The sequence below is a fragment of the Ruminococcus flavefaciens 007c genome, assembly GCF_000571935.1.
Taxonomy (GTDB): domain Bacteria; phylum Bacillota; class Clostridia; order Oscillospirales; family Ruminococcaceae; genus Ruminococcus; species Ruminococcus flavefaciens_F.
The window spans coordinates 115344-173014 of the sequence record NZ_ATAX01000023.1; the positions used below are offsets into that span (position 1 = coordinate 115344).

Here is a 57671-nt window from a genome sequence, read left to right on the forward strand (position 1 = left end):
CATATGTACAGCTGCGAAGAGACTGTCTGTCGTAGAAAATGGCTGATGCGAACATATTATAGGAACATTCCGTAATATATCCGAATAACTTGTCGCAAAGAGAATTCTTTCTTTTATCGCGGAAAAATTCCGCCAGTGTGATATAGCATCGTGTCAGTACTGCCCTGAAATCCTCAGGAAAAGCACTGTAGAAAAGAGATTTTTCGATCCTGTACGCAGAAAGTGAAGATAAAGCAAGATATATATCATCATCGGAATACTGATCCCAGTGTATAAGCGAGAGCATATTCCTGTCAAAGTCTATATCATCAAGGAAGGCAGCTTTTTCAGGAGAAAGACCGTAGTATACAACAAAATCCGACATCCATACGTTTGTATAGCGTGTTATGCTGTCATCCTCCAAAGAATACTGGTCACAGAAAAACTTCAGCTTGTCGAAGCATTCATCAGGAGATCCGTAACCGATACAGTTTATCAGTTCATAAAGATAAATATAAACAAAGGGGAGAGGAGCTTTGGCTACAATGCCGTTTCTGATATGGGAGCGCCACGTAAAATATCCGCGGAGCTGTTCAGTGGATAAGTCCCTGTATGAGGGATAATACTTCACAAAATCGTCGGCGAATGAAAAATTATCCTCATAATCCTCCATGAACCTGCCCTGATTATAGAAGAGCCAGGCGGAGGTTTTCCAGTAGGCCTCTGGAGTAAAGGCGAGACCTTTCATTTCTTTTATTTTATCGGGAACAGAGGGGCGTATCAGCTGTGAAGCCGTTCTTATTATCGGTTCATCGGTATACACGCGATCCTTGAAAGCACGGCTGTTTAGAAGCTTTTCATCGTGAAGGATATGATCGAGTATTTCTTTTGTATCCGACATTTTCACGCCTCCTTTTTCTGAATATCACTTTTTATTATAGCATAAAAAAAAACTCGTGTCAAACGATTGTTCGATTTTTACTGCATAAAAATGCTGCCGGGATTTTTCCCGGCAGCAGGCATATTATTCAATGCGTTTTGTCTCATTACTCTCAGGAACATCGTGACCTGCAACATCGATGATATTCCCGGAAGCTGACACTCCATCACCGTTACGCTGCTTTATTACGTAAACGATGTAGAAGTTGAATGCGGCAAAGAACAGGCAAACAACACCTGTGATTATCCTGATGGCCATATTCGGCTTGAACGGGCTGAACATCAGGAAAAGACCTGCTATAAGCATTAGGATACCGAACACAAGCTGGAAGATCTTAAGTCCCTGTGTCAGGTCCTTGTTTTTTGCTTTCACTATCTGAACAATAGCGATGATGGTGAGTATGATACCTGCGATAGTTGATATGTGAGCACTGACAAGCTTAGGAAGTGACATTATCAATAGACCGATTGCGGCACCTACCATAGCAGCAGGAGTAAGCGAAAGACCGTCGCCGCCTCCCAGACTTCCGAGAACTGTAAAGAGGCTGCCGATTATGACTATACCGCCTACAACGTAAAAGAACCATGTGAGGATACCCGGAAAAAATGTGAGCACTACACCGCATATTGTAAGCAGAACACCTTTTATTGTATAACCTGAACTGTCAATTTTCATCATATCACTCCTATCTCAGAACGTTTATATATTTGTAAATGAACTTATGCCAGATATCGGCTCTGTTAAAGATAGTCTCGGAAATACTGTCAATCGTATCATTGCAGAGCTTAAGCTCGTCTTCCGTGGGCTCGCCCTTGCCGAAGCAGGTTCTTAGAGCTATATCGGTGAGCTTTTCAAAGTTGCCCTTCTTGAAGTATATACCGGCAAACCCGTTTTCTATCTCTTTTGCAAAGGTCGTGTAGTTTCCGTGGTCGCTCTTCAGTTTCTTGGTCTCAAGAAGCTTTTCGGCGTATGAATACATACTTCTGATCTTGTTTTCAGCCTTTCCGCTGTTGAATTTTCTATCTCTGATCCTTAGTATAAGATATCTTCTCAGCAGCACAAAGCCGATGAGAGCGAGGATACTAAGTAAGACGAGGAAGATGTCTTTTACTGCATTGGGAATATGGAAGCCTTTTCCGTTTCCGTGTCCGAAGCCTCCGTTTCCGGCTGTTGTGACTGTATTGCTCTGATCTGAAGTTGTTTGTATTTTAGTAGTGGTGGAATTGTTGCTGTTTGATGAATTTGAAGCCGTAGTTCTTGTGGTCACGGCGGTGGTTGCGCCTGTAGTTTTGGCAGTAGTTGTGACAGCAGATGTAGGTTCGGTATTGATCTCGCGTGAGCTGTAACCTGCGGTGAACTCAAAAGGGATCCAGCCAATGCCGTCAATGAATACCTCTGCCCATGCGTGACTGCGGTTGTCCTTTACGTCAATTTCAATAGTACCGTCGGCATTACGCTTTGAAGCGGTTTCAATGTCTTTCTGTACTACAACGTAGCCTGTTGCATATCTTGCGGGGATGCCTGCCATTCTGGCAAGCATAACACCTGCGGTAGCATAATGGGTGCAATATCCCTTCTGGTTTTCAAGAAGGAAATAATTGACGAAGTCGCGGTTTGAAGGATTCTTTCTAGGATAAAGAGAATATGTGCAGTCCTGCTGCATTTTGCCTCTTATATCATAAAGGACTTCGATCTTTCTTTCAAGAGAACCGTCATTCTTTGAAATAATGTCCTTGTAAGCCTCTCTTACTTCGTTCATTTTCGGATTATCAGGAACAGTAAGATAATTATTGTATACGAAATCCTTGTAGCTGTTATGCAGAAGCTCTGTCATGAGAATATCTCCATGCTGATCGATATATTCCTTATCAGCAGGTATATCGAAATCGACGGGGAAGAAGTCGTCGTAGCTTATGAGATTGTTCTCCTGGCAGTATGAAAGAATCTTTTTACTCCACATAGGATCCCTGATCTCGGATGCGGAGTAAACCTCTCTGTGATCAGCGCCACCGCTCTGACTATTTATGAGAGCCTGGAAAATACCTTCGGTGCCTTCCTGCAAAAACATATAAGAGGACACGCCGTTCTGCGGCTCTACCGGAGCGATGGTAAGATCGCTGTTGTATGCTATATCACCGAAATTCTGTGTATTATATGGGGCATAGATCTGCTTGGATTTTCTTGTGCTCGGCTTTATCCATACAGTAGCCTGGACCGCGCTGGGATCGATCAGTCTGATAAACTGTCCGCTGAAATCCTGCGGGTGGATGCCGTAGGTGTCAAAATCATCAAAGATCTTGTCATTATAAGCCGAAGCAGGCAACTTGAACCATTCGTTATTCTTATATATGGAGCGTACGTTGCTTCTGAGGTAGATCGCACCGCCTGAGTAATTCTTTATGGTGAGCTTCAGGTCGGTAACATTTTTATAACGGACATGGTCAACAGTACCCAGCTTATAGTTTTCGTATTCAAAATCAAAACCGAAAGCACTGCCGAGATTTGAAAGGCTCTCAGCCAGATTATCGAAGGAGAAGTCGTTCATAGCCTCGGTAATATCGCGGCGTTTCTGATCCAGCTTTTCGCTTCTTTTATAATGTGTGAGCTTGAGTGTTGCGTAAGAGCAGCCTGCAATGGCAACAACGCAGGCAACGATAAACATTCCGCATCTTTCCGTGACCTTCAGCTTCATATGCCGCTTCGGGAAGAAAAGATCGTTTTTTCTAACGAATCCGCTCTGACCGCCTGAGTATTCTCCCACATCTATGGTGGACATAGCCAGCAGGGCGAGCCAGAATGCGATGCAGAGTATTCCCCAGAATACAGGCACCTTTATACCGTTATACATTCCTATCTCAAGGACAGGGAAGGTAGTGATAAGCGGCAGAACAGGATTAGGTCTGCATATAGTAAAGAAGAATATTACTATTGCCAGAAGCCAAATATAGAAGAAAAACAGCGTGGTTACTGCCGGGACCTCCAATTTATCTTTTAGTCCGTTGTAGTATTCTATCTTTGAGTGATAGGCGTCCTTATATATAATATTGTATATGAACTTGAAGCCCATAGCGATCTTAGCAGATTTTTTATAGGCTGAAATGACAAATAAAACAGCAGAACCCGCATATACCCAAAGAGCCTTGCGTCCGATAACTGCAAGTGCAAGGTACAATACGGCAAAACCAACAGCTGCTGCAGCGACTGCTCTTGAATTGTAATGGAATTTGAACATTCCAAGGAAGGCCATGATAATTGAGACATATCCTATCAGGGCGATGGCAGCGGAAAAAGGCTTACGATAGTTGGCGTGCTTCCGCTTGACCGACATTACAATACTGTCGCTTATTGTAATTCCGTTTTTGTTTTGTACATTCTTTCTTTTCATTATATATCTATATCCTTTATCGAGGCTGAGATCCTGCCTACAACAACAGGTATGGTGCTGAGGTTGGAATAGCCTGAACTGAACTTCGAAATATCATCGACAGAATTGATGATGATAACTGCATTTTTGAAATCCGCGTCGATATTGTCTTCGATATGATCCAGTACCTTGGTATCATAGGAAGAAGAGATAAACGTGAATGACGCATACGACAATAACGGATTTTCCGCAAAGTACACATCGGGAGGCTGACAGAACATATCGTCTCTGACGGAAGCGATGAGTTCGTTGATAAGATAAGCCAGATCCGAAGGACTGCATATATTATATTCCATAAATCTGCTCTGTGTTGCGTTGAAGAAAATAACAGAGTGACCTCTTTCGTTTTCTAGAAGGAACTGAGAGAGAGAAATAACAGATTCCACAAGGGTATCAAATACGGGAAGCGTCATTTCACCGTCGTTGTAGCATTTAAGGTCGAGAAAGATCGAACAGGGCACATCTATGGGGAGACTGTAGTCCTTTACGATGAAATCATCTTTTTTGGAGCTGAGCTTCCAGTGGATCCTGTTGAGCTTGTCGCCTTGGTTGTACTCTCTGAGGTCGAATACCTCCGAGGGATCATCTCCTGGCTTGTGCTCAGAGAAAATATCGCTTTCCTCGTTAACACGGTCGGTATAGTGAACTATGCCGCCGATCTCATGAGCTTCGGGAGTAACAGTTACTTCGGTATAGATATTCCTGGCTGTCTTGAAGCGGAATATCCTCAGCGGATCATATATATTTAAATAGGAAGAGCGTATTTTCAATATGCCGCAGAATTTTGAACTGAGCTGAAAGGTTATCCTCTGGGAATTGCGTGACTGTATGGGAAGATAAAGATCAAATGACGAGATCTGATTGCTGAATATATTATAGTATTCGATGTGAGCCTCGGCTTTTCCTATGGGGAAAATGCTTCTGTTTGTCACTACGAGCTGAACAGGGAAATCCTTGTTCTTCGGAACGCTCTTGTCCTTTACGGCAAATTCTACTGTAATGAGCCGCTTCGTAATATATGTAGTTATAAACATTATAATAGGAAGGACTGCCATTACGATAAGAAGTATGAGAGCGAAATCCCATACATATAATATGTAGAAGCAGAGACATACTATTATAAGTATAATAAACAGTATCTTTGTCAGTATCATGGTACCGCCTTATTTTTCACCGATTCCCGGGACCGGAACGGATCTCAGTATTTCGGTGATGACGTCAGATGCGGAGGTGTCTGAAAGCTTTGCCTTGGAATTGAGCATAATACGGTGTTCAAAAACGTCATTGCATATATAGGATATATCCTCGGGAATAACGTAATCGCGTCCCATTGCAACAGCAATACCCTTAGAGAGCTGCATAAGGGCGAGTGTACCACGGGGGCTGACACCGAGCTTGAGCATAGGATGATTACGGGTTGCTGCTGAAATGGAAACGATATATTCATAGATACGGTCATCAACATATATACCTGATATATACTCCTGAAGCTCTGTAATAAATGAAGCGTCTGCAACGGGCTTGACAGATTCAAGAGGATTATCGCTGTGCTTTGCCTTCAGGATAGAGACCTCACCGTCAAAATCGGGATAACCCATACTGAGCTTTATCATGAAACGGTCAAGCTGTGAATCGGGGAGGTTGTGAGTACCTGCCGAACCGATGGGGTTCTGAGTAGCGATTACCGTGTATGGCTCCGGGAGCTTGTAGGTGTTTCCGTCAACGGTGATGCTCTTTTCTTCCATAAGCTCGAGCAGAGCGGACTGTGTTTTGCTCGATGTACGGTTGATCTCGTCTGCAAGGAAAAGATTGCAGAAGGCAACGCCGGGACGGAATTCAAATTTTCCGTTGCTCTTATTATAAACAGAAAAGCCTGTTACATCTGAGGGAAGGACGTCCGGTGTGAACTGCATACGGTTATGCTCAAGAGAAAGTGCTTTTGAGAATGCAAGGGCAAGAGTTGTTTTACCAACGCCCGGTATATCTTCAATAAGTATATGTCCCTTACACAGCATAGCAAGCAGTGCTTTGATGATGATAGCGTCCTTGCCGATGACGGCTTTTTTTACCTCTGCGATAACAGAGTTTATTTGATTTGTATAATACGTTTTGTTCATAATGACTCTCCTGTAAAATTGTTTATACTATATTATTATAGCATTTCAAGCGGATTTTTGCAATAGTCATTTGTATATTTTTACAATATGACATTGTAATTTTTTAGTTACCATTTATAAAATATATGGTGATGAAAAAGCATGAATTTACGTTAAAAAGTCGACTTTCGACAGTTTTTTTGACCGTAAAAAGCAGCATTTTTGTTACTATTTTGTAACAAAATGCTGTTAAACAGTTGGCTTTATTAATTCTGAGTTCACATTTGCGAAATAAAATAGCAATCTAATCTGTGCACATTTACTCCGGTCAAACTTTTATTGTGGAAAAAACCAACCACAAAATGGAAATAAATTTTAAAAGCTTGCTATTTGGGTTGATATGTGTTATCATATCAACAGCCCGAAAAAAATTGAAAATGCTTTTTCAGGAAAGGATGAGTTGATGGGTAATCTCAGAGCCGCAGCGTTAGCTTGCGGAGTAGTCGCATCAGTCCTGGGCGGAGGTTTAGGAATTGCATATTTTAATTCTTCTACCGTAAGCCGTGCTGATCTCTTTGCTGAGGAAATTGCCGGTATCGCAGATGCCGTTAATGAATCCGCTACATCAGCTGAAAAACTTAATTTATCAGCTGTAGAAGAGAAATCGACTACATATAACAGAACAACCACCAAGAAATCTTATACAACCGAAAATTCAACGGTTGCAAGCAAATACTCAATGTCTGTTCAGGAAGGCACAACTTCCCAGTGCAGTACAGAAGCAGCTACAAAGGCTGCTCGGATTTCAAGATCGGTGCCAGCACCGGCTCACGCGCCGGCTGCATTAACACAGCCTACAACACAGGCAATGACCACAGCGGAAATTGTTGCTATGGTAACTTCATCTGTGTCAAAGGCTACAAGCACGGCTTCAAAGCCTGCTACAACAACGACAATTAAAACCACGACAACAACGATCACAACTACTGCTGCAACGACAACAACAGTTGCAACTACCGAGGCCGAGCCCGAAACGACCACCACATACGTCGAAGTAGAGACAGAGCCCGTAGTTACAGATGTTGAAGTAGTTGAAGATGGTTGGGATCTCCCCATAACAGAGGAGGAATACGTTCTTCTCTGTAATGCAGTTGCTAATGAAGCAGGCTGCAGCTGGATCAGCGAGTTCGATAAGGCTTGTGTTGTTGAGGTTATTATGAATAGAGTAAATTCTCCAAGGTTCTCGAACACTATTTATGGCGTTCTTACTGAGCCATATCAGTTCTCGGGTTGCTGGGGATATGTAAATTTGGGCACATATTCAAAATACGTTACACAGAGCGTTAAGGATGCTGTAACACTTTACTTTACAGAACCTGAATCATTTACTCATGGTTATCTTGGTTTCTGGGGTGACGGCTACAGCAATCATTTCTATTAATAGATAATTACAGTCGGCGGACCGCCGGCTGTTTTTTATTGTGCAGAGGATTACTGTACCGCGGGCTGTTGCCATACGTGTGAAAATGTGTTATAATCGTAGTATCATTGATTTAGGAGTCTGCAATGGAATACAGTATTAAAAAAATAGCAGAGCTGGCCTGTCTTGATATTGATCCCGTACATTATGAGGAATTCGCCGCTGATTTCGATGAGATCGTTGAGATGATGTCAGAGCTTCCCGAATACGGCTGCAATGATCATATCCCCGAGCCTATGGAGCTTCGTGATGATGCTGCCGGGAATACAGGCTGTGCTGAGGAGCTTTCAAAGAATGCTCCCGAATTTGTGAACGGCTGCTTTACCGTTCCGAGAACCGTGGAGTACTGATCATGCTTTGGGAATACACAGCAACCGAGCTTATCGGTATGCTTCACAGAAAAGAATGCAGTGGAAAAGAGATCATAAATGATGTAAGTATACGCGCTAATGATGTTCAGCCGCTATATAACTCTTATATAACACTTAGATCAGCAGCTGATACTGCTTCGGATACTATATGCAAAGCTGATGAATGTATGACGCTCAGCGGAATACCTGTTGCCGTAAAGGATAATATCTCCACCAAAGGCATACGTACCACCTGCGCTTCAAGAATGCTTTCTGATTATGTGCCGCCGTATGATGCTTTTGCTGTGGAACGTCTGAGATTAGCAGGAGCATATATTATCGGAAAGACGAATATGGACGAATTTGCCATGGGTTCTGCTTCTGATACAGGTTTTTTCGGAGCTGTACGCAATCCGCTTGATATGGATTATTCGGCGGGAGGTTCATCAGGCGGTTCTGCGGCGGCAGTTGCCGGCGGAGCTGCTGTTCTTGCGCTTGGTACGGATACGGGAGGCTCGGTGCGTCAGCCTGCATCATTATGCGGTATAGCTGGTTTTTGTCCTTCATATGGAGCTGTATCGAGATACGGTCTTATATCATTTGCCTCATCTCTTGACAGGATCGGCTTCATGGGCAGGAGTGTTTCCGATCTGAAGCTGCTGTACAATATTATAAACGTTCGGGACAGTCAGGATGTGACAAATTTTTCAAAAAAAAATTCTGCTGAAGAAAATGCAGACATAAAAGGTCTCAGGATAGGTATTGTGAAGGAATTTTCAGCGGCTTCGGCTGACAGCGATGTTACCGCGGCAGTAAATGCGGGAATAAAGCTTATGGAGCTGAGCGGCGCAGTAATAAAGAGCGTATCCGTACCGTCCGTTTCACTGGCTGTCAAAGCCTATTATATAATATCCTCAGCAGAGGCAGCTTCAAATCTGGCACGTTATGACGGTGTGCGTTACGGCCACAGAGCGGAGAACTTCAAGGATCTCAGGGATATGTTTGTCAGAAGCCGCAGTGAAGGCTTCGGAGAGGAAGTAAAACGAAGGATAATGCTTGGCACCTTTGTTCTGAGCGAAGGTTATGCAGAGTCTTACTATAAACGTGCAATGGCAGTCCGCAGACAACTGTGCACGGAGTTTGACGAAGTATTCCGCGAATGTGATATAATTGCAGCTCCCGTATATCCCTGTGCAGGGATAAGGCTTGGAGAAAAAACAAGCTCTGTCAAGCGTTACGCAGCTGATATATTCACAGTGCCTTCAAGTATGGCAGGACTTCCCGCTGTCAGCGTTCCCTGCGGAAAAAACAGCAAGGGACTGCCCATAGGACTTCAGCTTATCGGCGGTAGGTATCATGACGATCGTCTTCTTGAAGCGGCAGAGATATTTGAGATTCTGAGAGGTGATGACTATGGCAGAGCTTGAGAGTGTTATAGGTCTTGAAGTACACGCAGAGCTCAGTACCTCCACGAAGATATTCTGCGGCTGCCGCAATGTATTCGGCGAAGCTCCGAATACGCAGGTATGTCCCGTGTGTCTGGGACTTCCCGGCACTCTTCCGAGACTTAACAGGAAGGTTTGCGACTATGCGGTAAAAATAGGACACGCTCTTAACTGTCATATTAATCCTGTGAGCCGTATGGACAGAAAGAACTACTTTTATCCCGATCTTCCCAAGGCATACCAGATCTCGCAGTCGGATATCCCTATATGCGGCAAAGGCAGCATAGATATTATATCCGACGGTAAAATACGTACCGTGGGTATAACCCGCATACACATAGAGGAGGATGCCGGAAAGCTTCTCCATGATGACGGCTACGACGGCACTCTATGCGATTATAACAGGTGCGGAGTTCCACTCATTGAGATAGTAACAGAGCCTGATATGAGAAGCTCCGCAGAGGCTCATGCTTTTCTGGAACTTATAAGGAGTATTCTCAGATATATTGATATATCTGATTGCAAAATGCAGGAGGGAAGCATACGGTGCGATGTCAATGTGTCCGTTCATGAGAAGGGAAGTCCCTATGGCGAGAGGTGTGAGTTGAAGAACGTAAACAGCTTCAGTGCCGCTGTCCGCGGTATCGAATATGAGATAAAGCGTCAGACTGGCATAATCAGCAGCGGCGGCACTGTGGAACGTGAAACAAGGCGCTGGGATGATAAAAAGGGTATAAGCACTCTTATGAGGAACAAGGAGAATGCTCAGGATTACAGATTTTTCCCCGAGCCCGATCTTGGTGCGGTAGTTTTTGATGAAGAGCATATAAAACGGCTTAAAGAGGAGATACCGGAGCTTCCCGACCGAAAGATGATACGATATGTGAAAGATCATGGCATGAAGGAAGCGGAGGCTTTTGTTATCGCTGACAGCCGGGAAAAGAGCCGATTGTATGACGAGTGTGTGAGTACAGGAAGATGTCAGCAGAAAACAGCTGCCAATTTTATAGTAGGTGAGATAACCAAGTATATGAACGATACAGGAAAGAGCCTTTCCGAAACTGCACTGAACGCAGAGGGACTTGTAAGCCTGTGTGTGGCATATGAAAAAGGCACTGTCTCCAGCTCTGGAGCTAAAAAGGTCCTGGGTGAGCTTATAGAGCACGGCGGAAACGTTGATGATATTATAAACGATCTCGGTGTAGCTCAGAATTCAGACGCGGCCTTTATTGACAGCCTTGCCGAAGAGGTCATAGCTGCCAACGAAAGGTCGGTAAAGGATTACAGAAACGGTAAGAAAAATGCAATAGGTCATCTTGTGGGACAGGCGATGAAGCTCTCGATGGGCAGAGCCGATCCCCAGATGCTTAGAAAAGCACTTGAAAATAAACTTGATACGGAGGAATAAACATGGATTTTATTTGTTATCCCAAATGCACTACCTGTAAGAAGGCTGAAAAGTGGCTGGATGAAAAAGGTGTTTCCTATGAACTCAGAGATATAAAGGAAAAAAATCCGACACTGGCAGAGCTAAAGAAATGGTATAAAAAGAGCGGGCTTCCGCTGAAGAAGTTCTTCAATACCAGCGGCCTGCTTTATAAATCAATGAACCTGAAGGACAAGCTCCCGGCTATGAGCGAGGAAGAGCAGCTCAGGCTCCTTTCCACTGACGGTATGCTGGTAAAGCGTCCCATACTTATAACAGAGGACAGGGTACTCGTTGGTTTTAAGGAAAAGGAATACGAGGAAGCAATAAAATAAGACATAAGCGGACAAATTGTCCGCTTTTTTGTTAGCCTTGGTTAATTGACAGTTGTCAAGGATTCTGATATAATAATATACAGAAACAAGGAGGTGAGCTGATGAAGCAGTTCAATATAACAGGAATGAGTTGTGCTGCGTGCAGTGCAAGAGTAGAGAAGGCTGTTTCCTCAGTGGAAGGTGTTTCTTCCTGTTCGGTCAGTCTTCTTACAAATTCCATGGGAGTTGAAGGTACTGCCTCGGAGGCAGCTATAATAGAGGCAGTTGAAAAGGCTGGCTACGGAGCGGCGATAAAGGGCGGCAGTACTGCGGAAGCTTCCAGGGCTGACGGACTGAAGGATACTGAAACGCCGAAGATGAAACGCAGGCTTATAGCTTCACTTGCCTTTCTGATTATGCTTATGTATATTTCTATGGGACATACCATGCTTGGGTTCCCGCTGCCGTCATTTATGGAAGGCAATCATGTAATGACAGCTCTGGCTGAGCTTATACTTGCTGCAATAGTCATGGTAATAAACCAGAAGTTTTTCATAAACGGATTTAAAGGCATAATACACCGTTCACCTAATATGGATACTCTCGTTGCAATCGGCTCCGGAGCTTCCTTCATATACAGCACGGCTGTGCTTTTTCTTATGACAGCTGCTCAGCAGAAGGGTGACGGCGGAGCAGTCATGAGATATGCCCATGGGCTGTATTTTGAATCTGCAGCAATGATACTGACGCTTATAACAGTAGGAAAGCTTCTTGAATCAGTATCGAAAGGCAGGACTACCGACGCCATAAAAGGACTTATGAAGCTTGCACCAAAAACAGCAGTAATAATATCCGACGGCAGGGAAACGGAAGTGCCTGTGGAGCAGGTGAAGAAAGGCGATTTTTTCGTTATCAGACCGGGGGCGAGCATACCTGTGGACGGAATCGTAGTCAGCGGCGATAGTGCCGTCAACGAGTCTGCCCTGACAGGTGAGAGCATCCCCGTGGACAAATCCGAGGGAAGCACTGTTTCGGCGGCAACGGTCAATCAGTCTGGCTATCTGCGCTGTGAAGCAACAAGGGTCGGTGAGGACACAACTCTTTCACAGATAATAAAAATGGTAAGCGATGCGGCAGCAACGAAAGCTCCCATAGCGAAAATAGCCGATAAGGTATCGGGAGTATTTGTGCCTGTTGTTATCGGAATAGCGCTTGTCACATTTATTGTATGGCTGATAATAGGAAAAACAGTCGGTTTTTCTCTTGCCAGGGCTATATCCGTTCTTGTTATCAGCTGCCCCTGTGCTCTCGGACTTGCTACACCTGTGGCTATAATGGTGGGAAGCGGCGTAGGTGCTAAAAACGGGCTGCTGTTCAAGACGGCAGTATCTCTTGAAGAGGCAGGCAAGGCACAGATAGCGGCTCTGGATAAAACAGGTACCATAACAAGAGGAGAGCCTGATGTGACGGATATTATAACTGCCGAGGGTTTTACGGAGCAGGAACTCCTGCATATTGCTTACTCACTGGAAAAAAAGAGTGAACATCCTCTTGCGGGTGCCGTTATGAGATACGGTGAAAAAAATGAAGTTCAGGCTGCTGAGGTCAGTGAATTCAGGGCTGTGGCAGGAAACGGACTTACAGGCGTTATGGAAGGTTCACGGGTAACAGGAGGAAATCTTGGATTTATAGGCAAGCAGGCTGAGATCGGCGACAAGATCGCCGGAAAAGCTGAGAAACTTGCTGAAGAGGGCAAAACACCGCTGTTTTTTGCTAAAGATGGTGCAATGATCGGCGTGATCGCTGTTGCAGATGTAATAAAGGCTGAAAGCTCAGAAGCTGTACGTGAGCTTAGAAATATGGGATTGCGTGTTGTGATGCTTACGGGTGACAACGAAAAAACGGCAAATGCCATAGGAAAGCAGGCGGGTGTTGACGAAGTGATCGCAGGCGTCCTTCCTGACGGCAAGGCGAGCGTTATACGCAGACTGAGGAAAAAAGGCAAGGTCATAATGGTTGGTGATGGCATCAATGATGCTCCTGCACTGACGGCAGCGGATATGGGTATAGCTATCGGAGCAGGTGCAGATGTTGCCATTGACGCAGCAGACGTGGTGCTTATGAAGAGCAGTCTGAGCGATGTTCCTGCGGCTGTAAGACTCAGCAGGGCGACTCTGCGGAATATTCATCAGAATCTGTTCTGGGCATTCATATATAATATCATCGGTATACCCCTTGCAGCGGGAGTTTACTCGCGTATATTCGGCTGGGAGATGAATCCTATGTTCGGAGCTGCAGCAATGAGCTTATCAAGCTTTTTCGTTGTTTCAAACGCTCTCAGGCTGAATTTCTTCAAGGTACACGACAGCAGTAATGACAGGAAGCGAAAAACAGTATATCAGGAGGCGGATAAGGAAGCTTCGGGTTCGGTAACACTGAAAATAAAGGGAATGATGTGCGGCCACTGTGAAGCAAGGATGAAGAAGGCGCTTGAAGAGTTGACCTTTGTTGATGAAGCAGTGACAAGCCACGAGAACGGAACGGCGGAGCTTTCTTTATCCGGAGAAATGGATGAAAAAGCTGTTAAAAAGGCAGTAACTGATGCAGGATATAAATATCTCGGCATTAAATAATATAAAGTCAGCCATAGAGCTGGAAAAAGAGCAAGGAGAAGATAATGGAATTAGTACTCATATCTGCACTGATCGCGGTTATTATTGTTGTTGTGATCATATTTTCTTTAAGAGCCAAAAACGCAACTGATTATTATGTGCGTCATTCTTTCGGTGACAGCGAGCGTGTAAAAGAGGACGTTCTGGACAGAATGGACGCAATAGCTCTGCTTTTTGAAAAGCAGAAAAAGGATTACGATGCATCCGAGCTTGTAGATGAAATAACCTGGGATGACCTTGACATGAAGTCGGTCTTTTTCCGTGCAGATCATACAGATAGTTTTGCAGGAGAGCAGTGCCTTTATTCGGCTCTGCATATCCTGAGCGATAAAGCTCCGAATGAAGTGATGAACAATGATACGGTGGAGTTCTTTGATAAAAATGAGGAAAAGCGAAACAAAGTCAGAAAGATTCTTCACGGTATAGGTAAGCCAATAAATGCCTACTATTCATTGGATATAGCTGATGATATCGAGTCAAAATATCTTCCTTACAGTTTTATCTATCCGTTGCTGCTGATCTCGCTGGTAGGTCTGGGAATTTTCGGATGGATCTTTCACAGCCCGACATTAATATCTTTTTGCATAATCAATTATCTTGTAAATCTTATAGTACATATCCTTTTGAGAGCAAGTTTTGAGGCAAAGCTTGAGTCCCTGTTTTCAATGGGAATGACCATAAATGCCGGATTTGCACTAAAAAAAGTCGTTCCCGAAATGTCATCGTGTGTTGATGAAAGCCTTAATAAGCTGAAAAAAGCGTCCGGAATAATGAATATGCTGAATATGAGAAAGAGCATGATGCGTACGGATGACATCATGAGCTTATTAATGACATACCTGACAGGCCCGTTTATGCTTGATTTCATACTGTATAACATCGGACTGAAAACTCTCTCAGACAAGACCGGGGATTATTTCAAGGTTTACCGTTTTGTGGGTGAAATAGACTGCTCCATAGCGATTGCCTCCTTCAGAAGAAGTCTTGACGCTTACTGCGTTCCTGAATTCAACGATGAAAAGCGCATAGAGTTCAGTGAGGTATTTCATCCTCTGATCTCGGAGGCAGTTGTAAACGATCTCAGCACCTGTAAGAATATCGTACTCACAGGTTCAAATGCCTCTGGTAAATCCACATTTATAAAGGCATCTGCTATAAATCTTATACTTGCACAGTCCATATTCACCTGTACAGCGCAGTATGCTTCCTTGCCACACTGCGGAGTGATCACGTCAATGGCTGTACGCGATGACCTTGCTTCGGGAGAAAGCTATTATATACGTGAGATCAAGTATCTGAAACGTATGACTGAGTGCGTAAAGAACGGAAGGCTTCTGTTCCTGGCTATCGACGAGATACTGAAGGGAACCAATACAAAGGAGAGGATCGCTGCCTCAAAGGCTGTTCTGCGTTATTTTAACAGCACCAACTGCATAATTATGGTGGCAACTCACGATATCGAGCTGGCTGAGAAGTTCGACGGCATATATGAAAACTACTATTTCTGTGAAAAGCTGGACGAAAAAGACATTGTGTTCGATTACAGGATACATAATGGAATATGCCGTTCAAGCAACGCGATCAAGCTGCTAAGCGTCATCGGCTTCCCTGATGATATTGTAAATGATGCTCTTTCGGAGCTTTAATACCTAAAAAGCTGCGGCTTTTATTGTAATCATAGATATATTTTTTTTACATAAAATATGGAATAAAAAATCTCCCCCAAGTGTATACTCAGGGGAGAAATGTATTATTATAGCACTTTTATATAGCTATAAATCTGCGATTTTAATATATGACAGTCTTTAGCTTACTGAATTATTAAAAGCCACTATGATATATTTAATTGATAAAGACGATTTATAGAATTATACCGCTCTTATGGCATTACTACTTCTATATCTTTACCATATTTCATTATTCTAGTCTCATAAGTAGTATATAAAACCTTACCGCAGGAATTACAGCACCATTTTATCTCTCTTCTTTCCTTGTAACGTCCTCCATAAAGATTTTCTACTTTTTTCCACGGACCATACTTTGGGCGAGGCATATTGTGGTTGCATGCTGCATCTGCAGTAATAGTGTTGTTTGACTGCGGCGCAATAGTCTTAACTATAGCTGTTCCTGTTCCGAGAAGTGTGAATGCCATTGCTACTGATACAATTTTTTTGATAGTGTTTTTCATTTGCTTAACATCCTTTAAAATATATTTAAGGTTGAATTGTTAACCTTATACAATAAATTATACACCAAAAGTCAATTTTTGTCAACGTTTTTTGCATAATGTTCGATTTGTACATTGCCATGTGTTGTAATTTGTGACATTGTATTACAGAAAAAGCCTCTTCTTCATAAGGGGCTTTCTCAATAACTATTATAAATACTTATATATTAGCAGCATCGTTACTTGCTTTTTTTATTTATATATGGTTTTCTTCTCACTTGCAAAAAAAATCTTTATGTGGTATAATTATAAAGTGTGTATTAAAACATAACCGAAAGGCAGAGGATTATGGCTAAAAAACAAGATTATGGCAATGATAGCATATCAATGCTCAAGGGTGCTGACAGAGTACGAAAGCGTCCTGCTGTTATATTCGGCTCGGACGGCCTTGACGGCTGCGAGCATTCTATCTTTGAGGTCATTTCTAACTCGATAGATGAAGCGCGTGAAGGCTACGGAAATAAAATAGTCATCACTCATTACAGAAATAATGAGATAGAGGTCGAAGACTTCGGCAGAGGCTGCCCCGTTGACTATAATAACAACGAAAAGCGCTATAACTGGGAGCTGGTATACTGTGAGCTCTATGCAGGCGGTAAGTACGATACAGCCGCTGAGTCCTATGAGTATTCCCTCGGACTTAACGGACTTGGTCTGTGCTCAACACAGTATTCCTCGGAATTTATGGACGTTGAGGTAATCCGCGACGGCTTCAGGTATAATCTGCATTTTGAGAAGGGTAATAATGTGGGCGGACTGAAAAAGGAGCCCTGCAAAAAGAAGCAGACAGGTACCAAGACACGCTGGCGTCCTGACCTTGAGGTATTTACGGATATAAATGTTTCGGACGAGTTCTTCTGTGATATACTGAAACGTCAGGCAATAGTAAATCCAAATATACTCTTTGTTTTCCGCTCGGAAAATGAAGCAGGTGGTTTCAATGAGCAGGAATTCTTCTATGAATCCGGTATAACCGAGTATGTTCAGGAAATAGCAGGCGAGGGGGCACTGTCCTCGATTCAGCACTGGACTGCCGAGAAAAAGGGCAGAGACCGTGACGACAAGCCTGAGTATAAGGTAAAGCTCGATGTGGCTCTTACCTTCTCAAACAAGACAAAGCTCACCGAGTACTATCACAATTCCAGCTTCCTGGAGCACGGCGGATCTCCCGCTGAAGCTGTAAAGCGCGCTTTCCAGGCTCAGATAGACAGCTATATCAAGTCTATAAACGGCTATCAGAAGAATGAGAGCAAGATAACATATGCCGATGTTGAGGAATGTCTTATCCTTGTATCATCGTCCTTCTCAACTCAGACTTCCTATGCAAATCAGACCAAAAAGGCTATTACCAATAAATTTATCCGTGAAGCTATGACGGAGTTCCTGCGTCATCAGCTGGAGGTATACTTTATTGAAAATCCCGATGAGGCTCAAAAAATAGCCGAGCAGGTTCTCATAAACAAGAGAAGCCGTGAGAATGCTGAAAAGGTCAGACTCAACGTTAAGAAAAAGCTTACAGGCACCATAGATCTTTCAAATATGGTCGAGAAATTCGTTGACTGCCGTACAAAGGACGTTTCACGCCGCGAGATATATATTGTGGAGGGCGATTCGGCGCTCGGTTCCGTAAAGCTGGCAAGAAATGCTGAATTTCAGGCAATAATCCCTGTACGAGGCAAGATACTCAACTGTCTTAAAGCTGAGTATTCCAAGATATTCAAGAGCGAGATAATCACTGACCTTATAAAGGTTCTTGGCTGCGGAGTTGAAGTAACTACCAAAGCCAACAAGGAGCTTTCCAACTTTGATATAAACAATTTCCGCTGGAGCAAGATCGTTATCTGTACCGATGCGGACGTTGACGGCTTCCAGATAAGAACGCTTATACTTACCATGCTCTACAGGCTCACACCTACCCTTATCGAGCAGGGATACGTTTATATCGCGGAATCTCCGCTATTTGAGATAAACACCAAGGAAAAGACTTATTTTGCCTATACCGAACAGGAAAAGCAGCGCATTCTTGAAATTATCGGCGATAAAAAGCACACTATACAGCGCTCGAAAGGTCTCGGTGAGAACGAGCCAGATATGATGAGCCTTACTACAATGAATCCCGACACAAGGCGTCTTATCAAGGTAACTGCCGAAGATATAAGCGAGTCCGCAGAGATATTCGAAATGCTTCTTGGTGACGATCTCCAGGGACGTAAGGACTATATATCGGAATACGGAGCTGATTACCTTGAACTGGCTGATATAAGCTGATGAGGTGATTCTATGAAAAAGATCAGAATGACAAAATGTCGCTTTTGCGGCGGAACTGAGTTTATTACAGCCTATCAGACAGGTTATGCCAGGGCTGAAAGTGCTGAAAGTCTGTTCAGATCAGCTGTTCTGTACCATACTATATGCCGTAACTGCGGCAGCGTTGTGAGATCTTATGTGAAAGATCCCGAAAAGCTTCTGAAAAAGAGCGAAAGACGTAAAGAAGGAGAAGATTAAATGCCAAGGAAGAAGGAAACTCCTAAAAAACAGCCTGCATACAAGCACGAGGCTTATATAGAGGGCTCGGGCAGTGTCGTTGATGAAAAGATTGCAGATACTCTTAAAAAGAACTATATGCCCTACGCTATGAGCGTTATCATCTCACGTGCTCTTCCCGAGATCGACGGATTCAAGCCTTCTCACAGAAAGCTTCTTTATATGATGTACAAGAGGGGACTGCTTAGTCCCGATAAGGAGCGCTCAAAGTCTGCCAATGTTGTTGGTGAGACAATGAAGCTCAATCCTCACGGCGATCAGGCCATATATGAGACTCTTGTGCGTATGACAAGGGGCAATGAGGCTTTACTGCATCCGTATATCGACAGCAAGGGCAACTTCGGAAAGCAGTATTCCAGCAAGATGCACTTTGCCGCTCCACGTTATACCGAAGTAAAGCTTGAAAAGATCTGCAATGAGCTTTTCCGTGACATTGACAAGGAGACTATTGATTTCGTCCCGAACTATGACAACACCATGCAGGAGCCTACTCTACTCCCTGCAACTTTCCCTACGGTGCTTGTGAACTCAAATACGGGTATCGCTGTATCTATGGCAAGCAATGTCTGCCCCTTCAACCTTGAAGAGGTCTGTGAGACCACCATTGCACTTATGAAGGATCCCGACCATGATATACTCAGCACCCTGAAGGGACCAGATTTTCCGGGCGGCGGACTCATGCTCTATGATGAGGCTGAGCTCAATAAGGTTTATGAAACAGGCCGCGGAAGCATAAAGGTACGTGCAAAATACAACTACGACAGCTCTGCAAGATGTATCGAGGTAACAGAGATACCATATACTACCACTATCGAAGCTATTATCGAGAAGATCATTGACCTCGTAAAGCAGGGCAAGATAAGAGAGGTCGCTTATATCCGTGACGAAACGGATATTGACGGTCTGAAGATAGCTATTGACCTCAAAAAAGGCACTGATCCCGATAAGCTCATGCAGAAGCTGTATCGTCTTACACCCTTACAGGACAGCTATCCCTGCAATTTCAATATCCTTATTGCGGGTACTCCCAGGGTAATGGGCGTCCGTGAGATACTTATCGAGTGGACTGCATTCCGTGAGGAGTGCATACAGCGCAGAACATATCACGATCTTCAGAAGAAAAAAGAAAAACTCCATCTGCTGGAAGCTCTTTCAAAAATACTTCTTGATATCGACAAGGCTATCAAGATAATCCGCGAGACCGAGAATGAAGCGGATGTTGTTCCCAACCTTATGATCGGTTTCGGCATTGATGAGGTACAGGCAGAGTACGTAGCCGAGATAAAGCTCCGCAATATCAATAAGCAGTATATCCTGCGCCGTATCGAGGAAGTTGACCAGCTCAGGAAGGATATAGAGGAGATGGAGGATATTCTCCGCGATAAGAAAAAGATACGTAAGATCATCGTAAATGAGCTTCGTGATGTTGTAAAGAACTATGCTCAGCCGAGAAAGACCATGTTCTATTATCAGTCTGATATTGAGGAAGAGGAGGAGATCGACGATACTCCCGATTATCCTGTAAACCTCTTTGTGTCCGATAGCGGCTACTTCAAGAAGATAACGCCTCAGTCGCTGCGTATGAGCGGTGAGCAGAAGCTGAAGGAGGGTGACTTCATCAGCCAGAGCTTTGAGGCAAGCAACAAGACAGATCTCATATTCTTCTCGGATAAGGCTCAGGCATATAAATCAAAGGCAAGTGCCTTTGATGATACAAAAGCAAGCGTTATGGGCGATTATATCCCTGCAAAGCTCAGCTTTGATGAGGGTGAGTCGCTGAAAACTCTTGTGCCTACAACTGATTACAGCGGATATATAGTATTCTTCTTTGAAAACGGAAAGGCTGCAAAGGTTCCGCTTAAATCCTATGAGACAAAGACCAACCGTAAAAAGCTTTCAAATGCTTATTCTTCAAAATCTCCTCTCATTGCTGCTTTATTCGTTGGAGAAGGAGCAGATATTCTCCTCAGAACTTCAAGCGGACACGCACTTGTATTCAATACAGGCATGATACTTCCGAAGTCTACAAGAGATTCACAGGGCGTTCAGGTTATAAATCTGCGTAAAAAGGCAGTTCTTGCATCTGCTTCTGTTATATCTCCCGAGGAGCTCCCTGATTTTGAGAAATATCGTTCCAAGAGCGTTCCCGCCGCAGGTAAGCCTGCAAAGGAGCTCGGTGACAGCAATCAGCTTACATTCTGATATATTTTTAGAAATAATAAAGCCCGAAAGATATTCTTTCGGGCTTTGGTTATTATTCCTGAGAAATGATCTCTTTATAGAATTCGGAAATGTCCTTGCGCATATCCTGTGTGTACTGTATTGCTGTTCTCGGATGCTGATTGAACAGACCTGTGAGAAGGTACTGAAGATCGTATCCCCATACAGCACCGTCTGCACGGAGTTTATCCATATGCTTCTCTATGAACTGAAATACGGGATATACGTTATACTTGGGATTTTTAAGGAAACCGAGAAGAAGCTCCATAGCACAGTTGCCGGCACCGCGGCCCATTGAAGAATATGTAGCATCAAGCCAGTCAACGCCGTCGCCGACAGCTTCTATGGTGTTGGCGAAGGCAAGCTGTTGGTTATTATGTGCGTGCACACCTATCTTTTTATTGTATTTTTCAGCATATTCAAGGTAAAGAGCAGCAATTCTTGCCATTTGCTCTGGGTATATTGAGCCGAAGCTGTCAACTATGTAAATAACATCAACAGGGGACTGGCCGAGTATATCAAGAGCAACCTTGATATCTGCCTCCTGAGCATTTGAGATCGCCATGATATTGCAGCTTACTTCGTAGCCCTTGTTCTTTGCGTCTTCGATCATATCAACAGCTGTAGGTATCTGATGCACATATGTGGCAACGCGGATAAGATCAACAGGGCTTTCGGAACGGTCAGCAATATCCTGTTTGTAATTGCAGCGTCCGACGTCAGCCATGATCGCAATCTTGAGGTCAGTATGGTTTTCACCGACAATTGTACGGATATAATCGTCATCACTGAACTTGCATGGGCCGAAGTCCTCGACCCTGAACATTTCCTTGTCAGCTCTGTAGCCGAATTCCATATAGTCAACGCCTGCTTTTATATTTGCAAGATAAAGATCTCTTACAAACTCGTCGCTGAATCTGAAGTTATTGACAAGTCCGCCGTCTCTGAGAGTTGCATCTACAACCCTGACATCTGATCTGTAATTCATAAGTTTAGAAATTTCTTTCATATTCTTTCCTCTTTCCGATTATCACTGTATCGCTTTGCACTGTTGTGCTTTAAAGCTTTTTATCACTAAAGGTAGTATAACACACTTTTTCGTTCTTGTCAATCCCTTTTTAAAAATAAATGGGAACATTTTTTATGTTCCCATCTGAATGTTATCATATCAATATCCAAGCTCTTCGCCTACGATGATGACCTTAATGCGTCCCTTATGACGCTGATGTGCAGAGATAAGGTAGTTACAGCATATTCTTCCGTCACCGCCGCAGCCGTCGCTGATCTGGTGACCTGCTTTTGACAGTGATACACACTCGCCTTTTTCCTTGCAGTATGTCTCACAGTTGAGTCTAAGGCAGTTAGGAGGTGCAGCTTCTCTTTTTACTCTTAATTCTGCTTCCTTGAGATCTCTTACGATCTTATTGCAGCCTGCGATGATTATTACAGACTTGGGACCATAGGCAATAGCTGCTATACGGTTGCTGTTGCCGTCAACGTTATAAAGAACGCCGTCTTCTGTTATTGCATTTGAACTGGATATATATACGTCAGCGGAAAATGCGCGTATATAAAGCTCTGCAACCTCCTCAGGCGTCATTTTTGAACGGTCAAGATAATAATAGTCGGGTGAGGAAAGAAGTTCCGAAAGACCGCATTCACCCATGGTCACTGTACCGCCATTTGTTATAACATCACCCTTTTTAATGAGCTTTTCAACGATAGGACAGACATCTTCCTTAGTTTCGGCGTAATAGAAGTCCATGTTGTTTTTCTGAAGGTTTTCACCGACCTTCTGTATACGTTTTTCAAGTATTGTTTTCTTATTGTTGTCCATATAATGTACTCCTTTGTTATAAAATCAATATGCGGGACAAGCTGTCCCGCATATCATTATTCTAATTTAGATCAGTCGTTATCAGGTTCAAGAACAGCATAGTTTCCGTCCGAACGCTTATAAACAACATTTATAAGACCTGTTTCTGCATTTGTGAACATGAAGAACTCATGATCCAGAAGGTTCATCTGAAGGATAGCTTCGTCGATGTCCATAGGTCTCATCTTGAACTTCTTATGCTTGATGACTTCATAATCAAAGGTTTCAGGTACGGGGTAAGCAAATGCTTCCTTGAAAGCAGCATCTTTAAGCTTCTTTTCTACCTTTGTCTTGTTTTTCCTGATCTGTCTGATTATCTTGTCAATAGCATCGTCAAGAGCAACGTATTTATCTTCAGCAGAACGCTCTGCACGGAATATGATACTGTTGTATTTAACGGTAAGCTCAAGAATTATCTGGTTTCTGATCTCTGAAATAACGATCTTTGCATCGGCATCGTCTCCAAAGAACTTTCCGAGGCGTGTATCAATTCTCTTCTCAGCATATTCGGTAAAGTTGGTAGGGATCTGCATTTTCTTAGCTGTGATAGTTGTTTTCATATTAGTCCTCCTTTGAGCCTTGTAAAACAAAGCCATATCTTTATGGTTACATTATACCATAAAACAAAGGGCCTTACAATATAATTTTGTTAATTTCGTTTAAATGCACAAAGGATAAATCTTTATTTGTTTAATCTGACATCAATAATTGTTTTTTAAATTATCAAGAAGAACCTGAGCGACCTGCTCTGTTGTAAGGTATCCGCTGTCTTTATCCTCTATGAGGATGCAGAATGCGATAGGAAATGAGGGATCATCCACAAATCCAACAAGGAGAGAGTTTTCCTTCATTCCTTCGTCTACCTGTGCAGTACCGCTCTTTACGCCGACTCTATATCCGGATATGGAATAGGCATACCTGTCTGAACCGTTTGTGAGCATGATCTGTTTTGTGGATGATGCTGTACTCTCGGAGAATAGCTTGTCACTGTATCTGGTTTTTGCCTTTTCCTTTACATTGCCTTTGAGGTCGGTTACATGGTCTATAAGGTAGGGCATTGTCATTCTGCCTGATTCGTTGGCTATGGCACTCTGCCACATCATAAGCTGTATAGGACTTACAATAGTGTCGCCCTGACCGATACATCCCCACTGTGTCTTGAACTGATAAGGATCCTCAAGAGTGGTCGAGGCAGTCTCGCACTGGATACCGTTTATATCAATATATTCGGGCTTTGCACCGTTTATTGCATAACCCATTTTCTCATACTGCTTTTTAAGCCGGTCAAGGGGAAGGTCTTCGTCTTCGATTAGCTGAGCAAAGAAGGGATTGCAGCTGTTCTCAAAGGCTTCCTGTATATTCTGTGTACCGTGTCCGTAGGGATTATGGCAGTCTATATCGTTGCCTGTTCTGTTTGTATACTTTCCTGTACAGGTGAAGCTTTTGGAAAAGAGCTGAGATGTTCCCATTATTTCCAGAGCAGAAATGACAGTTGAGACCTTTTGCGTCGATCCTGGAACTGTTTTGTACAAATTCTTGGACATAAGGGTTCCCGGCTTGAAATTTGCGATATTGTCGTATCCCTTTGTTACATCAAGAGAGGGGAGACTGGTGCAGACAAGTATCTCTCCTGTTTTGTAGTTATAGGCGGAGACACAGCCCTCCTGATAGCCGTAGGCGTTGAATACAGCGCGGTTTGAAGCGTGATCCAGTGTGGTGCATATGGAAGCTTGTCCGCCGTTTTGTATAAGTCCGTTTGAAAAGCTGTAATTATTGAGCTTTTCAATGTTCTGAGCAACGAGTGTGTTCTCCATCTGACCCTTGTCATCGCCTATGATATTTCCCACATCGAGGAAATAATTATCTGGATAGGAGTCTTTGCCAGTTCCGTCAAAAAGTACATCGCCTTTTCTGTCATATACGAAGCCGAGCTCATGTTTGTCAGAATTCATCATATAGAATGAGGATTCATGTATGAGCTTGAATACCAGAACTGCCATTCCGAGTACAAAAAACAGTATAACAAGGCTGATAATGCGCTGTGTGCGCTTTATACTCTTCATTCGTTCCACCTCCAGGCCGGTACAGGAGCTTCCTGTTTTTTATTCTTCTGCTCCTTGAATACAGGTGACTGTGCTGCAAGAAGCATTCCAATCATGAATCCGCTTACCATAAGGGAGCTTCCTCCGGTGGAGATAAAAGGAACGGTTACTCCTGTGAAGGGGATAAGATTGCATGAGCCCCAGATATTCAGAGCCATCTGTACAAGGAATGCTGCCGAAACACAGGCAGACATAGTTCCGTGGAAGTATGAACGCGCGGGATTTATAAGCGGAACAGCGGTTATCACAACTATGGTGAACACCATCATAAGCGCATAGAGAAGTCCCCATTCTTCGCTTACGGTTGCGAAAACTATGTCGTTATCGTATGCGAATACGTTGGCAAGGAAGCCCTTTCCAGGACCTACTCCGAACCAGCCGCCGTTGGCGATGCCTATGAGCGCCTGTGACTGCTGATAGCCGTCGCCTGTCTTATCGCTCCATATATCAACATGAAGTCTGTGCTGTACATATTCCGGAGCATATTTTAGTCCTATCAGCAGGAATATTACGATTACTGCTATGACTGCAAATAGCTTCTTTTTGGAGAATTTTGCTTTTGGATAACATATCCTCAGGAGAAATCCTGCGGCATAGATGCTCAAAAAAGTGGGAAGGCTACCGTAGTCGTGGGATTTTACCTGAACGAGGCAAATAATAGCCATTATACCGAAAAGAGCTATATTCTCGTATACTACATTAAAGAATAATACCTTATGCTTCTTCTGCTGGTCTGCGATAGAAGTTGCACAGGCAAGCACAAAAAGAGGCTTGAGAAACTCAGATGGCTGGATAGTGAATGATCCGATCTCGATCCACATATTCTCAGCAGATGTAAATACAAGCGTTATGAGTACAACTATACCTATTGCGGCGTATATATATTTTTTCTTGTCCTGAAGGTATTTATGATTGCGGCAGAGGAGGTAGCTTGCCTTGGAAGCAACGAGGCATACTATACAGGTTATGTAGTGCTTTACGTCAAAGCCCACTTCTCCGAAGCATGACTGAAAGATCACACTCATACCGATAATTAGGATCAGCAGAAAATCGAGTATGTACGATGCCTGCTTGAAGAATATGATACCTACGAGATAAGCAATATCCAGTATTATGACAGCGGCACCCAGTACAGCGACAGATCTGACGTTGGTATAATTGCCGTTAAAGTAGATATTAACAAGCATTGCAATATGTGCTATAAGGACAAAAATGCTTGAAAAGAAATATGCTATGGGGTTAGCGTACACGTTTGTCACTCCTTTTTCTGAATATAAGACGTCTGTTGCCAAGCTTGATAATGTCATTTTCGCTGAGTACCTTTTCGCGTATTAGTTCGCCGTTTACAAAAAGTCCTGACTTGGAGCCGATATCCTTTATAGTCCATACTCCGTCCGACACCGTCATCATAGCGTGATAACGTGATACCGAAAGATCAGGGAGTCGAACATCTGCCGATGCGTGCCGTCCTATAAGCACTTCATCGCAGCCAAGCTCGTATATCTTGCCCTGCTCGGCAAGCTCCATATCATGTGAGACCTCATGCCAGTTCTTTTTTGAGGATTTTTTTTCACGGTAAGCCGTTATAATAAGGACAAATATGCAAATATCAAGAGCTGCTGCCGAAACAGCGCATAATATCAGATTCAGGGAATTCAAAAAGAACACCTCCGTATAATTAAAAATACCTTTATATTATATCACAATCGCATAGATTTAGCAACCTGTGACTAAAATAACAGGATAAAAAAGATCCCGAAGAATTTGCTCTCCGGGATCAGATTTTTATTAATAATTTTCACTGCCCTGAGTTTCCACCTTTTCATATGGAGGGATCTCATCAGGGATATCGGAAATGTCAACAACAAGCTCATTCTTCATGAGCTTATCGAAGTCATCACCGTCAATCTTTTCGTACTTGAGGAGGTACTTTGCAAGAATATGCATTTTATCAGCGTGTGCTTTGAGTATCTCAAGACACTCGGAATATGCCTTGTCGATGATAGCTCTTACCTCTTCGTCGATCTGAGCTGCAACGGCCTCGCTGTAATTCTTGGTATGACCGTAATCCTTACCAAGGAATACCTCATCATTGTCAGAGCCGTATACAACAGTACCGATCTTCTTTGAAAAGCCGTACTTTGTTACCATCTTTCTTGCTGTAGATGTAGCACGTTCAATATCGTTGGAAGCTCCGGTAGAAATATCATCTGTAAAGAGCTCCTCTGCACAGCGTCCGCCGAGAAGAGAAATGATCTCCTCGCGCATTTTTGTGCGGGATACCGTGCGGTCATCCGTATCCGGACGGTATATAGTCATACCTGCGGCCATACCACGCTGGATTATTGTTACCTGGTGTACCTTTTCCTGTGTCTTGAGGTTATAGGAAGCAACAGCGTGACCAGCTTCGTGATATGCGGTAATAAAGTTATCGCGCGCAGTAACGATCCTTGACTTCTTTTCCGGACCGGCGATGACTTTAAGTGTAGCTTCTTCAATGTCAGCTTCAATGATAGCGCTGCGGTTATTTCTTGCAGCAAGAAGAGCAGCTTCGTTCAGGACGTTTTCAAGGTCAGCACCGGTAAATCCGCGAGTTGTCCTTGCAATCCTCTTGATATCAACGTCAGGACCGAGAGGCTTGTTCTTTGCATGGACCTGAAGTATCTCCTCACGGCCCTTTACATCGGGATAGCCTACAACGATCTGTCTGTCAAAACGGCCGGGTCTGAGAAGAGCGGGATCCAGAATATCACGTCTGTTTGTAGCAGCGATAACTATAACGCTCTCATTTCCTGTAAAGCCGTCCATTTCAACGAGGAGCTGGTTGAGTGTCTGCTCACGCTCGTCATGTCCGCCGCCGAGACCTGCACCTCTGTGACGGCCGACAGCATCGATCTCATCGATGAAGATGATAGCGGGAGCGTGTTTCTTTGCCTGTTCAAAAAGGTCTCTTACACGTGATGCACCGACGCCGACGAACATTTCAACGAAGTCGGAACCTGAGATCGGGAAGAAGGGGCAGCCTGCTTCACCAGCAACAGCACGGGCAAGAAGTGTCTTACCTGTACCAGGAGGGCCGAGAAGAAGTACACCCTTAGGCACCTTTGCTCCCAGCTCTGTATATTTCTTTGGATTTTTAAGGTAATCGACGATCTCGACGAGTTCCTGCTTTTCCTCGTCGGCACCTGCTACATCCTTGAAGGTTGCCTTACGTGCACTTGCACCGCTTTTGAGGTTTGCCTTGCCGAATGTAGTATATTTTCCGCCGCCGCCGCTTTGTTTCATCATGAAATAGAGGATGGCGATACCGAGTACGATCGTAAGGATAACAGGTATAAGCGAATACAACCATGTTCTATCTGTTATCTTTATATAATCCTGTCTCAGAGGCTCATCGGGGTACTTTTCGTTATATAATTTTCGATAGTCTTCAGTATCGGAAAGGAATATATTAACGTTCGGAACTGTATAATGCTTTTCGTCCTCTTCTCCCCTGAGGGTATAGGTGAGATCTCCTGTACCAAGATCAAGTTCATAATAAGAGACTTTTAAATCGTCAAAATAGCTTATGACCGTTGTATATTCTGTTTTTTCGGCATTGGAATTCAAACGTGAACTAATGTACACCAGACAGAATACAGCGATCACTATTACAAGCAGATAGGTTATTATACCTTTGTTTTTCTTTGGTGTCAAATTATCCTCTCCATTCTATTATGATCTGATAAAGGAAATGACCAGAAATGCGGAAGTATTTTCATCGGGAGCAGTTCTGTCTGCTATACCGATCTCTTCAGCAAGAACAGTACCTTCTTCATCTTCAAGAAAAAGCAGGCCGTTTCTTTTTTCTGATGGTATTTTTTCGTTTATCAGCTTTTTTACAGAAGAAGTGAAGTTTCTTCCTTTAAGCTTTATTTTGTCACCGTATATACGGGTTCTCACAATAAGCTTTCCTCTTATTTTATCATAATCCATGATATAAAATGTGGAATTTTTGTGAACAGCTTCAATTTTCTTCAAATTATCACATTCAACGCGCTCACAGTACACAGAACAGCCATCATAAAGTTTTTTTACTCCCATTTCAAGACTGCCGTAATATGATATCTCTTCCTGTGATTTTATAGAAGAAAGCCTTATTTTACCATTTTCAGCTATCAGGAACAGATCATCGGATACGTTGAGCTTCCCGTTTCTGAGAAGCAGTTCATCTGCTTCTTCAAGCCTTTTGAAGGAATATGGAATATTATTTTCGGAAAGTAGCCTTGCTATACATCTTTTTCGTATAACAGGCGGATACTCCGTTAAACCCGTAAAAGAGCTGCCTGACCTGCATTTGCTGCAGGCTTCATCGGTAAGAGACTCAATGAGAGAATTTTCTTCTCTTAAAGCAGAAAGGGTATTTACTGACGTTTCGATGACAGAGCCGTTTATTTCCTGCATTAGCGGGATGATATGGTGTCTTATCCTGTTTCTGGTGTAGTCATCTGAGAGGTTTGTGCTGTCTGTGACATGAGACTGTCCTCTGTCTTTAAGAAACGAAACGATCTCGTCACGTGTTACAGTCAGTATAGGTCTTATTATATTTCCTCTTATGCAGGGAATACCTGCGATGCCCTTCAGACCTGAACCTCTTGCCAGATTGAGCAGGGCTGTTTCCAGATTATCGTTGGCGTTATGTGCAGTTGCCAGCTTCTTTCCCTTAGAATATGCCGAAAAGATGTCGTATCTGAGCATTCTTGCCGTTTCTTCCGTTGATCTTCCGATTTCCCGAGCTGTGCCTGTAACGTCACATTTCTCGGAATGGAAGGTTATGCCAAGTCGGCTGCAAAGTTCACTGCAGAAGCGCTCGTCACGGTCACTTTCTTCACCTCTTATGCAATGATTTACATGAAGTGCTTCAAGCCTGATACCGAGCTTTTCCTTTAGTTCATCAAGTACAAGAAGCAGAGCAACGCTGTCTGCTCCTCCTGAGAGTCCGCATACAACAGTGTCACCCTGTTTCAACATATTCTGTTCCTTTATGAAGTTGTAAACCTTATCTAACATAATTATACATTTTCAGGAGGAGTGTTATAATCAGGATTTGAAAATCTTGTGTACTGTCCGTCCCATATGAGCTCAACGGTGCCGGTTTCACCGTGACGGTTTTTGGCAACGATACATTCTGATATATTCTGACGCTGACTTTCCTTATTGTAGTAAGCATCGCGGTAAAGGAAAAGAACGATATCTGCATCCTGCTCGATAGAACCGGATTCACGAAGATCCGAGAGCATTGGGCGCTTATCTGTTCTGTTCTCAACGGCACGGGAGAGCTGAGAGAGCAGTATAACAGGCACATTCAGTTCCTTTGCCATTACTTTAAGCTGACGGGTGATCTCACTGATGACGGTAACACGGTTATCCGAATGTGAAGTGGATTCCATGAGCTGTAGGTAGTCAATTATAACAAGTCCGAGATTCTTTGTTCTTCGGAGCTTTGCTTTCATCTGCTGAACGGTCATGCTTGCGGTATCATCGATATACAGCGGCAGGGTACTGAGATAACCCGCGCTTGTAGCAAGCTTTACCCAGTCATCACCGTTTATACGGCCGTTTCTGAGGGTATTTGACTCTACAAGAGCCTCTGTGGAGAGGATTCTTGTAGCGAGCTGCTCCTTTGACATTTCCAGATTGAATGTAACTACCTCTTTTTCGGCACGTCTTGCTACATTGGTAGCGATATTCATGGCAAATGAGGTCTTTCCCATACCCGGACGGGCAGCAATGATTATAAGGTCGGACTTATTAAGTCCCGAGGTTATATTGTCAAGGAGAGTAAAGCCTGTCCTTGCACCCACATATTTTTCCTTGTCTGGACCGGAGATCTTGCCAAGCCTGTCATAGGCCTCGGCAATAGCCTCGGAAAGAGGGACAAGTCCGCGTACATCTCTGCCCTGCCTGATGTCGTATATCTTCTGCTCGGCAGAATCAAGTAGAAGCTGTGCATTCTGTTCACCTGACTGTACTTCTTCGAGTATAGTCCTTGCAACATAGCTGAGACTTCTGAGAAAATACTTATCCGCAACGATCTTGCAGTAGCTTTCGACGTTTGCAGTAGATGGGAGAAGATTACCGATCTCTGCAAGATACCGTCTACCTTCAGCAGGGCTCTCGAAAATATGCTGCTTCTCGGCCTCGTTAAGCACTGTTACAATATCAACAGGCAGACTCATCGAGTTCATCTGAAGCATGATAGAGTAAAGAGCTTTATGCTGGTCGTTATAGAAATACTCGGGCTTTATGATCTCAATAACATCGGATAAGACATTCGGATCGGATATTATTGCTCCTAAAACGGATTGCTCCGCCTCGATGCTGTGTGGCAGCTCGCGGGCGGAGAGAAGGATCTCATTTTCGTCCATATCCTTAACCTTCGATAACTTCGATGTCGACCGTCTCGGATATGCCGTTGTAAAGCTTTACAGTTGCGGTATAAGAACCGAAATTCTTAATATCTGTACTGAGAACGACCTTTTTCTTGTCAACCTTAACGCCAAGCTGCTCTGCAAGAGCTTCTGCGACATTTGCTCCCGTAACAGAGCCGAAGAGCTTGCCGTTTGAACCTGCTTTAGCCTTTATTTCAAGTTTTTTGCCTTTTATCTTGGCAGCAGCCTCATTGGCATTCTGTACGTCAACGTCTATCTTGTGCTGAGCGGAAGCCTGGGCGCCTTCAAGCTTATTCATATTTGAAGCGTTTGCTTCAACTGCAAGTCCCTTGGGGATAAGCATATTGCGTGCATATCCGTCGGCAACGTTCTTTAATTCGCCTTTTTTGCCTGAACCTTTAACGTCCTGTAAGAAGATAACTTTCATATTTATACCAGCCTTTCGTTTTTTATCATATATTGTTTTTGGCACATTCGTCAATTGCGAAGATAAGTGATTTAACTGCTTCCTCAACTGTTACGCCTTCAAGCTGAGTGGCAGCCATAGTCTGGTGTCCGCCTCCGCCCAACTGTTCCATGATGACCTGTACATTTACTGCGCCGAGTGAACGGGCAGAGATATTCACGGTATTGGGAGTCCTGTAAATTACAAATGAGGCGTCCACATCGGATATGCCGAGCAGTTCGTCGGCAGCCTGAGGAGCTACAACTCTTATGTCATCAGATCTGAAGTCGGCTGCAGCGATAGCACAGTTATTATGTATCTTAGCAGATGCAACGATCTGGGTCTTTCTTCTGTAAGAATCTATTGAGTTTGAGAAAAGAAGCTTTACTGCTACTGTATCGGCGCCCACTTTTTTGAGATATGCGGCAGCTTCAAAGGTCCTTACACCTGTTCTCATGACAAAATTCTTGGTATCGAGCATTATGCCTGCAAGAAGAGCGTCTGCAAAGCAGTTCTGGAGCTTTTCGTCGCCGCTGTAATTGAAGTACTGTATTATTTCTGTGACCATTTCCGAGGCTGACGAAGCATAAGGTTCATGGTGGAAAATAACGGCATCATCAATAAAATTGACTGTTTTACGATGATGGTCAATAACTACCACCGAATGTGCTTTTTCGTACAGCTCATGGCTCTCGAGAAAATCCTTATTATGAGTATCCACAACGATGAGCATATCATTTGTGCCGATCATTTCCTCAGCATCGTAGGGAGTGAGGAACAGACCGCACTTTGTCTCATCATCAACTGCATCTATCAGATTTGTGGCAAGATTCTTGGAGCGGTCAACAGCTACATAAGCCTCCTTGCCCATGAGCCTGAGAGCTCCTGCAAGACCGCAGGCAGCACCTACGGAATCAAGATCTCCGAATCGGTGTCCCATAATGAAAATTCTTTCTGAATGCATTATAAGATCCTGCATAGCGTTTGCGATGATCCTTGTCTTTGAACGGGATCGCTTTTCAACCCCTTTGGAGACTCCGCCGAAAAACCTGTAACCGTTTTCGGTTTTGATTACCGCCTGATCGCCGCCTCGGCCCAGAGCCATATCAAGGCACTGTCGGGCAATATTCTCGCTTTCCGCAAGAGACGAAGCACCCTGACCTACACCGATGGAAAAGGTGAGGGGATACTTTCCTGCGATCTTTATATTCCTTGCAGCGTCAAGGATCTTGAATTTACCGTCGATAATGCTTTTCAGATGTCGGTTTTCAAGTATGGCAAAGAATGTGTTGGGTGAAGTCTTTTTTATGAAGCCGTTGGTCTTGCTCATGAAGTTTTCGATGAGCTTTTCGGTTTCAACAGATGTCTGAGCCTTTTCGCTTTCCTTGGCGTTCTGCATTATATCGTCGTAGTTATCAATGGTAATGACGACAACATTGGGATGTGATTCATCCATAGACTTCTTGACAGCATAGTAGCCTGTGTCATCGTGGAAGTAGAGAACGAGGAACGACATATCGTTTTTGTCGAATTTTTCTGCTGTAACATCATATATACACCCGTTAACGGGACATAAGGCCGTTCCGTTGGAGATGAGAGAATCTATATCTATCTTGACGAATCCCTCGAAATCATGTCCGTATACGTCCTGCCCGAGGCCTATTTTCTCAGCAAAGATCTGATTATACCATACGAACTGTTTCTGTTCGTCAATAACGGCAACAGGTGCAGGCAGGGAATTCATGAATTCGGCGGCAGAGCTTTCAAGATGCTTGTTCATTTTTGAAATGTGCCGCATAGAGTTGCGGGAATAAAATATAGTATAGATAATACAGATAAAAATAAGTACGGCAGATGATATGAACAGTACATTTGTAAGCTGTTCGTTTTGTCCGTGCAGCAAATATGCCGCGGAAATGGTCCCCAGTGAAAGAACAAGCAGGATCATCAGAACTGCCGGGAATTTCTTTTTCACCTTAAAGCTCCTTTCGGAAAGATCAAGTCTCCATGATGATAGGAAGTATCATAGGACTACGCTTTGTTTTCTGATAGATATAATCAGAAAGAGCGTCTCTCATTTTGCCCTTCAGCGAATTCCATTCTCTTAATTCGCTTGACGAGCAGTTGGCAAGAGTATCTGTAAGCAGCGCGCGTGCCTCTACCATGAGCTCCTCGGACTCGCGTACGTAAACAAATCCTCTGGATATTATGTCAGGCCCTGCAACTATCTCGTTGGTGCTCTTTTCAATGCCGATAACTATGATTATCAGACCATCCTGAGCAAGATGCTTTCTGTCGCGGAGAACGATAGATCCGACATCACCCACACCCAGACCGTCCACAAGAACACGTCCGGCAGGCACCTGTGATACGACCTTCATTGTTGTACCGTCGGTTTCGATAACATTGCCGATCTCTGCTATAATGATATTATCATTGGACATTCCCATCTGACGCGCCAGATCAGCGTGCTTTTTAAGGTGCTTGTATTCGCCGTGTACAGGGATAAAGAATTTAGGTCTTGTAAGAGCCTGCATGAGCTTGAGTTCTTCCTGACAGGCATGGCCGGAAACATGGACCTCGTACATGGCTTCATATACGACCTCTGCGCCGGATTTCATAAGCTCGTTTACGACTCTTGTTACAAATTTCTCATTTCCCGGGATAGGAGTTGCGGATATGATTATAAAGTCCATAGGCGTGATATTGACCTTTTTGTGGTCATTCATAGCCATACGTGTAAGAGCGGACATAGGTTCGCCCTGACTTCCCGTGGTGATGAGGACTATTTTTTCGCTTTCAAAGCGGTTCATCATTTCGATATCAATGATTATACCGTCCGGAACGTCAAGATAGCCGAGCTCGATGGCGGTATTTATAACATTGACCATGCTCCTGCCGAAAACAGCGACCTTTCTGCCGTATCTCACAGCACAGTTGATGATTTGCTGTACACGGTGTATATTTGAGGAGAAGGTAGCGATGATTATCCTCTTTCCTTCGCCCTTCTGGAAGAGCTTATCGAATGAATCTCCGACGGTTTTTTCGGAATGAGTATATCCGGGACGCTCCGCATTGGTAGAATCAGCCATAAGGGCAAGAACGCCGCGGCTTCCGAGCTCGCCGAAGCGGGCAAGATCTATTGATTTTTCATCGATAGGCGTGTAATCAACCTTGAAGTCGCCTGTATGGACAATAACACCTGCGGGAGTATGGATAGCCATTCCGACCGAATCGGGGATAGAATGGTTGACTTTAATGAATTCAACAGCCATACAGCCCATTTTTACGGTCTTTTTGGGCTCGACAATGTTGAGATTAACCTTTCCGCTGAGGCCCTGTTCCTTGAGTTTGCCTTCAATAAGTCCGATGGTAAGTCTTGTGGCATAAACGGGAACGTTTATTTTCTTGAGCAGATATGAAAGACCGCCGATATGATCTTCGTGTCCGTGAGTAATAACGATACCCCTGATCTTGTCCTGATTCCGTTCAACATAAGTAAAATCAGGGATAACTATATCAACACCGGGCATATCGGCGTCCGGGAAAGCAAGTCCGCAGTCAAGAATAAACATATCGTTTGAACATTCAAAAACTGTCATGTTCTTGCCGATCTCATTAAGACCGCCAAGGGGGATTATCCTTACGGGAGTTTTCTTTACTTCCTTAGGCTGTTTTGTACGTGTTCTTGGCTTTGCGGGAGTATTCTTTTCCGCTGCTGCCGTATTGGCAGTCTTATCCTTTGCAGGAGTTCTCTTTCTGTAAGTTCTTTTTGGAGCAGCCGAAGCGTTCTGCTTTGCCTTGCTGCTTTTTTCCTTTTCGTTCACTATATGACCTCACTTTCAGATATATGAGACTTTTTACCTGAATATCGTAAAAATCCCGTATGTAAAAAAGCTTCGGAAGGGAAACAAAGAATTAAAAATGGCGATAAGAAAACTGACCACATATCCAGCGGGACAACGTACAAGCTCGTATACAGAGCATAACCCGATTATGTGATCTGATTTTTTTAAGTTCCGAAGCGATCCAACCGCACATCGCCCTGCGGTTTATATCTTAATGACGATTGTTCGTCATAAAAGCCGTAATAAATCTATATAAAATTACTTATGGTATAAAAGTGCATAAGCATAAATATTCACACTATTATTATACAGAAACAACTGTCCGATGTCAATAGTTAAACGCCTTGTTATAAACATTTGGCATTATAAATAAAAAAATACATACGGTTGAATTAAAAGTAGTATCCATAGAACTTTTATATATGTGCCCACGTATTATTAATTGTCCGAAATGACCGTATTTATTCTTTTCTGAGATATTTTAATAAAAGGATCAGTGCGATGATATTCGGAAAGGCCATAAGTCCGTTGAATATATCCGAAATTATCCATATGCTCTGAGCCTTGAAAAATGCTCCCGAAGCTGCTGTAAGAGCAAAAATAAAGGAAAAAAGTCCGATGCTCCGATGCGTAAAAACGTATCTGAAGGCAGTTTCTCCGCAGTAATACCAGCCGATGACAGTGCAGAATGCAAATACAGCAATTATAAAAGCCGTTATGGGAAGAGTAAATCTGCCGATGGTGGCGCTGAAAATATCACTTATACTATTATAGCCCGGACAGCAAAGAAAGGTCACGGCAGTCAGGGTACAGCACAGCATCGTATCTGTGAAAACTTCAAGCATACTGCTGTAACACTGTGTTTCAGATGATGAAGCTTTATTTGCTGAACTGTGCAGGATAGGGGAGGAGCCGAGGCCTGCTTCGTTGGAGAATATGCCCCTTCTTATCCCTGCGGACAAAGCTTTTGAAAGGGCAGCCCCCGAGAAACCGCCAGCTGCCTGTCTTATTCCAAAGGCTTCGGAGAGTATATTCCTGAATATTTCGGGGATTGAAGTTATATTATAAGCTATGACTGTCATACACAGTAAGAAATATATAACAGCTGCTGCCGGGAGAAAATACTGTGCGGTTCTGCATATCCTTTCCGCACCGCCGATGATGACCGGGTAAATTACCAGAAAAGCGATCCCGGATATAACAACAGGAGATACTTCTGTACAGACGCTTATACTTTCAGTAAGGCTGTTTATTTGAACTGCTCCGCCCATGCCGAAAGCTGCCAGTATGCAGCAGAGAGCGAATATCACAGACAGCTTCGGAGCATTCAGCCCGTGGCGGATATATGCCATAGGTCCCTTGCAATGCTCATTGCCGAACATTGCGGACAGCCTGTTTTCCGCGCAGACAGTTGCCATACCTAAAAATGCAGATACCCACATCCAGAATATTGCACCTGCACCGCCTATAGCTATTGCCGAAACGACACCTGTTATGTTTCCCGTGCCCATGGCTGCTCCGAGAGACATACAGAAAGTTCTGAACTGAGCAGCAGGTGAGCATCTGTTTTTAAGCTTTTTTATTATATACGGGAACATTTTAAACTGAATGAATCGTAGCTTAACAGTATATATGACACCAGTTAGCAGTAGAATGAATATCAGCAGATCCCCCCATACTATCGAATTTATCTTTTCAGCCATAATACTGCCTCCGGAACACTATATCCTAAAGTTTACAAATTGTTTCTAAATTTTATTTTACAATAAATAATATTTGTGATATAATGTTTTTATACTTCCATAAGGAGGCGCAGAATGAAACATTATGTTCCTGACAGGCGGTGCCTTTCAACGCTCAGGCTTATGATAACAGCTGTGGTTGTTATCCTGCTTTCGGCTGCGAGATATTTTATCCCTTTTGATAAGTTGTTTATTATGATCGTCATAGCTTTGATAACTATTGCCTGCATGGAGATGTTTGTGCATCTTCCTTTGTATTTCTCATCGATAAGCTACACAGCTACAAAGACAGAAATAATCAAAAGCAGCGGAGTATTTATAAAGGTCCATCAGTCGATACGTTATTCTTCAATACAGTACACGACTCTGATAAAGAGCCCGTTTTCACAGTATACGGGCTTCAATTTCATAATATTTTTCGTTTATGGCGGCCAGCTGAGACTTCTTTTCCTGAAAAGATCGGACGCTGACGAGATAATCAAGCTTTCAGGCAGTATAAGCGGTAAGGAGGACGATAATGCTTTATGAACATCCTCTGAAGATACTGAGATATTCAGCAAAGAATATCTGGATGCTTATTTTCCCTTTGCTTCGCGGTATTTACACCTATCATTTTGATAAGAACTGGTTTTACAGCTGGGTAAAGGGCGCATGGTTCGATATAGCTGTACTTGGTGCTATCATTCTTTTCGGCTTTATACGCTGGCTTTCATCGCGTATAATGTTTACGGGAGCTGAGCTGGTTCACCGTGAGGGAATGTTCCTGCGTGTTTATACGTATATCCCGTTCAAGAATGTCAGCTCTGTCACCGTTGAAAGGCCGTTCTATATGATACCATTCGGTGCTATGAGATTTAGATGCGATACCCGTGCCGGTATCTTCAAGACAGTTGATATGAAGCTCCTTGTTAGCAGGAAAGCCAAGGATAAGATAATGAAATATATGCCCGATGTTGATGAAAAGCAGAAGATAGATGGTATACCGCAGGCGGATGCTGTTTCTATATTGCTGTTTTCGCTGTTCTTTTCAAGCGGCTTTTCGGGCACTATATATCTTGCGACGTTCTTCTTCAAGGGCGGAGACATCGCGTATAAAATAATCAGCAGATCCCTTAACATAATAACCGAAGAAACGGCCAAAATTACGGAAAAACTGGTATTGAACATACCAACGGCCGCAATATTCATCGGAGTATTCTTTATAGCGTCGTGGTTCATATCGTTCCTTGTAAATCTTTTCAGATACGGTAACTTCAATATCGAATGTGACAAGAATTGCATGAAGATAGGATACGGAATACTTGACCGCAAAGAATACCATATAAAGACATCTCATATAAATTATACCGATCTGCGGCAAACACTTATAATGAAGGCGTTTAAAGCTGTCATCGTCAATATAAGCTGTGCTGGCTACGGCTCCTCCAAAAACAGGGAGCCTGTGTTGCTGCCTGTAAAGCAAAGAAAAAAGCTGGGAAAAAACCTTAATGTCATTGGAATATACAGCGGAATCAAGCTCGATTACAAGGCTCAGGTCGCAGGAATAGGTTCATATCTTCTTATACCGCTCATTACGGCAGCGCTTCTGATACCGTCCCACGATTGGGTAGCGAAGCTTTTTCCACGCTTTGCCGAGCTTTCGCGTTTCGTTACGATAATGCTTGAGATACCTGCCGTATGGTTTATAATTGTAAAGTTTGTAGCCCTGCTGACAAGCGGAGTGGCTCTTTATGACGATAAAATAATGATACAGTGTTCTACATGGACGAGATTTCACAGCGTTGTGTCTGAAAGGGATAAGATCGTCAAGATCGAGCTTGAGCAGAATTTGCTTCAGGCCATGAGCGGACGATGTGCCATGAGCATATGGTTCGAGGGGGAGGAGCACCGACGCTTCAAGATCAAGGCAATGAAGGCAGATGATGTCAGAAAAATTGCTGCTCAGTTGGGCTATAAGCTTGGAGAAAAGGTCGAAACTTGACTTTTTCAGTGAAAAATGGTATGATATTCAAGTGAGCAGGCTATGCGGTAGCGGAAACGTTTAGTTTACGAGGAAAGTCCGGGCATCACAGAGCAGGGTAGCTGCTAACGGCAGCCGAGGGCGACCTTAGGGCAAGTGCAACAGAGATATACTGCCGTCCTTACGGGCGGTGATGGTGGAAAGGCGAGGTAAGAGCTCACCGGAGTACAGGAGACTGTGCTGCCATGTAAACCCTATCCGATGCAACGTCTATTGGTGCCTGTTATCATAACGTCGGCTCGGCGGATAACTGGTAATGACGGCTTCAGCTTATCGGCGACGATAAGCGTAGATAAATTACCGCACACGACAGAACCCGGCTTATCGGTCTGGTCATAAAAAAAGAGAGCTTATGCTCTCTTTTTTGTTATATATCAGTCTCTCCACATCTTTCGGTAGGAAAAACAGGTTATATTCTCGGCTTTTTTGAATTGCCTTGCAAAATAGCTCTGATCATTGAAGCCGCAAAGATGTGATATCTCCTCAACGGATTTATCTGAAAAACGCAGCAGTTTTTTGCCGTAATTGATCCTTGAGGTTATGATATGCTGGAAAATAGTCTTTCCGTAAATTCTTTTGTATTCGCGGGTAAGGTAGTATTTGCTTATGTAGAACTCCGATGAGAGCTTTTCAAGGGAAAGATTTTCCGTAAAATGATCGTCAATATAATTATGAACGGTAGCAAGCTTCTGCTTAAGAGCAGAATCGTACTGATGAGCCGATGTATTCACCGTAAGTGAAAGTGTAAGCAGATCTACTATTAGCTTTGAGGTCAGGATCTCCGAATCAGGGGATTTTTTTTCATTTATATCTATGAGTTCGGATATTGCGGATACGACCTTATCAAAAAAAGGCGGACTGAAGACGTTTTTTGACTGTGAGATAAAGTAATCATAGTACTGCCTTGAGGTGCTACCGTTGAAGTGTACCCACATTATCTCCCATGGATCGTTTACCGAGCTTTTATAAAAATGTGCTTCATGGCAGTCTATAAAGAAGCAGTCTCCCTTCATGAGGGTATAAGAATCGTTGCCGACTGTGAGCTCGCCGCGGCCGCTTATGACAGCAGCTATTAGAAATGACTCAAGAGCGTGCCTCTGTGTAACGGCAGCGTCTTCGGTCTTCAGGCATCCCGTTTCCTGAACGTAAAAAAAAGTATTTTTTGCTGCAGGACTGGGGGTACATATCATCCTCTTTGAGAGTTTGTTTTTAAAGCTTGTTACTTCACGCTTGTCCATTTAAAACTCCTTTGTAATGTCAGCTGCCTAAGGCTGACTTATAAGCTTATCGTACAATAATTATAGCACAGTTTGGCAAATATGTCCATACATTGAGTCTGAACTGTAACATTCGTGCTTATTCCTTGTCTTTGGAGATGCTGCGGATATAATGGAAAAGATACTGCTGGGCGATACCAGCCTTATCACTGAGATATCCGGGAAAGCCTCCGGGATAATACTCTGCCAGGACTCGTTTTATCCATACATCCACAGGAAAGGCTTCTGTACGGTACATTCCGAAAAGAAGGACACATTCAGCCACCTTTGGACCCACTCCCTTTATCTTTTTCAGCTCATTTCTGGCATTTTCGATAGGCATTTCGGCGATCTTTGCGAGATCGGCGGAGCCGTCTGCAACTTTGGCGGCAGCGTCTGCAAGATATTTTGCCCTGAATCCGCTCCTGAGATATGAAAGTGTGTCGGCGGTTTCACGGGAAAGCTGTTCATGATCGGGGAATCTGCCGTGGTAATTGTCACAAAGCCTGTCTATGATGCCTTTTATCCTGGGAATATTATTATTCTGGGAAATAATAAAGGAAATAAGACACTCCCAGCTGTCCTGTCGGAGAAGGCGGATGCCTCCTGCAAAGCTGCAGGCCTTTGAAAGTGTTTCATCCTCGGAAAATGCACGTTTCAGCTCGGAATAATCAGTTTCAAAGTCAAAATAGCTTATCCATCTCGAGATAAAAGCGTTTTCATCGGTATTATGGAATATGAAGCTTCCCTTTGAGAGCTGTGATACGGTAAGCTTATCGTTAAGGAAAGCGCCTTCATATGTACACTCGTAGTCTGAGGGGATCTTTTTCCATCTGAAAGCCTGTCCGCAGTCAAGTGTTTCATCAAGGTCGAGGTCGGGTTCAAAAACTATAATATCATTTCCTTGTACGCGATAATCCATATTGATTCTCCTTTTTGCATGATGGGTGAGGTCAAAATGTTTTTGACACTTGATTTTTCTATTAAATTATACTAAAATATAATAGTAAATACAAGAGCAAGGAATGATTTTTTTGAAAAAATTTTTATATACTGCATTTCTGTTGGCTGTTTCGTGCGTATTTTGCTTCGGATGTGCGAAAAAAGAATCAAAAACCGATTCAGAAAGCACCATTCAGGCAACAAGTCAGCCTTTTACCGATAGAGAGGTCACGGATACGACAGGTACCTTTGTGTTTGACAAAGCAGGCATCCTAAGTGCGGATGACCTGAAAGCCTGCAATAATTATGCAGGCTGGCTGTACAATGAAAAGCTTATAAATGCTGCTGTTATAACTGTCAGCAACCTGGACGGCAAAACGCCTTATGATTACGCTGCTGAGGAATTCGGAAAGATCTATGAGGGTAAGGGAAGCGGGCTTGTTATACTTATCAACAATGAAACCGATGAAGATGTGATCTACAAAACAGGGGCCTGTTTTTCCGTTATTGACCAGAAAACGCAGGATAACGCTCTATTCTGGGCGACAAAGGATTTTGTTTCAAAGGATTACCGTAAGGGGATAATGCGCCTTTTACAGCTCGGAGAGGTATGTCCTTCTCATATTATAGATAATGCACAGGTATTTGAATACGATCGTGTTGCAGCACTTGAAAAGGCTCTTGCTTCATGTAAAAGCGATGTAACTCTTCTGGCTACGCTGAACGGTTCCTCTGTTAAAAATGAAGATATACTCAAAGACTATTATAAGCGCAGATACAGTTTGGGAAATGGTATAATGCTGATGATAGACACCAAATCAGGCAGTATGATAGCTTATTCGGACGAAAAGCTTTCGTCTGGGCTGGAGGCTGCTTTGAAGGACGCAACTGCTCTTACTGCGAAAAAGGACTATTTTGGAGCTGTAAATAAGATAATAGAAGTTCTTGACGGAAAAAAGGCATCTTAGGTTTTGACAATATCAGTATTTTACAGGAGATGATGTGATATGCCGCCTGTAGGTGGACCGAGAGGAATGGGCTTTCTTACCGAGGAAGAGAAGAAAAACCGTCCCAAAGTAACAAAGAGTTTGCTGAAAAGGATCTTTTCGTATCTAAAGCCATACTGGAAGCAGATGCTGCTGGTCCTTATTGCTATTATAATTTCGTCGACGCTGACTCTGCTTCCTTCTGTACTGACAGGTAAGATCATCGATGAAGGCCTTATCGGCAGAAGTATGCGCAAGCTTGTCTTTTTTATAGTTCTTTCCTTAGCCGTAACACTTGGAGCAAATCTTATCGGCGTCTTTGAGAACTATCTGAATTCATGGATAGCCCAGCATATAACCTATGATATGAGAAATAAGATGTATGAGCATCTTCAGAAGATGTCACAGCGCTTTTTCACATCAAATAACCAGGGAGATATAATCACAAGAATGACAAGTGATATATCGGGTGTTCAGCAGATAATAACCAATACCCTGACAAGCATACTGTCCAATTCCATTACTCTTATAGTCGCGCTTATAGTTATGTTTCGTCAGAACTGGATACTTGCCATAGTCGGTATTCTTGTAGTACCTCTTTTTGCTATACCCACAAGAAGCGCAGGAAAAACCAGATGGTCCATAACAAAAGAGTCTCAGGCGTGCAGTGACGAGATTAACGGTATACTCAATGAGACCATGTCTGTAAGCGGTCAGCTCCTTGTAAAGCTCTTCGGTATGGAAAAGACTGAATACGAGAAGTACGAAAAAGTCAACCATAGGATGATAAAGCTCAATATCCGCGAAGGAATGGCAGGCCGATGGTTCAGAGTAGCACTTTCTACTTTTTCAAGCATCGGACCTATGCTCATATATCTTGCAGGCGGAATTCTTATGATGCATTACGACTCAGACCTTACAGTCGGTGATATAACCGTCCTTGTGGCTCTTCTCGGAAGAATGTACGGCCCTGTAAATCAGCTTCTCAATATTCAGGTGGACTGGATACGTTCAATGGCGATGTTTACACGTATATTTGAGTATTTTGATATGCCAGTGGAGATCGAGAATGCTCCCGATGCCATAACTCCCGAGGGCACTCCCGAAGGTGAGGTGGAGTTCAGAAATGTGGGCTTCTATTATGAAAAGGACAGGCAGATACTTGAAAATATCAATTTTTCTCTTGAAAGCGGAAAATGTATTGCAGTCGTAGGCCCTTCAGGCTCAGGAAAGAGTACTCTTGTAAACCTTATACCAAGATTATACGATGTTACTGCGGGAGAGGTGCTTTTTGACGGTACAGATGTGAGGAAGCTCGATCTTGCGTATCTGAGAAAGCATATCGGTATCGTAAGCCAGGAAACATATCTCTTTAACGGTACTATACGCGAAAATCTGCTTTATGCAAAGCCTGATGCTACTGAGGAAGAGCTTATTGAGGCCTGCAAACAGGCAAATATCTATGAATTTATCGAGAAACAGGAAACCGGACTCGATACAGTTGTGGGCAACAGAGGACTGAAGCTGTCAGGAGGCGAGAAGCAGAGAATATCTATAGCCCGTGTACTGCTCAAGGATCCTGCTCTTATGATATTCGACGAGGCTACTTCTGCACTTGATTCTATCTCGGAGCAGAAGATACAGGACGCTATAGAGCCGCTTATCTCATCAAGAACGAGCATACTCATTGCTCACAGGCTTTCGACTATACTTGCTGCAGATGAGATACTTGTAATTAAGGACGGTGTCATATCCGAGCGCGGAACCCACAGTGAGCTTGTAAACCGCGGCGGAGTATACTCCGAGCTCTATAAGACCCAGTTCAGCAAGGCTGAAACAGGCAGTGACAGATTTGAGTATACTGAGGGTGAGGACTGAAAGAACGGAACAGAAAGGAAGGATTAATATGGACGAAAAAGATTTCTATATCGAAGCATTTGACAATCTTCCGGCGCTGGTTGACAACAGCGAGACCATGAAAGAGACGTTTTCTCATGTTTTTTACGATTTTTTGCAGCTTCAGCATCTGTACGACTCTGCAATAGAAGTTGTAAAAACATATCTTAATATTCTTGACAATGAATTCAGCGTAAAATTCCAGCGTAATCCTATACATAATATTGAAAGCAGACTTAAATCACCTCAATCGATCATAGGAAAGCTCCAAAAAAAGGGGCTTCCCATTTCAACGGAAGCCGCAAGGAAAAATCTGCTTGATCTTGCGGGAATAAGAGTTACCTGCTATTATATCTCTGACATTTATGCTATTGTTGAAATGCTGGGAAGACGTGACGACTTCACCATTATAAAACGCAAGGATTACATAAAAAAACCCAAGCCCAGCGGATACAGAAGCTATCATATGATAATTAATGTGCCTGTTTATCTTTCAACTCATAAGGAATATGCTCCCGTAGAGATACAGATACGTACTATTGCTATGGATTTCTGGGCAAGTCTTGAGCATCAGCTGAAATACAAGACTTCATCGGATATTCCTCCCGAGATCGCCGAGGAGCTCCGAAGCTGTGCGGAAAGGATAGCAGAGACCGATCTTCAGATGCAGCGTATATATATGCAGATCAATAATATCGACTGAGCTTTTTCGTCAAATTTATCCCTGATACCTTTTGTTTTACAAAAAAAGACCTGTTCACTTTCAGTTGTAACGATGTTATAATAGTATATATCAATTGCAGAAAAAAGAAAGGAGCAGGCAGAGATGTTAAGTATAGTAAAAAAAGCAAAGCAGGAGGTAATGGACAAAACAATATATATGGAGATATTTGGTGACAATAAAGTGGCATACAGAGTCCTCAGCAGTAGAATGAATCTCTGCGGAGATGAATTTATTACATACGGGATAGAGGTTTACGACCACAAAAACGGTGAAAAGGAATGTATTCCTGACTTTTCCAATAATATAGAGGATGCGGTAGCATTTGCCGAGCTGCTTATAAGCTACAGGAGCAGGCCAAGACAATTGTACGGAAAAGCTCTTGATTATCTCAGGGTAACCTTATAAAATCCTCTTAGCTTTGCTGCGTAAGTTTTATCATAAAAACATGAGTATTTTTTATTTCTTATATTGCTTTTTTCATATTAATATGGTATAATACTTAATTGTATGGGCGAAAAGCCATGTAAGGAAAGGAGAAATCATTATGGCAGAACTCAAATATGAAATAACCGAGAAGATAGGTGTGCTTTCCGAGAACGCCAAGGGCTGGACAAAGGAGCTCAATATGGTAAGCTGGAACGAGCATGAGCCTAAATATGATATCCGTGAGTGGTCTCCCGATCATTCCAGAATGGGAAAGGGGGTAACTCTTTCAGCCGATGAGCTTGCCGAGCTCAAGGAGCTTCTTGCAGGTATTGACCTTGATTCATTTGAATAATTAAGAAAAGGCAGCTAATGAAGCTGCCTTGAACTTTAAAAGGCTCCCGATGAGGGAGCCTTTTTAATTATATGATCCTGTTCACATAAGGAACAAATTTAAGGAGCTTTGTTACCGCATAAGAGATAACAAGTGTAAGAACACATATTCCGAGAATGGCTATTGTACCGCCGTGTTCAAAGGGATTGAATTTTAAATATAAGAATATAAATCTGAGTACGGCCATGTGTAAAAGATATATGCCGAATGAGCAGTTGTCAAGCTCTGAGGCAATTTTGTCAAGCACAGGGACGTTATGGTTTTTTGTTTTCCTTAGGAAACCGAAAATTCCGATTGATGTTATCACATAAAGCGGGAAGTTATATACTCCGAGGAGTGAGATCATCTTTCCGCTGGTTTCGGGAGCTTCCGCTGAATTGCTGTAAGCTTGAATGGTCAGCATTGTGATTATGCCAAGGCATATAGCTGCCATAAGAATGCACGAACTTTTAGGAAGCCTGATTATACCTGTGTGAAGAACGTGTCCTAAGAAGAAATAGAGCGGATAAACGGTATAGATACATATATAAAAGGGGAGCTTTTTACCTGTAATTGTGTCAATAAATGGGATGATAGAAACGAAAACGGCATAAATCAGCAGTAAATACTTCAGCTGGTCTGATGTAGCATTTCCGCTTATTATCTTATATATCGGCAACATAAGGTACAGTGCGAACAATAAATATATGTACCACATATGCATCCAGCCTGTTCCGAAGAAAATGGCATTCAGCGAGTCCTTGAACATTTCCGGGACATCGCATTTTTTTATAAAAATGCCGTCGAATACAGCAAACAGTATCGAAAAAACTACAAGAGCGACCGCCATTCTGAGTATATATTTACCGAACAGCTTTTTTAGTGTCAGTACACGTTTGCTGTCAAGAAGCAATGCTCCCGAAGCCATTACAAAACATGGAACAGCCCACATAGTACAGTTTCTTACAGCCATCATAGCTCCCTGAGTACTTGCGTCAGAGGAGTACATATTCGCTGCAAGGAACGTATGCAGAACGGTTACTGCTATACAGGCAAGAGCTTTAAGTCGACTCAGATATAATATTCTGTTATTCATACATTATCAGTTGGCTGTAACAAAATCACTTCCGCAGCCAGCTTCGGGATTAGTTGCAAAGCCGCTTCCGCAGCCTGAATCAGGATTAGTTGCAAATCCGCTGCCGCAGCCTGAATCGGGATTTGTAGCGAAGCCGCTTCCGCAGCCTGTGTCAGGATTTGTAGCGAAGCCGCTTCCGCAGCCTGTATCAGGTGTTGTAGCAAAGCCACTTCCACAGCCTGTGTCAGGTGTTTTTGTGGTTACGGGAGTCTGAACTGCGGGAGTCTGCTGATAAGCAGGTGCGGTGGGAGTATCATCTTCGTATGTTGCGTCTATATTATTGTTAGCGTCGGGATCCAGCTCTGTAATCGGATCGGTATCTTCGGGAAGCTCAGCTGATATTTCTTCAGCAGGCTTTGTGTCGATCTTTTCCTTGGTAAGCTTTGAGGTGTACTTGATATATGCGATCTCTTTTTCAAGATAGATCTCAGCAGAATCAAGATCATCAAAGGGGAAGTTGTGAAGAACTGCTTCCTTCTTATCAGTAAATACGAGCTTTACAGTGTACTGGAGATTGCTTATTTTATCAGAGTCTCCGTGTACGACATCGCTTACCTTTTTGGGAACATAGTAAAGCTTACGCTTTTCGCCCTTGACAAAGGGATCCTTTTCGTCAAGCATATTATCGGGGTACTTATCTTCTGTTTCAGCCTTAACAGTAAAGCTTGCTATATCCTTGCCTGTTTTGTTTTCAAGGTCAAGAACGAATACATCCGAACCAGATGCCTTCTTGCCAATGAGCTTTAATTCCTCGGAAGCTGTAGTTGCTTCTGTTGTAACTTCGGTAGTTGTAACCACTGTAGTGGGTTCGGAAAGATTAGCTGACTGTGTAATAGTTCCGCAGCCGACAAGAGCGATTGCTGAAATAAATGCAAGTGTTGCTAATGTTTTTCTCATAATACTATCTCCTTTTATTTTATCTCACTTATCTTTTCAAGAGGCCAAACTGTATGACCGTAAGTTAAATGGAAACCGTTCTGACCCGGGCGTTCGAGTGCAAAGTCCGGATCGTAAACATAAGTGGTTCCGTTCTCTATTATTTCAACCCAGCCGTGAGGGCCGTATCCGCCGCCTTTAAGAGGTACTTGTCCGCTTATAAGGTGTGCGTCGTAACCAAGCAGTCTTGCCATTTCGCAGAACATAGCAGCAAGTACATAGCAGTTACCGGTTGCCTTGGCATTTACGTTTCCTTTTCTGCTGTTGAATCCGTAATCTGCAGCCTTTGTAAGGCTTATTTTTGTGGCATCCTTTTCCCATTGAACATATGTCACAGTATCGCTTGAAGAGCAATCTTTAAATGCACCCTGAAGCGAGTTTATCTTCTTCTGCTCCATTCTTTCTTTAGCAAGAGGATAAGCGCAGGTAGTAGTCGTAGTAGTGGTGGTTGTTGTGGATGTTGTAGTTACAGTCCACTGTGTCTTTGTAGCATAGTAATCCTTCTTGGAAACGATAGCCTGAGCAATGGAAGCTGCCGCAAATGCGATATTATCGCCTGCCTTGCACTCACTTGCATTAACTGTTACGGTGCCCTTTGAATACTTTACAGTATTGATCTTTATGTCCGGGATAGAAATATAAGTAGGTGCAGAGCTTGAGAGCTTTGTTACATAGCCCATATTTACATAACCGGATATGCCGTTATATGTAACGTGGCCGAAATTACCGTTTTCCGTACCATTTGCATGAGTGATCTCAAATTTTGCTCCCGGAGGGATAGTTCCGAGAGATGCGGAATTGTAATCATGGTCTTTTCTGATGTTGAGTCCCAGATCAACGGTAGGCCCAGTGGTATATGTACCTGCGTAAGAATTGTCACAGCCGCAGCTGAGCTTCTCCGGAGTTGCGTTTATAGCGAATTTTGCAGGATCAAAGTAGGTGGGCTTGATAAGGAGCACAGACTCCTTGAAGAAGTTGTCATCATACTTCTTGAGATAGTTGTTTACAACTGTATCGGAGAAGTAGGGAGACAGTGCCGACTTGAGCTCTGCTGTAGACTTTACAGCTGTACCGCCTGCCTGAAGATCAAGCTTTTTGAGTGCATCTTTGATGCCGTCGTTAAGTCTTTCAGTTACTGCTTTAAAGCTGAGGGTTCTGTCAGTATTGAGGATAAGCTTTCTGAGGGCAGCTACATCAAATACATCAACTATACCGTCTCCGTTGATGTCTGCAAGCTTAGCCTGTTCTGATGTAAGGGTATTTTTCGTAAGAATATGATTCTGAAGCAATGTAAGGTCGGAGGAGGAGATAACGCCGTCTCCGTCAAAATCGCCCTTAACTGCAGCGCACGCTCCCATAGGAATCATACTTGTTGATGCCAGTGAAGCTGCAAGCAGCAGGCTGAGCATTTTTGAGTGTTTCATATTTTTCTTCCTTTCATATGGTGTTATTACGTTCCATATAAACATAACGAATCAATGAACCAAAGTGTGACAAAAAATCAAAAAAATTTATGTTTTTATAGTAAATGATATATGGATGACCGTTAAGGCCTTGGTTTACGGGCTTTTCAGTAAAGTTTTTCCAGTTCCTCGGAGGTGAAGGAGAAGCCTCTGGAACCTAGGGAATAATAGAAACCGTTATCGAAGACAAAAACAGAGTTGCCGTCATTTAAGCTCGTTCTGTAGACTCCATTGGGGAGATTGCCTGTTCCTTTCTTTATGAAGAAAAGGAAACTGCTGCCTTCGGAATGATTGGTAATATGTGAACTGTTATCCAATATCGAAAAATTTTCGGAATCGTTGATAGAATAATCAGGATAATAGGATATGAATTCTTCGGCAGGCATATATCCGCCGTTCATATATACTGTTATCTTGTCCTCAGGGGCAAGGTCTCCCTTGTAAGATCTTTCAATGATAATGTTTTCAGCGGTCAGAATTTCCCCGTCAATTGAAGTATACACTATTTTTTCAATTTTGGCAAGTACTACATTGTAGGAATTATCAAACAAAACCTGAAGATTTTGGTCAATTGGCTTACTGGGAGTAGGATCAACAACTCCGGCAAAATCGGGCCCAGCATTGGAATCGCTCTCCATAAGTCGTTCTCTGCGTATTATATTATCCCGTACATCATACTGTGTATCTGGTGATACTGTAAGATCTCTGCCGTTTCTTTCAACACTGTTGCCTTGTTCATTATTGCCTGAAGATGTTGTCGAAGACGAACTCTCTTCTTGCTTAGCGATCTGAGTATGAGTAGTTGTTGTCTGACGTGTGCTGCTCAGTGTTGAGGCGGGACGGAGGAAAGTGGTGGTTTTATTCGTCTGTCTGCCTGATCTGCGTGTTGATGTTGTCGAAGCTGCCGTAATTTCGGAAGAAGCTGTAGTGCTGACCGAAAGTTCATTTTTTGAAGTAGCCGCTGTCGTTGTTGTGACAGACTTCTGCGTTACGGTTTCGTTCGTCCTGGTAGTTGTTACCGTAATATCAGTTGCTGAAGATGTCTGGGTAACTAAAGGGATATTATTGTTATCATGTTCAAAATTCAACTTGTTTTTCGGCATAAGAAGTATAACTCCCGTAATAACCGCAAGCATTGCAGGTATGGCTGCAAATCTCAGGATCAGTGGCATAAGAGGTTTATGCTTCTTTTCCGTGCTGCGCATAAGGAATTCTGCGGAAAACTCTTTTTTTCTGTCGGGTTCCGGTATTCCGAATGCCTCGGTTAGTTTTTTTATCTCCTTATCTGTCATATAAGCTCCTCCTTCCCCATGTATTCACGTAAAGACGAAAGGATCCTGTTTATCCTGCGGTTAAGGGCAAAGCGTGAGATATTGAGCAGCTTTGCGATAACATTGACCGGAACTTCGTTTACGTATCTCAGAAGAATTATCTCTCTGTCCTCGTTGCTGAGCTTATGCAGAGCCTGTTTGAGATCAAAGCCTGAGAGAACATTGTTTTCTATATTCTCATCAGAGGTCTCTGACTCGTCGAGCTCCGAGGTTTTGGCTTTCCTGAATTCATCGGTGCATAGATTGCCTGCGATGGTATACAGTAGCTGTAAGGTTTTGTCGATGCTGTTGTAGTGAGGATGTTCAAGATAACGAAGGAATGTTTCCTGAGTCAGATCTTCTGCGGTCTCCTTGTGGTGAACGCGCAGGAAGCAGTATCGGTATATTTTATCATACTGCTCATCAATATTCAATGACACAGAGCCACCCCCTCCAGGAACTTATATTACACATTATATCATAAGATAAGTACTAAATCAACAGGTGTGGTAAAATTTTAAAAAAATTAGGGGAACTGAAACAGCTCCCCCGAAATGTCCCCCTTTATAGGATATGTTTTATTTAACTGCCAGAGTGCAGCCTGACAGTTATCAGAGTGAATTAAGTGCACCGATGAAAACGGGTAAAGATGTTTCTGTATCGATTATACAGTAAACAAATGGTCTGTCGAAGGTAACGTCCTTGACATCTTCATACATTGGCATACCATTGTCACGCATTGCGACAAGAGTTGCTGCAGCGGCCTTAGTGCCGTTTTCGTCAAGGTCGATGAATGTCTTATGGATAACGATGCCTATATGTAAAGGATGTATGTCAGCCACAGATGACATATTCGTGAAATCGGCAGAATTACTGAACGCCGTTGGCATACCTATGGCTTTGAGTTCGTCCGAAAGCTCGTTATTGTATTCATAGCTGAACTTCGGAAGCTTTACATTTGCCATTATCATATCGCTTTTGCCGGAAGCGATGATTCCCGACAGCTTTTCGGGCGTGAGTTTTTCAATGTATTCATCAACAGTAGTTCCCTCATCCGGGAGGAGAGCTGCAAAAGCGTATCTGCCGCCGCTGTAATACTTTATCATACCGTTGGTATTTTCATCAAAAATATATTTTTCATGGCTGCAAAGCATTGAAGCGTCCTGCACATTTCCGGTGGCATTTGTGAATTTGCCGTCCTTGATCTGATGCTTTTCATATGGTTCATCCCATTCGGCCTCAAATGCAACGGCATTGACCAGGTACATAACATCAAGAGGATCAATTTTACTGAGAATAGTCGGTATCATTTCATTGGTCTTTTCGTTGACCCAACCGTTGACATCATCAAGAGTAGTTTCGTCAAAAGGAGCAACATAGAACTCGCTGTCATAGAAGTCGACGCAGTTCTGTATGAACTCGGGGCGGGGATTGATTCTTGATTTATCGTTTCTTGCCCATATTGAGTTGGCTGTGTTCATTGACCACTTATTTGCGTATTCATTTCTTTTGTCATTTACCGAATTCAGACGCTGAGTGAGAAGATAGCTGTTGAGATCTTCGATCTTCATACCTCCGCCGAGAACATTTTCCATTTCCGTGCGGGTATCTCCTGCGGCGCCGTTGGCTGTCATACCCAGAGCCTGAACGATAGAATAAGGAGATATGAGCGTATTGGTCGGAGTCTCTTCCTCAGCATAGGTCTTTTTGAAAAGCTTGAGCGTAAGGTCATACTGACTATTTATAAAGCTCTCGTCGGCACTTTTGCCTGTTACAGAAGAAGCAGCAATGCCTGCGCATAGATTCTGCGACTTTGGCTTGAAAGAAGGTACCGGAGCCTCATTCATACAGTTTATGAGAAGTTTTCTCATTGCGCTGAGATCGAATACATCACATACTTCGTCTTCGTTTATATCCGCATTGGGAGCTGCGGTAAGCTCTCCGCTGCCCTTCAGCCAGCGCTGGAACAATATCATATCCGCGAGATTGAAAACCATATCTCCGTTTACATCGCCCTTTATACGGCGGACATCAGTTGCAGCAGAGTAGTCTGATACGACAGCAGGCAATGCTATGCACATTGCAGCAGCTGCAGCAAGTAATCTTCTGAGTTTCATAAATATACCTCCTTAAAAAGATTCAGTTCAGCAAAGTTAGTGTTTTGCGTTTTCATAAAGCTTAACGAATTGAAAGGGGATAATGTGCGGCTTGCTTTGTTAACTTTTTGTGAACATTTGCAGACTGATCGCACAAAAAGAATGTTAACAGAATATTTACATTTTCAGCCGCACATTACGGCTTGTCTGACGTTAAGTATTATAAAAGCTGTTTTTACACTTTATTATTAATGTCGGGAGGTTTTGGTATGAAAAAGTTAAGTTCAGTTATTCTTGCATCAGTTATTTCGTTATCGGTAGTAATGCCGTGTATTCCGTCGGCTGCAGCAGAAGATGCGTTATCATCAGGTTCTGTAGATGGATCGCGTGATCTTTTGAAGGAATATCCTGACGGGTACTGCGTTGACGGAAATTCGGTATATTTCTTAAAGACCGTTTTCCAGACCTCAACTTTTATAGTTAATTCTGCAAGACCGTTTTCCTTAAAAAATATCAGTGATGAAAGCAAAGATTTCGGGTTCGTTTTCGAACCAAGTGAAGGTTCAGTGAATCTTGTTTCTGTTTGTGAAAACGTTGAACAGATCGTATCATTCGATATAGATGAGGAAAGGAAAAATCATTTTCACTTCTTTTATCCTGTCATAAATAGTTATCTTGTTACTGAGGAAGATGGGAAAACAGAGGTAAAGCTTGTTGATAAGGCGGATTACGGTAAACTGACCGATCTTGAGGCTTTGCGTAAGGAATACGCTGAGCAAGCAAGGGAAAGCAATGAGCAGTATTTTGCCTGCTTTTCAAAAAGATTTTATTGTATTGAAGATATTCTTCAATCGGATTATTATCCCTTTGTAAATACTCAGCTTGATGGTGTGCCTTATGTACGGACAGTATATAATTATGACAATGTTTCTCAGGAGATTGTTATCGGCACTGATTATAAATCGTCAGTCGAGGCCAAGGGTAGCATAAGAAAAAGCAAGACTGTTAACAGCGGAAGCTATGCTTCGCTGCAGGATCGAATTTTTTCGGATGATATTTACCATTATCATATCTATGAACCGACTGAAAATGCTTCGGACCATCTGAATTTTTATACTAAGGATAGTCTTACCGGACAAAAGAAAAAATATTATGCAAGAATGGAAAAAGGCTCATTTACAAGCGGAATTACCGAGACAGGAATGGGCTCGGAACCAATTGAACCCGTAAAGTTTGACGTTAACTGTGATTCTGAGGTAAATATTGCTGATCTCATAATTATGAGCAGGTATCTTATGGGAGAATATTCACTTACTGAAAACGGCATCATCTCGGCTGACGTCAATGATGACGGAGTTACCGATGTTTTTGACCTTATCCAGCTGAGAAAAAAGATACTCTCTCTAAGCAGTTACGTGGAAGACTATACATATAAAAAGGATACTACCGTATACGTGACCGCTGAAGGCGAGGAAGCGGCACTGAAAAATTCATCTTATGTATTCAGGTCTGCAAAGGATTTCGATGAGTTTGCGGAAAAGAATTTCAGGCCTGCTGTTGAGCGTGAATTAAAAAAGAGTTATGATGATGAGTTTTTCAAGGAGAATGTATTGCTGCTCCATCTCGGGAAACAGGTATACGGTGGCCTTTCGACTGATGTAGAAGGTGTCTGCATTGAAAAAACGGCGGATGAAGATTTTCTTTCTCCTCTGACTATCAAGCTTGAGTCTTGTGAGGTGAATTGTATTCTGCCTGAGGCTGTTGAGATCCATCAGGTAATATATCCTTCCGAAAAGTTGGAAAAAAGAGAAGTTGAGTGGGTTAACAGCAGATTTAAGGATATTGATTCAAAGCATTTCAGCGTTACTGCTTACCCAGAACAATCTATTAATGAAAACAGCAGCTTTATAATGAGAACATATGACGAATTTAATGGTTTTATCACCGATACATATGATGATAAAAATCAGGAGAAGATAAAGGAGCAGTTTGAATATATTGAAAAAAACAAAGGAATACGCATAGACGAAGATTTCTTCAAGGATCACTTTATACTTTTCAGGATCATATGCTGGCATAATGTACCGTCAAAATACAATGCCCAGCTCTTTGACGGCAACATTGTCATAAATGAGCAGGACAGTCTGTTTTACGGCGATGTAATAGAGTTATGCCTTGATGCTTATATTTTTGATAAGAGATATGATAAGGATGATCTGAGTGTAAGCTTTGTTGATCATAGAATCATTGATGAGAAGTATGATCCGCAGGGTGACACAGCTTTAATAAGCGATGATAAAGATTACAATTCAAGAAAAATAAGAATAAGCCAGTACAGCTTCGGAAATGAGAGTGCGGTCTCTGTATACCTTACATATACAGTAGGTATGGCATTGAATGCAGGGAACAAAAGAGTATTAGACGTTCCCGTTGAGAAGGACTTCAAGCCTTTCGGCGCTAAGGAAGACATTGAAAAATTGAAAGAGATCCCTTGCGAAAGCGAAAACTATTCTGTAGAATGGGGAGAAGACAGTGTGACCGTCAGCTTCAGAACAGCTCCCGGCGGAGAATTTATAAAACAAACTTTTGATTATGATTCATCATTATATTGAAAAAAGTGAGCCTTTAAGGCTCACTTTTTTTGCAAAGGAGGCGTCTGAGCTAATTTTTTTCGAAATAATTGACTTTTTTGATACAATGATATATAATAAATTCATAGATGATTTTGAGTATTACGCCATTGCTGATATAATCGGATTTATTTCATTTTTTATTGAGAATAAAACATACCTTATATATTGTTCTTATCATGTTCTTTGAGTTTTGGGGAGGGTTCAAAGAGTATAACGTGACAGAGCATATATCATCTTGAAAATTACAAGGGGGTAATTTATGAGAAATGGCAATGACACTGACAGAAAAGAGAGAAATATAGATACAACTCTGAATGCACTTTCTGCCAGAAAAGAAGCTCCGAAGATTTGGTTCTTTGTCCTTCTTATAATTTATATTTTTACATCTGTTGTTATAAACAGACTTGCGCATTCCAATAACATAATAAGAGTCGGAAATCAGGTCCTTCCGTTTACCGCTTTTGCGGGAGTTTTATCATCTCTTGGAAATCTGAGTATAATCTCATTGGTTGTAGTTTATCGTAAGAAAGGTTTTTGTACCGCACTTATAATACTTTTGTCACAGTTTCCGTTGCTTCTGATACAGATGATGAGACACCATAATATTGCTATACTTCCCGGAATATTTGGCAATATCCTGACTTCCTTCGCCGTCTTAATGCTCTACCTTTATAATGTAAAGATAGAGAAATACCAGATAAGACTCCGTGACCAGGCTGTTACGGACAGGCTTACTGGACTTCCGAACAGATTTGCCTGTTCGGAGCTGATAAATGACCTTGTAAGCCGCAGCGAGAAATTTGCTGTTGTTTCCATTGACCTGAATAACTTCAAGAGTATCAATGACACAATGGGACACGATATGGGAAATGTAGTTCTTACCGAGATTGCCAAACGATGGAAAGCTGCTGCTGATTCGAGACTTTCAGGAACTCTCGATTTTATAACCCGTCAGGGCGGAGATGAGTTTGCTATCATTATCCGTAACTATCATTCCGATGAGGATATTGAAAACACCATCAGGTATTATGAATCGGTTCTGGAGAACAGACTGACCATAAACGAGTGCGATTACTTTATAACTGCAAGTTTTGGGTATGCGGAATATCCCACTGATGCACAAAACGTGGATTCGCTGTTTTCCTATGCTGACGCTGCTATGTATAACGTAAAGCGCACAAACAATAGTGAACATTTAACAAGGTTTACTCCCGATCTGCTCAATGTTGAAAAGACACTTGAGATCGAGCGCAAGATCAGGACAGCTCTTGAAGAAGACAGGATATACTTCGTTCTTCAGCCTCAGTATGATATTTCACATAAACTGCGTGGGTTTGAGGCTCTTGCCCGTATGGATGATCCCGACGGAGGGAACATCAGTCCTGTTGAGTTCATACCTGTGGCGGAAAAGGTCGGGCTTATTGATAAGGTCGATCTCAGAGTTCTCAGAAAAGCTGCAGATTTTTTCAGCAGGATAATAAAAAAGTCAGATGACGATATAACTCTCAGCGTAAATGTATCTGTGAAACATCTTATGAAGAATGATTTTATAGATGAGATCAAGGATGTAATAAACAGCTTTGGCATTCCAGGAAGTCAGCTTGAGATTGAAATAACCGAGTCGGTGATGATAGATTCTGCCGAAAAGGCTCTTCAATGTATAAATGACATCAAGAGTTTGGGAGTAAAAATAGCAATTGATGATTTCGGTACAGGTTATTCTTCACTTAGTTACCTGAATAAGTTCCCGGCTGATCTGCTGAAGATAGACAAATCCTTCATTGATAAGATGAATACGAGCGAGTCATCAAAGCAGTATGTTGCGGCTATTATCTCTATCGGCCATATTATGGATTTTGAGGTCATTTCCGAGGGCGTCGAAGATGATCAGCAGCTTGAGATACTCCGCGATATCGG

The 57671-nt window shown here is 42.9% G+C and carries 46 protein-coding genes and 1 other RNA gene (2 of these 47 cut by a window edge); 20 read left to right on the forward strand and 27 right to left on the reverse strand.

The features are described from left to right. From RF007C_RS07460 to RF007C_RS07480, 5 genes are all read right to left on the reverse strand, one after another. On the reverse strand, positions 1–880 hold the 5' portion of the coding sequence (locus RF007C_RS07460) for a TerB N-terminal domain-containing protein (protein ID WP_037298785.1). It extends 608 nt beyond the left edge of the window; 880 of the gene's 1488 nt are visible here — the first part of the coding sequence; it begins with the start codon at positions 878–880; its stop codon lies beyond the left edge, outside the window. Between the two features lie 123 nt (positions 881–1003). Then, a complete protein-coding gene (locus RF007C_RS07465) occupies positions 1004–1594 on the reverse strand; it encodes a DUF308 domain-containing protein (RefSeq protein ID WP_037298787.1) in 591 nt (196 codons plus the stop codon). Between the two features lie 10 nt (positions 1595–1604). Continuing rightward, complete coding sequence (locus tag RF007C_RS07470; RefSeq protein ID WP_037298789.1) at positions 1605–4304, reverse strand: transglutaminase-like domain-containing protein; 2700 nt, start codon at positions 4302–4304, stop codon at positions 1605–1607. Next, a complete protein-coding gene (locus RF007C_RS07475; RefSeq protein WP_019678475.1) occupies positions 4304–5497 on the reverse strand; it encodes a DUF58 domain-containing protein in 1194 nt (397 codons plus the stop codon). Before RF007C_RS07475 ends, RF007C_RS07470 begins: the two co-directional genes overlap by 1 nt. A 9-nt stretch (positions 5498–5506) precedes the next feature. Next, a complete protein-coding gene (locus tag RF007C_RS07480; protein WP_019678476.1) occupies positions 5507–6460 on the reverse strand; it encodes an AAA family ATPase in 954 nt (317 codons plus the stop codon). Between the two features lie 442 nt (positions 6461–6902). On the opposite strand from RF007C_RS07480, the gene RF007C_RS16465 reads away from it, so the two are divergent. The 7 genes from RF007C_RS16465 (at position 6903) to RF007C_RS07515 (ending at position 15772) form a co-directional block, all read left to right on the forward strand. Continuing rightward, positions 6903–7880 carry a cell wall hydrolase gene (locus tag RF007C_RS16465; protein ID WP_051456588.1) on the forward strand — a complete coding sequence of 326 codons (978 nt, stop codon included), beginning with the start codon at positions 6903–6905 and terminating at the stop codon, positions 7878–7880. A gap of 125 nt (positions 7881–8005) precedes the next feature. After that, positions 8006–8269, forward strand: coding sequence for an Asp-tRNA(Asn)/Glu-tRNA(Gln) amidotransferase subunit GatC (locus tag RF007C_RS07490; protein WP_019678478.1), 264 nt, complete (start codon positions 8006–8008; stop codon positions 8267–8269). A gap of 2 nt (positions 8270–8271) precedes the next feature. Then, complete coding sequence (gene gatA, locus RF007C_RS07495) at positions 8272–9696, forward strand: Asp-tRNA(Asn)/Glu-tRNA(Gln) amidotransferase subunit GatA (protein ID WP_051456589.1); 1425 nt, start codon at positions 8272–8274, stop codon at positions 9694–9696. Further along, positions 9683–11122 (forward strand): Asp-tRNA(Asn)/Glu-tRNA(Gln) amidotransferase subunit GatB, encoded by a 1440-nt coding sequence (gene gatB / locus RF007C_RS07500; protein WP_037298792.1) that lies wholly within the window; start codon positions 9683–9685, stop codon positions 11120–11122. Before gatA ends, gatB begins: the two co-directional genes overlap by 14 nt. A gap of 2 nt (positions 11123–11124) precedes the next feature. Continuing rightward, a complete protein-coding gene (locus tag RF007C_RS07505) occupies positions 11125–11475 on the forward strand; it encodes an arsenate reductase family protein (protein ID WP_037298795.1) in 351 nt (116 codons plus the stop codon). A gap of 101 nt (positions 11476–11576) precedes the next feature. Then, a complete protein-coding gene (locus RF007C_RS07510) occupies positions 11577–14087 on the forward strand; it encodes a heavy metal translocating P-type ATPase (RefSeq protein ID WP_037298797.1) in 2511 nt (836 codons plus the stop codon). A 44-nt stretch (positions 14088–14131) separates the two neighbouring features. Continuing rightward, complete coding sequence (locus RF007C_RS07515) at positions 14132–15772, forward strand: MutS-related protein (RefSeq protein WP_037298800.1); 1641 nt, start codon at positions 14132–14134, stop codon at positions 15770–15772. Between the two features lie 233 nt (positions 15773–16005). On the opposite strand, the gene RF007C_RS07520 is transcribed toward RF007C_RS07515, so the two are convergent. After that, positions 16006–16314, reverse strand: a complete 309-nt coding sequence (locus RF007C_RS07520) for a hypothetical protein (protein WP_037298803.1) — start codon at positions 16312–16314, stop codon at positions 16006–16008. Positions 16315–16641: 327 nt separating this feature from the next. Here RF007C_RS07520 and RF007C_RS07525 point away from each other — a divergent pair, with 327 nt between their 5' ends. Genes RF007C_RS07525 through RF007C_RS07535 form a run of 3 tightly spaced genes read left to right on the forward strand, consistent with a single transcriptional unit; the run spans position 16642 to position 21099 of the window. Next, complete coding sequence (locus RF007C_RS07525) at positions 16642–18621, forward strand: DNA gyrase/topoisomerase IV subunit B (protein ID WP_037298806.1); 1980 nt, start codon at positions 16642–16644, stop codon at positions 18619–18621. 12 nt (positions 18622–18633) lie between these two features. Continuing rightward, entirely contained in the window at positions 18634–18858 is a 225-nt protein-coding gene (locus RF007C_RS07530) for a hypothetical protein (RefSeq protein ID WP_019678485.1), read from the forward strand. Beyond that, positions 18859–21099 carry a DNA gyrase/topoisomerase IV subunit A gene (locus tag RF007C_RS07535; protein WP_037298808.1) on the forward strand — a complete coding sequence of 747 codons (2241 nt, stop codon included), beginning with the start codon at positions 18859–18861 and terminating at the stop codon, positions 21097–21099. A 52-nt stretch (positions 21100–21151) separates the two neighbouring features. Here the strand turns inward: RF007C_RS07535 and RF007C_RS07540 are convergent, their stop codons facing one another. From RF007C_RS07540 to RF007C_RS07600, 13 genes are all read right to left on the reverse strand, one after another. Further along, positions 21152–22126 (reverse strand): aldolase catalytic domain-containing protein, encoded by a 975-nt coding sequence (locus tag RF007C_RS07540; RefSeq protein ID WP_019678487.1) that lies wholly within the window; start codon positions 22124–22126, stop codon positions 21152–21154. Positions 22127–22285: 159 nt separating this feature from the next. Continuing rightward, a complete protein-coding gene (locus RF007C_RS07545) occupies positions 22286–22954 on the reverse strand; it encodes a lactate utilization protein (RefSeq protein ID WP_037298810.1) in 669 nt (222 codons plus the stop codon). Positions 22955–23025: 71 nt separating this feature from the next. Continuing rightward, positions 23026–23553, reverse strand: coding sequence for a ribosome hibernation-promoting factor, HPF/YfiA family (gene hpf, locus RF007C_RS07550; RefSeq protein ID WP_019678489.1), 528 nt, complete (start codon positions 23551–23553; stop codon positions 23026–23028). A gap of 141 nt (positions 23554–23694) precedes the next feature. Next, positions 23695–25056 (reverse strand): penicillin-binding transpeptidase domain-containing protein, encoded by a 1362-nt coding sequence (locus tag RF007C_RS07555; RefSeq protein WP_037298813.1) that lies wholly within the window; start codon positions 25054–25056, stop codon positions 23695–23697. After that, entirely contained in the window at positions 25053–26345 is a 1293-nt protein-coding gene (locus tag RF007C_RS07560; RefSeq protein WP_037298816.1) for an FtsW/RodA/SpoVE family cell cycle protein, read from the reverse strand. The genes RF007C_RS07555 and RF007C_RS07560 overlap by 4 nt, the downstream gene beginning before the upstream one ends. Beyond that, positions 26335–26754, reverse strand: coding sequence for an FHA domain-containing protein (locus tag RF007C_RS07565; RefSeq protein WP_019678492.1), 420 nt, complete (start codon positions 26752–26754; stop codon positions 26335–26337). The genes RF007C_RS07560 and RF007C_RS07565 overlap by 11 nt, the downstream gene beginning before the upstream one ends. Positions 26755–26883: 129 nt before the next feature. Continuing rightward, positions 26884–28791: an ATP-dependent zinc metalloprotease FtsH gene (gene ftsH, locus RF007C_RS07570; RefSeq protein WP_037298819.1), complete on the reverse strand. Its 1908-nt coding sequence runs from the start codon at positions 28789–28791 to the stop codon at positions 26884–26886. 18 nt (positions 28792–28809) lie between these two features. Continuing rightward, positions 28810–30105, reverse strand: a complete 1296-nt coding sequence (tilS, locus tag RF007C_RS16470) for a tRNA lysidine(34) synthetase TilS (RefSeq protein ID WP_161634881.1) — start codon at positions 30103–30105, stop codon at positions 28810–28812. A 41-nt stretch (positions 30106–30146) separates the two neighbouring features. After that, positions 30147–31502 carry a replicative DNA helicase gene (gene dnaB / locus RF007C_RS07580; RefSeq protein WP_019678495.1) on the reverse strand — a complete coding sequence of 452 codons (1356 nt, stop codon included), beginning with the start codon at positions 31500–31502 and terminating at the stop codon, positions 30147–30149. Positions 31503–31506: 4 nt separating this feature from the next. Beyond that, positions 31507–31953 carry a 50S ribosomal protein L9 gene (rplI, locus tag RF007C_RS07585; RefSeq protein WP_037298954.1) on the reverse strand — a complete coding sequence of 149 codons (447 nt, stop codon included), beginning with the start codon at positions 31951–31953 and terminating at the stop codon, positions 31507–31509. Between the two features lie 25 nt (positions 31954–31978). Then, positions 31979–33946 (reverse strand): DHH family phosphoesterase, encoded by a 1968-nt coding sequence (locus RF007C_RS07590; protein ID WP_037298822.1) that lies wholly within the window; start codon positions 33944–33946, stop codon positions 31979–31981. Between the two features lie 22 nt (positions 33947–33968). Further along, a complete protein-coding gene (locus tag RF007C_RS07595) occupies positions 33969–35801 on the reverse strand; it encodes an RNase J family beta-CASP ribonuclease (RefSeq protein WP_430344443.1) in 1833 nt (610 codons plus the stop codon). A 479-nt stretch (positions 35802–36280) separates the two neighbouring features. After that, complete coding sequence (locus tag RF007C_RS07600) at positions 36281–37522, reverse strand: alanine/glycine:cation symporter family protein (RefSeq protein ID WP_037298825.1); 1242 nt, start codon at positions 37520–37522, stop codon at positions 36281–36283. Positions 37523–37636: 114 nt separating this feature from the next. On the opposite strand from RF007C_RS07600, the gene RF007C_RS07605 reads away from it, so the two are divergent. The 3 genes from RF007C_RS07605 (at position 37637) to rnpB (ending at position 39921) form a co-directional block, all read left to right on the forward strand. Next, positions 37637–38089 (forward strand): PH domain-containing protein, encoded by a 453-nt coding sequence (locus RF007C_RS07605; RefSeq protein WP_019678500.1) that lies wholly within the window; start codon positions 37637–37639, stop codon positions 38087–38089. Further along, positions 38079–39542 carry a PH domain-containing protein gene (locus tag RF007C_RS07610; RefSeq protein ID WP_019678501.1) on the forward strand — a complete coding sequence of 488 codons (1464 nt, stop codon included), beginning with the start codon at positions 38079–38081 and terminating at the stop codon, positions 39540–39542. Before RF007C_RS07605 ends, RF007C_RS07610 begins: the two co-directional genes overlap by 11 nt. A 32-nt stretch (positions 39543–39574) precedes the next feature. Then, positions 39575–39921, forward strand: an RNA gene (rnpB, locus tag RF007C_RS16480) — RNase P RNA component class A. Positions 39922–39955: 34 nt separating this feature from the next. Here the strand turns inward: rnpB and RF007C_RS07615 are convergent. Together RF007C_RS07615 and RF007C_RS07620 are read right to left on the reverse strand one after the other, a co-directional pair. Next, a complete protein-coding gene (locus RF007C_RS07615; protein WP_037298827.1) occupies positions 39956–40819 on the reverse strand; it encodes an AraC family transcriptional regulator in 864 nt (287 codons plus the stop codon). Positions 40820–40937: 118 nt separating this feature from the next. Beyond that, complete coding sequence (locus tag RF007C_RS07620; RefSeq protein ID WP_051456591.1) at positions 40938–41759, reverse strand: DNA-3-methyladenine glycosylase family protein; 822 nt, start codon at positions 41757–41759, stop codon at positions 40938–40940. A 112-nt stretch (positions 41760–41871) separates the two neighbouring features. Between RF007C_RS07620 and RF007C_RS07625 the strand changes: the two genes are divergently transcribed. The 5 genes from RF007C_RS07625 (at position 41872) to RF007C_RS07645 (ending at position 46163) form a co-directional block, all read left to right on the forward strand. Further along, positions 41872–42747, forward strand: coding sequence for a TPM domain-containing protein (locus RF007C_RS07625; RefSeq protein ID WP_037298830.1), 876 nt, complete (start codon positions 41872–41874; stop codon positions 42745–42747). Between the two features lie 39 nt (positions 42748–42786). After that, entirely contained in the window at positions 42787–44643 is a 1857-nt protein-coding gene (locus RF007C_RS07630) for an ABC transporter ATP-binding protein (protein ID WP_051456592.1), read from the forward strand. A 28-nt stretch (positions 44644–44671) separates the two neighbouring features. Continuing rightward, positions 44672–45364 carry a GTP pyrophosphokinase gene (locus RF007C_RS07635; protein WP_037298833.1) on the forward strand — a complete coding sequence of 231 codons (693 nt, stop codon included), beginning with the start codon at positions 44672–44674 and terminating at the stop codon, positions 45362–45364. Positions 45365–45523: 159 nt separating this feature from the next. Beyond that, positions 45524–45790 carry a hypothetical protein gene (locus RF007C_RS07640; protein WP_152537158.1) on the forward strand — a complete coding sequence of 89 codons (267 nt, stop codon included), beginning with the start codon at positions 45524–45526 and terminating at the stop codon, positions 45788–45790. Between the two features lie 139 nt (positions 45791–45929). Next, positions 45930–46163: a YdbC family protein gene (locus RF007C_RS07645; protein ID WP_037298838.1), complete on the forward strand. Its 234-nt coding sequence runs from the start codon at positions 45930–45932 to the stop codon at positions 46161–46163. Positions 46164–46230: 67 nt separating this feature from the next. Here the strand turns inward: RF007C_RS07645 and RF007C_RS07650 are convergent, their stop codons facing one another. From RF007C_RS07650 to RF007C_RS07675, 6 genes are all read right to left on the reverse strand, one after another. Beyond that, on the reverse strand, positions 46231–47277 hold the full coding sequence (locus RF007C_RS07650; RefSeq protein ID WP_051456593.1) for an acyltransferase: 1047 nt from the start codon (positions 47275–47277) through the stop codon (positions 46231–46233). A gap of 6 nt (positions 47278–47283) precedes the next feature. Continuing rightward, positions 47284–48213 (reverse strand): hypothetical protein, encoded by a 930-nt coding sequence (locus tag RF007C_RS07655; protein WP_037298840.1) that lies wholly within the window; start codon positions 48211–48213, stop codon positions 47284–47286. A 14-nt stretch (positions 48214–48227) separates the two neighbouring features. Beyond that, on the reverse strand, positions 48228–49676 hold the full coding sequence (locus RF007C_RS16475) for a dockerin type I domain-containing protein (RefSeq protein WP_051456594.1): 1449 nt from the start codon (positions 49674–49676) through the stop codon (positions 48228–48230). A 146-nt stretch (positions 49677–49822) separates the two neighbouring features. Next, entirely contained in the window at positions 49823–51007 is a 1185-nt protein-coding gene (locus RF007C_RS07665) for a hypothetical protein (protein WP_037298842.1), read from the reverse strand. Then, complete coding sequence (locus RF007C_RS07670) at positions 51004–51465, reverse strand: RNA polymerase sigma factor (protein ID WP_019678513.1); 462 nt, start codon at positions 51463–51465, stop codon at positions 51004–51006. Before RF007C_RS07670 ends, RF007C_RS07665 begins: the two co-directional genes overlap by 4 nt. 171 nt (positions 51466–51636) lie before the next feature. Continuing rightward, a complete protein-coding gene (locus RF007C_RS07675) occupies positions 51637–53142 on the reverse strand; it encodes a serpin family protein (protein ID WP_051456595.1) in 1506 nt (501 codons plus the stop codon). Between the two features lie 248 nt (positions 53143–53390). Here RF007C_RS07675 and RF007C_RS07680 point away from each other — a divergent pair, with 248 nt between their 5' ends. Next, positions 53391–55733, forward strand: coding sequence for a dockerin type I repeat-containing protein (locus RF007C_RS07680; RefSeq protein WP_037298845.1), 2343 nt, complete (start codon positions 53391–53393; stop codon positions 55731–55733). Positions 55734–56013: 280 nt separating this feature from the next. Then, positions 56014–57671 carry the 5' portion of a putative bifunctional diguanylate cyclase/phosphodiesterase gene (locus RF007C_RS07690; protein WP_037298847.1) on the forward strand. It continues 85 nt past the right edge of the window, so the window shows 1658 of its 1743 coding nt (coding positions 1–1658); the start codon lies at positions 56014–56016; its stop codon lies beyond the right edge, outside the window.

Bases quoted from the DNA above. Each gene is read 5' to 3' on its own strand.
- hpf (WP_019678489.1), bottom strand. From the start codon at position 23,553: ATGAAAACAACTATCACAGCTAAGAAAATGCAGATCCCTACCAACTTT.
- RF007C_RS07540 (WP_019678487.1), bottom strand. From the start codon at position 22,126: ATGAAAGAAATTTCTAAACTTATGAATTACAGATCAGATGTCAGGGTT.
- RF007C_RS07510 (WP_037298797.1), top strand. From the start codon at position 11,577: ATGAAGCAGTTCAATATAACAGGAATGAGTTGTGCTGCGTGCAGTGCA.
- gatB (WP_037298792.1), top strand. From the start codon at position 9,683: ATGGCAGAGCTTGAGAGTGTTATAGGTCTTGAAGTACACGCAGAGCTC.
- RF007C_RS07530 (WP_019678485.1), top strand. From the start codon at position 18,634: ATGAAAAAGATCAGAATGACAAAATGTCGCTTTTGCGGCGGAACTGAG.
- RF007C_RS07615 (WP_037298827.1), bottom strand. From the start codon at position 40,819: ATGGACAAGCGTGAAGTAACAAGCTTTAAAAACAAACTCTCAAAGAGG.
- RF007C_RS07620 (WP_051456591.1), bottom strand. From the start codon at position 41,759: ATGGATTATCGCGTACAAGGAAATGATATTATAGTTTTTGAACCCGAC.
- RF007C_RS07600 (WP_037298825.1), bottom strand. From the start codon at position 37,522: ATGGCTGAAAAGATAAATTCGATAGTATGGGGGGATCTGCTGATATTC.
- RF007C_RS07645 (WP_037298838.1), top strand. From the start codon at position 45,930: ATGGCAGAACTCAAATATGAAATAACCGAGAAGATAGGTGTGCTTTCC.
- RF007C_RS07605 (WP_019678500.1), top strand. From the start codon at position 37,637: ATGAAACATTATGTTCCTGACAGGCGGTGCCTTTCAACGCTCAGGCTT.
- RF007C_RS07535 (WP_037298808.1), top strand. From the start codon at position 18,859: ATGCCAAGGAAGAAGGAAACTCCTAAAAAACAGCCTGCATACAAGCAC.
- RF007C_RS07555 (WP_037298813.1), bottom strand. From the start codon at position 25,056: ATGAAGAGTATAAAGCGCACACAGCGCATTATCAGCCTTGTTATACTG.
- RF007C_RS07640 (WP_152537158.1), top strand. From the start codon at position 45,524: ATGGACAAAACAATATATATGGAGATATTTGGTGACAATAAAGTGGCA.
- RF007C_RS07665 (WP_037298842.1), bottom strand. From the start codon at position 51,007: ATGACAGATAAGGAGATAAAAAAACTAACCGAGGCATTCGGAATACCG.
- RF007C_RS07505 (WP_037298795.1), top strand. From the start codon at position 11,125: ATGGATTTTATTTGTTATCCCAAATGCACTACCTGTAAGAAGGCTGAA.
- RF007C_RS07655 (WP_037298840.1), bottom strand. From the start codon at position 48,213: ATGAGAAAAACATTAGCAACACTTGCATTTATTTCAGCAATCGCTCTT.
- RF007C_RS07680 (WP_037298845.1), top strand. From the start codon at position 53,391: ATGAAAAAGTTAAGTTCAGTTATTCTTGCATCAGTTATTTCGTTATCG.
- RF007C_RS07475 (WP_019678475.1), bottom strand. From the start codon at position 5,497: ATGATACTGACAAAGATACTGTTTATTATACTTATAATAGTATGTCTC.
- RF007C_RS07465 (WP_037298787.1), bottom strand. From the start codon at position 1,594: ATGAAAATTGACAGTTCAGGTTATACAATAAAAGGTGTTCTGCTTACA.
- rplI (WP_037298954.1), bottom strand. From the start codon at position 31,953: ATGAAAGTTATCTTCTTACAGGACGTTAAAGGTTCAGGCAAAAAAGGC.
- RF007C_RS07545 (WP_037298810.1), bottom strand. From the start codon at position 22,954: ATGGACAACAATAAGAAAACAATACTTGAAAAACGTATACAGAAGGTC.
- RF007C_RS16475 (WP_051456594.1), bottom strand. From the start codon at position 49,676: ATGAAACACTCAAAAATGCTCAGCCTGCTGCTTGCAGCTTCACTGGCA.
- RF007C_RS07515 (WP_037298800.1), top strand. From the start codon at position 14,132: ATGGAATTAGTACTCATATCTGCACTGATCGCGGTTATTATTGTTGTT.
- RF007C_RS07675 (WP_051456595.1), bottom strand. From the start codon at position 53,142: ATGAAACTCAGAAGATTACTTGCTGCAGCTGCTGCAATGTGCATAGCA.
- RF007C_RS07520 (WP_037298803.1), bottom strand. From the start codon at position 16,314: ATGAAAAACACTATCAAAAAAATTGTATCAGTAGCAATGGCATTCACA.
- RF007C_RS16465 (WP_051456588.1), top strand. From the start codon at position 6,903: ATGGGTAATCTCAGAGCCGCAGCGTTAGCTTGCGGAGTAGTCGCATCA.
- tilS (WP_161634881.1), bottom strand. From the start codon at position 30,105: ATGTTGAAACAGGGTGACACTGTTGTATGCGGACTCTCAGGAGGAGCA.
- dnaB (WP_019678495.1), bottom strand. From the start codon at position 31,502: ATGGACGAAAATGAGATCCTTCTCTCCGCCCGCGAGCTGCCACACAGC.
- RF007C_RS07650 (WP_051456593.1), bottom strand. From the start codon at position 47,277: ATGAATAACAGAATATTATATCTGAGTCGACTTAAAGCTCTTGCCTGT.
- RF007C_RS07525 (WP_037298806.1), top strand. From the start codon at position 16,642: ATGGCTAAAAAACAAGATTATGGCAATGATAGCATATCAATGCTCAAG.
- RF007C_RS07610 (WP_019678501.1), top strand. From the start codon at position 38,079: ATGCTTTATGAACATCCTCTGAAGATACTGAGATATTCAGCAAAGAAT.
- RF007C_RS07480 (WP_019678476.1), bottom strand. From the start codon at position 6,460: ATGAACAAAACGTATTATACAAATCAAATAAACTCTGTTATCGCAGAG.
- RF007C_RS07470 (WP_037298789.1), bottom strand. From the start codon at position 4,304: ATGAAAAGAAAGAATGTACAAAACAAAAACGGAATTACAATAAGCGAC.
- gatA (WP_051456589.1), top strand. From the start codon at position 8,272: ATGCTTTGGGAATACACAGCAACCGAGCTTATCGGTATGCTTCACAGA.
- RF007C_RS07635 (WP_037298833.1), top strand. From the start codon at position 44,672: ATGGACGAAAAAGATTTCTATATCGAAGCATTTGACAATCTTCCGGCG.
- RF007C_RS07490 (WP_019678478.1), top strand. From the start codon at position 8,006: ATGGAATACAGTATTAAAAAAATAGCAGAGCTGGCCTGTCTTGATATT.
- RF007C_RS07630 (WP_051456592.1), top strand. From the start codon at position 42,787: ATGCCGCCTGTAGGTGGACCGAGAGGAATGGGCTTTCTTACCGAGGAA.